At 52.7% G+C, this 57671-nt stretch carries 51 protein-coding genes, 3 tRNA genes and 3 pseudogenes (2 of these 57 running past the window's edge); 23 read left to right on the top strand and 34 right to left on the bottom strand.

All coding sequences use genetic code 11. The features are described 5' to 3' along the window. The 7 genes from dpdJ to queD all read right to left on the bottom strand — a co-directional run. Positions 1 to 203 carry the 5' portion of a protein DpdJ gene (gene dpdJ / locus OK412_RS15365; RefSeq protein WP_264353314.1) on the bottom strand. The gene continues 4234 nt to the left of window position 1, outside the view, so only the first 203 of its 4437 coding nucleotides appear in the window; it begins with the start codon at positions 201 to 203; the stop codon falls past the left edge of the window. Positions 204 to 206: 3 nt separating this feature from the next. Further along, entirely contained in the window at positions 207 to 1055 is an 849-nt protein-coding gene (locus OK412_RS15360; protein ID WP_264353313.1) for a hypothetical protein, read from the bottom strand. Beyond that, positions 1052 to 4258, bottom strand: coding sequence for a protein DpdH (dpdH, locus tag OK412_RS15355; protein ID WP_264353312.1), 3207 nt, complete (start codon positions 4256 to 4258; stop codon positions 1052 to 1054). The genes OK412_RS15360 and dpdH overlap by 4 nt, the downstream gene beginning before the upstream one ends. Beyond that, a complete protein-coding gene (dpdG, locus tag OK412_RS15350; protein ID WP_264353311.1) occupies positions 4255 to 5130 on the bottom strand; it encodes a protein DpdG in 876 nt (291 codons plus the stop codon). The genes dpdH and dpdG overlap by 4 nt, the downstream gene beginning before the upstream one ends. After that, positions 5114 to 7597 (bottom strand): protein DpdF, encoded by a 2484-nt coding sequence (dpdF, locus tag OK412_RS15345; RefSeq protein ID WP_264353310.1) that lies wholly within the window; start codon positions 7595 to 7597, stop codon positions 5114 to 5116. Before dpdF ends, dpdG begins: the two co-directional genes overlap by 17 nt. Then, positions 7597 to 10707 carry a protein DpdE gene (gene dpdE, locus OK412_RS15340; protein WP_264353309.1) on the bottom strand — a complete coding sequence of 1037 codons (3111 nt, stop codon included), beginning with the start codon at positions 10705 to 10707 and terminating at the stop codon, positions 7597 to 7599. The genes dpdF and dpdE overlap by 1 nt, the downstream gene beginning before the upstream one ends. Before the next feature lie 419 nt (positions 10708 to 11126). Then, positions 11127 to 11489 carry a 6-carboxytetrahydropterin synthase QueD gene (gene queD, locus OK412_RS15335; protein WP_264353308.1) on the bottom strand — a complete coding sequence of 121 codons (363 nt, stop codon included), beginning with the start codon at positions 11487 to 11489 and terminating at the stop codon, positions 11127 to 11129. A 1031-nt stretch (positions 11490 to 12520) separates the two neighbouring features. Between queD and OK412_RS15325 the strand changes: the two genes are divergently transcribed. The 3 genes and pseudogenes from OK412_RS15325 (at position 12521) to OK412_RS15320 (ending at position 15207) form a co-directional block, all read left to right on the top strand. Then, the gene (locus OK412_RS15325) at positions 12521 to 13048 is read left to right on the top strand and encodes a DUF2778 domain-containing protein (RefSeq protein ID WP_073970690.1); all 528 of its coding nucleotides are present in this window, start codon (positions 12521 to 12523) and stop codon (positions 13046 to 13048) included. Between the two features lie 1025 nt (positions 13049 to 14073). Beyond that, positions 14074 to 14166, top strand: a pseudogene (locus OK412_RS23545) (HNH endonuclease); the annotation flags it as partial. A 402-nt stretch (positions 14167 to 14568) separates the two neighbouring features. Then, positions 14569 to 15207 (top strand): acyl-homoserine-lactone synthase, encoded by a 639-nt coding sequence (locus OK412_RS15320; protein WP_129062757.1) that lies wholly within the window; start codon positions 14569 to 14571, stop codon positions 15205 to 15207. A 14-nt stretch (positions 15208 to 15221) separates the two neighbouring features. Here OK412_RS15320 and OK412_RS15315 read toward each other — a convergent pair whose 3' ends face one another. After that, on the bottom strand, positions 15222 to 15914 hold the full coding sequence (locus tag OK412_RS15315) for a helix-turn-helix transcriptional regulator (protein WP_033780519.1): 693 nt from the start codon (positions 15912 to 15914) through the stop codon (positions 15222 to 15224). A gap of 754 nt (positions 15915 to 16668) precedes the next feature. Here OK412_RS15315 and OK412_RS15310 point away from each other — a divergent pair. The 4 genes and pseudogenes from OK412_RS15310 (at position 16669) to OK412_RS15295 (ending at position 18823) form a co-directional block, all read left to right on the top strand. Then, positions 16669 to 17025, top strand: coding sequence for a putative T6SS immunity periplasmic lipoprotein (locus tag OK412_RS15310; protein WP_250488918.1), 357 nt, complete (start codon positions 16669 to 16671; stop codon positions 17023 to 17025). Between the two features lie 146 nt (positions 17026 to 17171). Then, positions 17172 to 17990, top strand: a complete 819-nt coding sequence (locus tag OK412_RS15305; protein WP_235603781.1) for a CDP-diacylglycerol diphosphatase — start codon at positions 17172 to 17174, stop codon at positions 17988 to 17990. A 305-nt stretch (positions 17991 to 18295) separates the two neighbouring features. Next, complete coding sequence (locus OK412_RS15300; protein WP_022625341.1) at positions 18296 to 18544, top strand: CopG family ribbon-helix-helix protein; 249 nt, start codon at positions 18296 to 18298, stop codon at positions 18542 to 18544. Positions 18545 to 18547: 3 nt separating this feature from the next. Next, a pseudogene (locus tag OK412_RS15295) lies at positions 18548 to 18823 on the top strand (type II toxin-antitoxin system RelE/ParE family toxin). Positions 18824 to 18960: 137 nt separating this feature from the next. On the opposite strand, the pseudogene OK412_RS15290 reads toward OK412_RS15295, so the two are convergent. Next, a pseudogene (locus tag OK412_RS15290) lies at positions 18961 to 19221 on the bottom strand (class II fructose-bisphosphate aldolase); the annotation flags it as partial. Between the two features lie 241 nt (positions 19222 to 19462). Between OK412_RS15290 and OK412_RS15285 the strand changes: the two are divergent. The 3 genes from OK412_RS15285 to OK412_RS15275 are packed head-to-tail and all read left to right on the top strand — an operon-like array spanning position 19463 to position 20967. Further along, positions 19463 to 19978: a DUF2778 domain-containing protein gene (locus OK412_RS15285; protein WP_010671743.1), complete on the top strand. Its 516-nt coding sequence runs from the start codon at positions 19463 to 19465 to the stop codon at positions 19976 to 19978. Then, the gene (locus OK412_RS15280) at positions 19959 to 20480 is read left to right on the top strand and encodes a hypothetical protein (RefSeq protein ID WP_033759772.1); all 522 of its coding nucleotides are present in this window, start codon (positions 19959 to 19961) and stop codon (positions 20478 to 20480) included. Before OK412_RS15285 ends, OK412_RS15280 begins: the two co-directional genes overlap by 20 nt. Before the next feature lies 1 nt (position 20481). After that, positions 20482 to 20967 (top strand): Hcp family type VI secretion system effector, encoded by a 486-nt coding sequence (locus OK412_RS15275; RefSeq protein WP_010671741.1) that lies wholly within the window; start codon positions 20482 to 20484, stop codon positions 20965 to 20967. Between the two features lie 231 nt (positions 20968 to 21198). Here the strand turns inward: OK412_RS15275 and OK412_RS15270 are convergent, their stop codons facing one another. From OK412_RS15270 to OK412_RS15230, 9 genes are all read right to left on the bottom strand, one after another. Further along, the gene (locus OK412_RS15270; RefSeq protein ID WP_033787443.1) at positions 21199 to 22059 is read right to left on the bottom strand and encodes a ketose-bisphosphate aldolase; all 861 of its coding nucleotides are present in this window, start codon (positions 22057 to 22059) and stop codon (positions 21199 to 21201) included. A 5-nt stretch (positions 22060 to 22064) separates the two neighbouring features. Beyond that, a complete protein-coding gene (locus tag OK412_RS15265; RefSeq protein WP_163799062.1) occupies positions 22065 to 23489 on the bottom strand; it encodes a PTS fructose transporter subunit IIC in 1425 nt (474 codons plus the stop codon). Between the two features lie 107 nt (positions 23490 to 23596). Beyond that, the gene (locus OK412_RS15260; protein ID WP_010251532.1) at positions 23597 to 24070 is read right to left on the bottom strand and encodes a PTS sugar transporter subunit IIA; all 474 of its coding nucleotides are present in this window, start codon (positions 24068 to 24070) and stop codon (positions 23597 to 23599) included. 18 nt (positions 24071 to 24088) lie between these two features. Further along, positions 24089 to 25606, bottom strand: coding sequence for a BglG family transcription antiterminator (locus OK412_RS15255; protein ID WP_262405677.1), 1518 nt, complete (start codon positions 25604 to 25606; stop codon positions 24089 to 24091). A 276-nt stretch (positions 25607 to 25882) separates the two neighbouring features. Then, on the bottom strand, positions 25883 to 27274 hold the full coding sequence (gene uhpT, locus OK412_RS15250; RefSeq protein ID WP_031593256.1) for a hexose-6-phosphate:phosphate antiporter: 1392 nt from the start codon (positions 27272 to 27274) through the stop codon (positions 25883 to 25885). Positions 27275 to 27426: 152 nt separating this feature from the next. Next, positions 27427 to 28755 (bottom strand): MFS transporter, encoded by a 1329-nt coding sequence (locus OK412_RS15245; RefSeq protein WP_264353307.1) that lies wholly within the window; start codon positions 28753 to 28755, stop codon positions 27427 to 27429. Positions 28756 to 28764: 9 nt separating this feature from the next. After that, positions 28765 to 30264 (bottom strand): signal transduction histidine-protein kinase/phosphatase UhpB, encoded by a 1500-nt coding sequence (uhpB, locus tag OK412_RS15240; RefSeq protein WP_033759779.1) that lies wholly within the window; start codon positions 30262 to 30264, stop codon positions 28765 to 28767. Next, a complete protein-coding gene (uhpA, locus tag OK412_RS15235; protein ID WP_033787435.1) occupies positions 30261 to 30854 on the bottom strand; it encodes a transcriptional regulator UhpA in 594 nt (197 codons plus the stop codon). Before uhpA ends, uhpB begins: the two co-directional genes overlap by 4 nt. A gap of 181 nt (positions 30855 to 31035) precedes the next feature. Beyond that, positions 31036 to 31704, bottom strand: coding sequence for a YecA family protein (locus OK412_RS15230; protein WP_033769584.1), 669 nt, complete (start codon positions 31702 to 31704; stop codon positions 31036 to 31038). Between the two features lie 240 nt (positions 31705 to 31944). Between OK412_RS15230 and OK412_RS15225 the strand changes: the two genes are divergently transcribed. Together OK412_RS15225 and OK412_RS15220 are read left to right on the top strand one after the other, a co-directional pair. Further along, positions 31945 to 33198 (top strand): serine hydrolase domain-containing protein, encoded by a 1254-nt coding sequence (locus OK412_RS15225; RefSeq protein WP_264353306.1) that lies wholly within the window; start codon positions 31945 to 31947, stop codon positions 33196 to 33198. 132 nt (positions 33199 to 33330) lie between these two features. Further along, positions 33331 to 33837: an RcnB family protein gene (locus OK412_RS15220; RefSeq protein ID WP_033759783.1), complete on the top strand. Its 507-nt coding sequence runs from the start codon at positions 33331 to 33333 to the stop codon at positions 33835 to 33837. A 57-nt stretch (positions 33838 to 33894) separates the two neighbouring features. On the opposite strand, the gene OK412_RS15215 is transcribed toward OK412_RS15220, so the two are convergent. From OK412_RS15215 to OK412_RS15200, 4 genes are all read right to left on the bottom strand, one after another. Further along, positions 33895 to 35007 (bottom strand): NAD(P)/FAD-dependent oxidoreductase, encoded by a 1113-nt coding sequence (locus tag OK412_RS15215; RefSeq protein ID WP_250488908.1) that lies wholly within the window; start codon positions 35005 to 35007, stop codon positions 33895 to 33897. A 19-nt stretch (positions 35008 to 35026) separates the two neighbouring features. Beyond that, the gene (locus OK412_RS15210) at positions 35027 to 35788 is read right to left on the bottom strand and encodes an amino acid ABC transporter ATP-binding protein (RefSeq protein WP_031593264.1); all 762 of its coding nucleotides are present in this window, start codon (positions 35786 to 35788) and stop codon (positions 35027 to 35029) included. Beyond that, positions 35781 to 36587, bottom strand: coding sequence for an amino acid ABC transporter permease (locus tag OK412_RS15205; protein ID WP_010671730.1), 807 nt, complete (start codon positions 36585 to 36587; stop codon positions 35781 to 35783). The genes OK412_RS15210 and OK412_RS15205 overlap by 8 nt, the downstream gene beginning before the upstream one ends. Positions 36588 to 36648: 61 nt before the next feature. Continuing rightward, positions 36649 to 37461 (bottom strand): ABC transporter substrate-binding protein, encoded by an 813-nt coding sequence (locus tag OK412_RS15200; protein WP_031593265.1) that lies wholly within the window; start codon positions 37459 to 37461, stop codon positions 36649 to 36651. Between the two features lie 193 nt (positions 37462 to 37654). Here OK412_RS15200 and OK412_RS15195 point away from each other — a divergent pair, with 193 nt between their 5' ends. Then, positions 37655 to 38740, top strand: a complete 1086-nt coding sequence (locus OK412_RS15195) for a LacI family DNA-binding transcriptional regulator (RefSeq protein ID WP_050680040.1) — start codon at positions 37655 to 37657, stop codon at positions 38738 to 38740. Positions 38741 to 38889: 149 nt separating this feature from the next. Further along, positions 38890 to 39603 carry a GNAT family N-acetyltransferase gene (locus tag OK412_RS15190; protein ID WP_264353305.1) on the top strand — a complete coding sequence of 238 codons (714 nt, stop codon included), beginning with the start codon at positions 38890 to 38892 and terminating at the stop codon, positions 39601 to 39603. A gap of 16 nt (positions 39604 to 39619) precedes the next feature. On the opposite strand, the gene OK412_RS15185 is transcribed toward OK412_RS15190, so the two are convergent. The 3 genes from OK412_RS15185 to OK412_RS15175 all read right to left on the bottom strand — a co-directional run bounded on the left by OK412_RS15185 (position 39620) and on the right by OK412_RS15175 (position 43370). Then, entirely contained in the window at positions 39620 to 40249 is a 630-nt protein-coding gene (locus OK412_RS15185) for a hypothetical protein (protein ID WP_264353304.1), read from the bottom strand. Positions 40250 to 40467: 218 nt separating this feature from the next. Then, positions 40468 to 42759 carry a phosphatidylglycerol--membrane-oligosaccharide glycerophosphotransferase gene (opgB, locus tag OK412_RS15180; protein ID WP_264353303.1) on the bottom strand — a complete coding sequence of 764 codons (2292 nt, stop codon included), beginning with the start codon at positions 42757 to 42759 and terminating at the stop codon, positions 40468 to 40470. Between the two features lie 221 nt (positions 42760 to 42980). After that, positions 42981 to 43370, bottom strand: a complete 390-nt coding sequence (locus OK412_RS15175) for a tautomerase family protein (protein ID WP_010251498.1) — start codon at positions 43368 to 43370, stop codon at positions 42981 to 42983. A gap of 102 nt (positions 43371 to 43472) precedes the next feature. Between OK412_RS15175 and OK412_RS15170 the strand changes: the two genes are divergently transcribed. Further along, entirely contained in the window at positions 43473 to 44390 is a 918-nt protein-coding gene (locus OK412_RS15170) for a LysR family transcriptional regulator (RefSeq protein WP_033787426.1), read from the top strand. Here the strand turns inward: OK412_RS15170 and OK412_RS15165 are convergent. Further along, the gene (locus OK412_RS15165) at positions 44367 to 45380 is read right to left on the bottom strand and encodes a glycosyltransferase family 32 protein (RefSeq protein ID WP_264353302.1); all 1014 of its coding nucleotides are present in this window, start codon (positions 45378 to 45380) and stop codon (positions 44367 to 44369) included. The genes OK412_RS15170 and OK412_RS15165 overlap by 24 nt on opposite strands. A gap of 504 nt (positions 45381 to 45884) precedes the next feature. Between OK412_RS15165 and OK412_RS15160 the strand changes: the two genes are divergently transcribed. Beyond that, a complete protein-coding gene (locus OK412_RS15160; protein WP_033759801.1) occupies positions 45885 to 46850 on the top strand; it encodes a hypothetical protein in 966 nt (321 codons plus the stop codon). On the opposite strand, the gene OK412_RS15155 is transcribed toward OK412_RS15160, so the two are convergent. After that, positions 46832 to 47386: a histidine phosphatase family protein gene (locus tag OK412_RS15155; protein ID WP_052271132.1), complete on the bottom strand. Its 555-nt coding sequence runs from the start codon at positions 47384 to 47386 to the stop codon at positions 46832 to 46834. The genes OK412_RS15160 and OK412_RS15155 overlap by 19 nt on opposite strands. A 580-nt stretch (positions 47387 to 47966) precedes the next feature. Between OK412_RS15155 and OK412_RS15150 the strand changes: the two genes are divergently transcribed. From OK412_RS15150 to OK412_RS15140, 3 genes are all read left to right on the top strand, one after another. Next, positions 47967 to 49355 carry an MFS transporter gene (locus tag OK412_RS15150; RefSeq protein WP_264353301.1) on the top strand — a complete coding sequence of 463 codons (1389 nt, stop codon included), beginning with the start codon at positions 47967 to 47969 and terminating at the stop codon, positions 49353 to 49355. Positions 49356 to 49441: 86 nt separating this feature from the next. After that, positions 49442 to 50464 carry a LacI family DNA-binding transcriptional regulator gene (locus OK412_RS15145; RefSeq protein ID WP_029519642.1) on the top strand — a complete coding sequence of 341 codons (1023 nt, stop codon included), beginning with the start codon at positions 49442 to 49444 and terminating at the stop codon, positions 50462 to 50464. An 11-nt stretch (positions 50465 to 50475) separates the two neighbouring features. Continuing rightward, on the top strand, positions 50476 to 51462 hold the full coding sequence (locus OK412_RS15140; protein WP_010251479.1) for a nucleoside hydrolase: 987 nt from the start codon (positions 50476 to 50478) through the stop codon (positions 51460 to 51462). A gap of 155 nt (positions 51463 to 51617) precedes the next feature. On the opposite strand, the gene OK412_RS15135 is transcribed toward OK412_RS15140, so the two are convergent. The 3 genes from OK412_RS15135 to OK412_RS15125 all read right to left on the bottom strand — a co-directional run bounded on the left by OK412_RS15135 (position 51618) and on the right by OK412_RS15125 (position 54262). Continuing rightward, positions 51618 to 52082, bottom strand: a complete 465-nt coding sequence (locus OK412_RS15135; protein WP_010251476.1) for a YbaK/EbsC family protein — start codon at positions 52080 to 52082, stop codon at positions 51618 to 51620. A 94-nt stretch (positions 52083 to 52176) separates the two neighbouring features. After that, entirely contained in the window at positions 52177 to 52971 is a 795-nt protein-coding gene (fhuF, locus tag OK412_RS15130; RefSeq protein WP_129062775.1) for a siderophore-iron reductase FhuF, read from the bottom strand. 193 nt (positions 52972 to 53164) lie between these two features. Next, entirely contained in the window at positions 53165 to 54262 is a 1098-nt protein-coding gene (locus OK412_RS15125; protein WP_010671715.1) for a diguanylate cyclase, read from the bottom strand. 231 nt (positions 54263 to 54493) lie between these two features. Here OK412_RS15125 and OK412_RS15120 point away from each other — a divergent pair, with 231 nt between their 5' ends. Then, a complete protein-coding gene (locus tag OK412_RS15120; protein WP_010251467.1) occupies positions 54494 to 54778 on the top strand; it encodes a DUF1435 domain-containing protein in 285 nt (94 codons plus the stop codon). Positions 54779 to 54921: 143 nt separating this feature from the next. Here the strand turns inward: OK412_RS15120 and OK412_RS15115 are convergent. From OK412_RS15115 to rsmC, 4 genes are all read right to left on the bottom strand, one after another. Next, positions 54922 to 55008 (bottom strand) — tRNA-Leu (locus OK412_RS15115). A 28-nt stretch (positions 55009 to 55036) separates the two neighbouring features. Next, positions 55037 to 55123, bottom strand: a tRNA-Leu gene (locus OK412_RS15110). A gap of 30 nt (positions 55124 to 55153) precedes the next feature. Then, a tRNA-Leu gene (locus OK412_RS15105) sits at positions 55154 to 55240 on the bottom strand. 151 nt (positions 55241 to 55391) lie between these two features. Further along, positions 55392 to 56423 (bottom strand): 16S rRNA (guanine(1207)-N(2))-methyltransferase RsmC, encoded by a 1032-nt coding sequence (gene rsmC, locus OK412_RS15100; RefSeq protein WP_010253598.1) that lies wholly within the window; start codon positions 56421 to 56423, stop codon positions 55392 to 55394. Between the two features lie 106 nt (positions 56424 to 56529). On the opposite strand from rsmC, the gene OK412_RS15095 reads away from it, so the two are divergent. The 3 genes in view from OK412_RS15095 to yjjG are tightly spaced (at most 18 nt apart) and all read left to right on the top strand, a layout consistent with a single transcriptional unit that may run on beyond the window. Next, positions 56530 to 56940, top strand: coding sequence for a DNA polymerase III subunit psi (locus OK412_RS15095; RefSeq protein ID WP_022625367.1), 411 nt, complete (start codon positions 56530 to 56532; stop codon positions 56938 to 56940). Next, a complete protein-coding gene (gene rimI, locus OK412_RS15090; protein ID WP_010253603.1) occupies positions 56912 to 57352 on the top strand; it encodes a ribosomal protein S18-alanine N-acetyltransferase in 441 nt (146 codons plus the stop codon). The genes OK412_RS15095 and rimI overlap by 29 nt, the downstream gene beginning before the upstream one ends. A gap of 18 nt (positions 57353 to 57370) precedes the next feature. Beyond that, positions 57371 to 57671, top strand: partial view of a pyrimidine 5'-nucleotidase gene (gene yjjG / locus OK412_RS15085; protein ID WP_050680029.1) — the 5' portion only. The gene runs 380 nt beyond the window's last position; only the first 301 of its 681 coding nucleotides appear in the window; the start codon lies at positions 57371 to 57373; its stop codon lies off the right edge, out of view.

The following is a 57671-nucleotide window of genomic DNA, read 5'->3' as shown; positions in this document are numbered from 1 at the left end:
GGGACGCTGAAGAGCATGGCAGCATTCTGCAGCTCTGCCAGTAACGATTCGGCATCTTCGCAGGGCAGGTTCCGTGTAAAGAGTGAGATGATATCGGCATGGGTAAATGCGCCATCCGTATCCCCCCAGACCAGCAGTTCCGCTTCTCGCTCTTCGAGCAGGTCTAGCGCCTGGTGCAGGTGGGACAAATCAGCCGTAGACATAAACTATTTCCTTGTGATCAAGAACTCATCCAGCATCTCTTCATCCCTCAACCACTCAAGCACCTCGGGCGTCAGGACACTTAACGTTGGGCGGAGACTCTGCGGGCCATTAATGCTATTGAAAAATGCTTGCACAACGTCAGGCCAGTCGGTTTTCATCATGCCGCGCAGGGAATATAGTTTTTCGGCGAGCGCTTTGATTTGGTTAATCTTTTCACCGCTTACTGGTTGGCACTGCGTTAAGTTTTCGAAATCCTGACGTCGACGCTCATAGTCGGAGGCGATATCGTCAAATTTGTTCGCATTTTTTTGGAAATTCAGTGTCTTGTCATCGACGTGAACCTGCTGATGTAACTCTTCCAGCCATGCATCCCAGGCATCTTTCAGTTCTTTGCTCAGGTCCTTGTGTAGGGTACTGAGTTGGCTGACACAATGGGTCAAGGAATCATTCTGGATGATGTCGTAAGCGGTAGGTTCCTCTGAGGCAGTCAGCGTCTCATCTAGAGAGTTCTGTGGAGACTCTTCCTGATCTGCAAGGTTTTCTTCCTCGCCGGGATTGTTTACCGACTGGTTTTTCAGCCAGCGTCCCCACTGTAACTTGAGACTTTTGACGCTGTTCGCGGCAGCGATCAGTTCGCTCTGCTGCTCGTCATTCCAGGTAACTGCAATGCCCTGTGGGAGTTGTTGCTGGGCAGGATATTGCTGTTTAAGCAATGCAAACTTATCGGCAATGGTGTTAGTTTTACTGTATACCAGATTACATTTATCGATGATTTGTGATGCCTTACCAGCCTGAACGCTAAGATCGAGCTCTTTTTGCATTTCAGCCAGTTGTTGGCGCAAGGTGGTCATTGCTCGACTCCAGAGGCGATGATATCGCTCGCCAGTGTTTTCAGACGGTCATTCACTCTATTCAGAGCAAGAGTCAGTTGCTGTATATCCCCTTTGGCGTTCATCTGCTGGAGTGCGAACGCGATCTTAGGTTGTACTAGTTGCCATTGAGCAAGTACGCTGCTGATTCTTGAAACGTAGTCACCGTCAAGTTGACATATATCCAGCCACAATCTCGCGCTATCTTTTTGTTTTTCAATGGAAAGTAATGAAATTAAAGTCGCCAGACTCTCCTCGGCGTCGGTTCTGAGGGCTTCAATTTCACCCAACAGCCACGAAGATGGCTTGTACTGAGCGTTGCCGGTGGGGTAGTGCTCGGCCCGCACAGTCTCAATAAACGTCTGCCAGTCGTTCAGTTGGTTGAGGAAATCGTCGCCATCTTTAATGTTGGCAAAGAGTTGAACATTTTTTAGTGTGCTGGCAAGTTCCTGCTTAACGGAGAGTGCCGCACGTTCAATTTCCGCACCAATTGGCTGTTTTAAAACAGTTTTAAGTGCGGAAAATATTACATCGGCATCAAGCGCACGACTGGAGCCCAAGCCTGAGCCTTGCTCAGTGATAGCTACCTGTTCAAGCCACGCTTTTCTGGCATCATCCCATCCTACAAGCGCCTGCGCCCTGGCTTCGGCGACTCTGGCGCTGGCGTGAGGATGCAGGGTCGCCTCAATCCCTCTGAAACATATCTCGGAAGGTGAGGTCGCCAGCGTTCGACCAGTACTTTTCCCTTCGGCTCTCCCGACGCCTTTCTGGGTGAGGCAGAGGGTATTGACGATCTCCGCCGGTTCTTCTTTCCCGGTCACCAGGCCAAGCAGCAGAGCTTTTTGCAGATGCTTTTTCAGCGCATCTCGTAAGTTACGCGCTCGGAAATGATTTATAGCGCTTTCCATAGCCTGCGGCACCCACCACTGGATGAAGTTTTGATAGCGAGTGTAGTCTTCCTGCGCCTCGGGATAATTAAAGCCTTGATTTAAACCGGCGTAATGCTGGATACGTAACAGGGTTACAGCGGCGTTATACACATCGACCCGTCGGGAAGGATCGGTCAGATCCTGCTCAGAGTAAAAGTTCGTAATAATGCTTGAGGGATCCGACGCCGCTTTTGGCAGTGAAATCAATGTAAAACGCCCCTCTTTCAGCGGTGGCCGCGAAGACATTCCGAACAACTCTGGCTGCGCATGAATTTCATAACAGGCGTTCAGTGCCGCACGCAAATCACGGGCAATATCCTGCGGCAGAATGACGTTGTCATTCACCCATGCACGGACCGCCCTGATAAACGGCAGTTCGGATTTGGCTGTGTATTTTGCCTCTTCTTTCACTTTTAATTCCGGAACGTCAAGCTTTTTACCTGTCGCCGTACTACCGGTTTTGCCCGCAGTTTCGCGTACGTTCTTTGTTTCTGGTTTTGCCGGTTCCGTGGTGGGAGTTTTGCCATTCAGTTGCTTTGCTAGTTCATCGAGTCCAAAGGCACTCGCAACGCTGCCCGGCAGTTTTGTGCATAGTTCATCAAAGGAATCAATGCCATATCCCCAGATTGCGGCAAGCGTCACCGAACTGCCAACTCGGTTGACAACCATCTGTGAAATCTTGTCTTCGATTTCGGGAACGGCATGAATTCCAGCGAGATTAGCTGGCGGGAACTGCGTTTTTTCCGCTTCTGTTCTGCAATCGCGCAGAATATCTAACAGGATGCGGTTAATAATTGTGCGCGGGTTAAAAATCAACTCGCCGCTGCTGTCGCGGCAATGCTTATTCGCCAGTGACAGAATGGCACTGCGGTTATACGGGTAGAGCGGGAATTTCTTATTGACAGAATAACCAAAATCTTCTATTGCATTGGGTATCTCATCACTGTGCCAGATAGGTGGCCACTGAGGTTTACCTTGCTCTGGACGGTTTTTTAACTCTTCTGATCCAAAGCGTGCGGCGTTCAGATAGCGACCACAGAGCGAGACAATACGATCTTCGTTATTGTCTTTATCGACGTTCTCGATGATCCACTCGTAGCCAGCACGCGTGATTAAAGTTTCCTGGCGACGTTTATAGCCGGGATAATTGTCGGTGACGGCAATCACTGAGTGGACCGGACAGAGGGTTTGCACACCGCCAGGTGCCGCTTCTTCGATCAGACTGTCGATGAGGACATCTTCAATGGCGGAGATCGCCGCCATATCTTCCACAAGAATCACCAGGCGACGATTCAGTCGCAGAAACTCCTTGCGGATTTCCTGGAAAAGTTCTTGAAAAGAACCCCCATTGAAGGTGAACAGGCGTTTGAAGAGTGACTTCAGCGAGGCATGCATGGCTTCATTAAGCACGCTCGCCGCACGAGTACGCGCTTCCATTTGGTCTGATTCATGCAGTTGAGAATGGTTCAGGTAGCGGCGTGCACGCGCGGACAAATCGTCAGGCTCAAAAATAAAATACAGGTCTTCCGGAAGAAGTTCATATTTATCATGATTTTGTTCTCCTTCTTCCAGACCATTACTCATCCGGTTGGCCAGTTTGAAAATACAGTGTTCCGGCTTCAGCAGATTCTGTTTGAAGTTGGGGTCTGTGATTAGATCGCAGATACCGTTCTCTACCTCTTCAATGATGGTTTCCATATAGGCGAGTCGGTCTGTTGGAATGTCTTTACCTTGTGCCTGCAGCGTTTTACCTTCTTCCATCACTGCTTTTTGCATGTCCTGCAACTGATGGGCCATCATGGTCAACAGCAGGTCTGCCAGATCTTTCGCCGGATACTGTTCCGTCACTTCATTAACGCGCATGCGCGCGTTATCGAAAAATTCCCCTGTCAGATTTTTCAGGATGCGTAAAAGCACCTGTTGCAGACTGGAGTTTTTGGGAATACGGACAATTTCCCATTGTGCGCTCTGGCCGTTTTCCTCCAAGTACATGTTGAACCGACAGTCTAACCAGCGCACCAGATGCGATTTCCCCATCCCCGAGCGGCCAATCAAAGGGATGGCACGTTCCGTAATGAGTAACTGCTGGAACAGATCTTCGTCACGTAAGATTTCATTATTTTCATTGACGTCGCGTCGGGTCAGTAGCATTGGTTCATGCACGGCCAGAAGCACATGATCCTCTAATTCTTCCGCTTCATTACGAATGCATTGAACGATATTTTCCCTGGACGGCCAGTACTCTATCATGCTCATTGTACATCCTCCCTCAGCGTGATTTGGCTAACCCGGCGAATTTTGCTGTCAGGTAAGTGGAGTGATAAGGCGTCTTCATCATCACTGCCGGTGGTGAGGATAATGCGCTTACTGATTTCAAGTCGTTGTAGCGCAACGGATGTGCTGGTGCAGATATTGTCACCTTCCGGCGAGATCCAGTCTTTTTCCTGCTGCATCACATCATGAACGGAGTTTCTGAACTGCCCACCGTCCATCATTGGCATAACCTCCGCCATATTTGCCATAAAGATTTTGGCGGGAAGAGTGCGTGTGTTGCCAAAGATTTCCGGCAGAAAACATTGAATGGCCCGGGTAGGGTCGGTGACATAATTCCCGTCTGGCATTAGCTCTAGAAAACCTAGAAAACGACCAAAGTCTCTTACTAACTTCGCGGTGTTTTCGTTTACCTTTTCACCTGGTAGCCATTTGTGTACTTTGTTTGTGATGATTGGTGGGGAGAGCGGTTCTTGAGCTCCGGGCGAATGCTGCTGAAGGCTCAACAGACAACTCAGCACCCGCCACAACGGTTCGCATTCATTCCCATTGGCAATGCCTTTTTCACGACAAGTATCAATCGCACAGGCAAGCAGGCGATGCGCCAGTGGACGTGCGTTTTCTTCAAGCGGTAACATCATTCCGTCGCGCATCGGCCATAGTCCCTGGTTGCTCCAGAAACTTAAGTTCTCTGTGAATTTCCCCCACGCGTTATCGTTAGCTGGCAAGTTATCAGGGCGATAACGGGCGAGTAGTGTGTCCTGAGACAACGGTTCCTGTGCGCTTTGTAGAATGCGTTCAATTAGAGGAAGGAGTACCAGGACGCTCCCAGCGCCTGCGTTATTGATTATTGACATATTGTAGTTGCCTGATAAATGTGTCCAGCGCAAGCGCATTACCTGCGCTTGCGCACCATGTACGATGTGGGAACTGAGGATCTGCGAGATGCTCAGGTGCAATAATAATTCGCTCAAAACGCGTCACGGGTAGATTCGGGAACGCATCCGCCGTGTTAGGGATGATCACGATCTCTGGTCCATCTGATGCAGGCGCTGTCATTTTCTGTGCGCTCCAGAAGTGCGAAAGCGAGTCCAGGTTGTTCTCTAATTGGAGGAACACTTGCCTGTCTGCACGAATAAACACATATTCGCCAGAGGTGATCAGTGATCGCAACGTTACACGAAGTTCCGTTAACAACGAATGCAACTTCATGTTTTCGTTGTAATACACTTTCTTTTCGGTGCCTACGAAGAGTGCTTTTTTCTTTGGCTCGGAACGTAAAACTTGTACATCTGTGCCCACGGTGGGAGAAAATGCCCCTTTCCCTTTCTGGCGACATCCCGGACAACCTCCACAGGTTAACTCGGGAGGATACTTTTGATATTCATAGAATTTCTGCAGAATTTTACACAGCGAATTGCTGGGATCCTCCAACCACGTTTCCATTACCGTAAAGGCTGCCCGGCGGTTATTTAACTCGGACTGACGGATCTTCTCCACATGGGTGTTCCAGTGCGCTTCTGAATAATGCGCATCGTCACAGTGACGGATATGAACGTGGTTATAGTAGCTTTCGAACCATTCACTTAGTTGCGTGTTGTCGTCATCCAGATTATCTAGAAGGGTGTCAGGAATTTTCGGATCAGCAAAGACCAGTTTGATGAGTCTGGCCCTTTGCATTAACAGCAATGTCCGACGGTTCCAGGCTTCATTTTTATCGCCCTGGTGATCAATATGAACGGGCTTGGTGTTTAGTGAAATCATGTAGTCAGCGATCGGACTTTCCTTGCGATCATCAAACATCGCTTTCCAGCGGGCAAAGCCTTTTTCTACGCCAATCAGCGTCTCAACGGCCAGTGATTTTGCCGTTTTCATTTGCGCCTTATGCCATACAAGGTGCACCTGGCAGGATCTACCGTCACGCCCGGCGCGCCCGCAGTCCTGGTAATAACGGTCGATACTTTCCGGAATGGCAGCATGTATGATGCTGCGAATATCCTTTTTATTCATCCCTACCCCAAAGGCAGAGGTGGCGACCATGATATCGAGTTGGTCATTTTTCCATTTAGAAATCAATTTCTTACGGTTTTTTGTGTCAATTTGTCCGTGGAATATGCCGGTTCGCCAGTAGCCTAGTTCGTTCAGACGGACAGACCACATCTCCGCATCTGTGCGGGTGGTGCAATACAAAATCAGCGGGCGGGGTAAGGTCATCAGCAGTTGTTCGACCCGCTGACGATGCGTGTTTTCATTTACCTCATGATGCACAAAATATTCCGGCTCTGGGCGTAGGAAATTAGCTGACACTTCAATTAGTTCGCTATTTTCATCCTGGAACTGCTCGACCAGAATGTTCCGAGTGCTTTTGCTGTACGTCGCCGAGAGTAGCAGTGTACGAAAACGGCATTTTCCTTGGGCTTTCAGTGAGCGAATCATAGGGGCAATCAGCTGAAAGTCAGGGCGGAACTCCGCGCCCCATTGATCGATCAAATGCGCTTCGTCGATGACGATCACGCCAATCATATTCAGTCTGGAAAGCTCAAACAACACAGGAACCAGAGAAGAGCGAACGGCTTCCGGGGAACAAAAGAGCACACGCTGTGTTCCCGCTTTGATTCTTTCCTTCATCGCCTGACGTGCGGGCTGCTCTTGTCCTCCGACCCAGGCATAACTCCCACCATGATCCTGGTCGGCACCACGAAGCAGTTTTTGCATGTCGTCAGCCTGCTCAATAGCGAGAGCGACGGTAGGGACGATCACCAGCGTGAGGGTGTTTTTCGGTGCGCTGAGCGCCTGGAGTTGGGTGAGAAGACTTTTACCGCAACTGGTGGGCAGGTTCACCAGCAACGTACAGTTATCATCAGACGTCAGTAGCGTCCGAATAGCGGCCTGTTGACCGAATCCCTGATAATGAGTCAGCCAGGGCTCCTCGGGTAGTAGGCGCTTCAGCGCGGGATCGGCCTCCGGGCGCAGCAAGTTCCTGCGGATTTTACGCAGATAGGTGGCTCTGGTCAGCGCCAGGTCTGCTTCTTCAACCAGTTGAATTTGTTGTGTTGCAGGCGACTTTGTCATGCCCCACTCAGGTGCCGGAACGTCGGTCAGTTCCGGCGGCAAGGGGAGCCATGGCTCGCTAATACCGTTCACATGAGCCGCACGTAATGCATCGGCGTAGCCGGCAAAAATATCACTATGCCCTGCCGAGGCATCAGTGATGATCTGAATCAGTCTGTTCAGAAATTGATTTTCGATGCCATCCTTAAATGTGACCCCTTGGCTAAAACAGGTGGTTAGTGCTTGCTGCAGGCGCGACCATTCTTCTTCCATCAGGCGATTTCCTCCAGTAGATTTTTGCTGCATACCACCACGGCTTTGACGGCCATTAACTGGAGTCCGGCCTGCTCACCGAGGGCGGTTTGATGTTGTTCCCGATCACTGGCATAGACTCGTTCCACCATCTCTTTCCAGGAGTTCGGTGAGATAAGCTCTTCAATTTCTTGCCAGAGTTTAGGGCGCAGATTCATATCTGCATAGAATTTCTGCGATGTTTCGTGGTTGGCATATTCGGCATTGAGAAGTTCCAGCACCTGCGGATTAGTCACTGCTTTACCTTCAGAGGAAAGCCAATGTTGCATAATACGTGGGGGGGACAGTTCGTCTGCTGTGCGGCGTTGTGAGTAGGTATCCTGCGTCTGGTGATGGGTGACAAGCCAGGTAGACTGGAAAAAGTAACTGGGTTCCTTCAGTTGCCCGGGGATCACTCGCAGTATAGCCATAGAACTGCCTCGAGCATCTAAGTTTAACAGTTGCCAGATCGTATCGACAAATGGCTGCCCATACCGCAATGGATAAACGGTTGTCCCGTCGATAGATGGAATGCGTTCAGCGCTCATCAGATGCGTTGACGGTGGGTTGCCTCCTTCTTTATCGAAGCTGAGCATGCAGGTGGTGAGAAAGGTTTTAAAATCAACCAGCGTCCCTGTACTGCGATCAGATAGTTCGAACTGAAACTTGATACCTTTTTCTGCGGTGCCTGTAGCGCGAAAACGCAACGCACGTGTGATCCAGTTGGTCAGCGCATTACATTGCGATACTGCAAGATGATCGTCCGCGCTGATCTGTTGCGCAAAAATCGCTGCTTCGGCAATCTCGTCATCCATCGCAAGCAGCTTTTCCTGCATGTTAATTTTGTTCGTTTCAGTGGCCAGAATGCCCTGTTCGCCAGGGAATTCGCTGGCAATACGTTCAAGGGTCACCGGCCCTTCTTGGTAGACATTTCGCCACGCATTTTCCAGATAATTATCGAGGACGAACTGGAGGCTGGCGATGGTGTTATTAAATACGCCAATGCTGTCTTTCAGAATACTGGCCCATATATTGCGTAATCCACGGTCGGCGTGGTTTTTCAGGATCAGACTCTGAACGGGTTTTACACCTTTCAGGTTTGCACTGTACCTGTTCAGACGACCAAGGCGCTGTTCAATGCGACTGCAAGATCGCGGTAAACCGTAGTGAACGGCCAGTCGCAGACCTCCATGGAGATTCAGACCATCTTCGCCGCTTTTATCACAAATCAGGACCCGAATGGGGCTTCCGGGTTTCAGGTACACCAGGGGGTGACCCGACTGATAACGCTCCTGCGGATACTCCAGCAGCAACTCGAGCTTTATTGCAAGGTGCTGGGCTAGATCCGGACGATCGCAGAAGACGATAGCTTTTCCTGTCGGATTCTTTTGCAGCCACTCATTCAGGGTGATGGCTAGCTTGTTATCAATAACCTGAAGTTCATTTTTTGCTGTAGAAACAATGTGTTCTAATAGCTCTCGTTCTTCCTGAGTGCGTTCCAATTCACCCAAATGCACTTTAGCGCGTTGCATGACGCAGAGTGGGCTTGACAGGAGATCGTCGATCCATAAAAGGTACGAGTCTTCATTCATTGCCCACTGCGTATTCTGTGGCAGTAAAGATAAGGAACGATACTCATCAATCAACTCGTCTAACGCTAACCCATCGCAATGCCAGTGGCACTCCACGGCTCCATTGAGCCCTGGAAACAGAAGGTTCAGGTTGAGGTTTTTCGTTTCATCGAAGCTGAGTGAAACCTGACGGCGGTTACGCAACATACGATGATGAATGCGATAGTTTTCCCCTAGGTGCCGGCGAATATCTCGGATCCCTTCTTCACGCTCCGGAGTATTTGGTGAAAACGTCCCAATAAGCGGGATGAGTTGTTGGCAGAGCGTCATCAGAATCGTATCTTCCGGGAACTGCTGCTGCAGTGTTTCCAGATTACGGCGTAAGCTGACGTTCGAGACGGTAGGCACTAACCCCGAGAAGATCCCGCCGAGGTCTTCACGATTTTTTACCAGTTCGGTAAAGTCTCGCAGATGGGCTTCATCCACTTGGTAGGCTTCGGGATTAATACAGTGCAGCATTGACAAGAAGTTTCTTTCGTGCCCATGCAGAGGGGTCCCGGTGAGTAACAGGACGTAGTGGGCTTTCCGACAACCCTGAGCGATCAGGATGAAGTTATAACGTTCATTTTTGTCTTCTGACCACGGCCAATGGGCAATCTGGTGAACCTCATCGACCACAATAAGCGAAGGTGGGAATCCCCGTCCAATCAAGGTGCAGGCATCAAAATGGCTGCAAATCACGATGCCTTCTGTGACCTTATTTTGTCGTAAACCCGCGAGGGCCGACGAGGCATCAATAATAAGTTGTTTCAGTTGAAAGCGCTCACCCAGTTCTTCCCGCCACTGGTTAACGAGCGGTGCTGGAACCGCAATAAGCATGCTGACGTGGCCATTAGTTTCTAACGCGTGTTCACGGACGACCATGCCGGCTTCGATGGTTTTCCCCAGCCCAACCTCATCGGATAGAATATACTTAGGATTTTTATCCTGAAGCACACGACGTACCACCGCCAACTGGTGGGGCTCAAGTTCAACGGCACTACTGGAAATGGATGCTATCGCTCGGCAGGCAGCACGTTGCTGGATGTAAGTTTCAATAAAGGCTCGGCGGTGAGGGAAAAAGAACGGTGCATCATTAGCTTGGAGGGCAAGGAAATCAGCAGGGTTTATTGGGGTATCTGGCGCTTTGTTCAGAACAAAAATTTCGTCGATTGGCAGCGTCGTACTTTCATTTTCGCGAAAGATGACGAGAAAATCCCCTTTGGGGCGCGAACCGCCAAATCTGGATCTGGCCCATCTGTGGCTTTGTGGTTCAATGCAATAAATTACCGTCTCTTCGTGCGGTATCGTGGGGATGAGTTGTTTTAAAGAAACTTCTGTTTGCCGTGCGTAAGGATGAGCCGGTGACTCAAAAAAAGCAACTGTTGCAATGTTTGCGTTAATATCAATGCTTACGACTTTTCCGATACCGTCAAAACTTTCAGAAACAACCAACGACCCTATAGGTAATATGCTCATCATCACAATCCTTAGAATTGTCTTCGCATGTATGGTTTGTGCGAAAAATGGACAGTCATGGGGTGAAATAAGCGGATTCCATGTCTGAACGACATACATAGAGAAGTAAAATTTCAATTGATAGGTATAGGATACTGAGATAAATCTCATATTCAAGTAAAAAAAGGTTTAAGAGGGCTCTCAGATAAAAATAATTTAATTAATTCACTGCGTTTGATTTCTATAGGTGAAATTTTGTTTGCAACTACTATTTTTAGTAGGAGTGCTTTTAAGTTTGAGTTAAGGCGACTTAAATTAAATTGATTAACACATGGTGGCGAATCCTCTGCAATATACGAAATGCTCTCATTACATTGATTATATAAAAATAGATTTTTAAAGAATTAGATAGCCAATATAAATTTGGCTATCTAAATAATCTATTATTCATCGCGATAAATGCATCCTGCAGTGCATGTTTCTTTTACGACTACTGCACTCAGAATCGGTAGTTGTGGCTTAATCTGATTCCAGATCCATGCTGCAAGCACTTCACTGGTAGGGTTTTCCAGACCCGGAATGTCATTGAGATAGTAATGATCCAATCTATCCAAAGTAGGTTTGAAAATCGCTTTTAGTTCGGCAAAATCGATAATCCAACCAGTGTGTTTATCCACCTCTCCGGTGATCTCAAGGCGCACAACGAACGAGTGCCCGTGCAAACGTCCGCACTTATGGCCGTCAGGCACATTGGGTAGTCGGTGTGCGGCTTCAAAGGTGAAATCTTTGTATAACGTAGTTTTCATGATGACCTCTTTTTTGTTATACAGTAACAACAAGAGCTAAGGTTTCCAAGCATTTCTGAGTTAGTTACCACTACTCTATTGATAGACAAAATATTCCGGTCGAGCCCCTACCGAGCTGTTTTCGACTTTGAGCCCATTATCTAGGATAAGAATGTGACTTGCTCCTGTTGGTTAACATACCGTGATATCAGTAACGTCTTCATTAGCTACTTGAGGACATCCCCATGAAGAAGCGTCCTTCCGACGAACAGATCTTCAGTATTCTCTGTCAGGCCGAAGCCGGGGTTTCTACCGGGTAAATTTATCTTAAGCACATTATCTCCGATACTACCTTCCATTCCTGCGCAGTAAATCTGGCGGCAAAGAAGTACCGGCTTAAGTCGCCTGAAGAGAATAATGCCTGCCTCAGGAAGTTGCTCACCGAAGCCATACTGGATACGGAGGCAATTCATGTGGCACTGAGCCGAAAGTTCTGACGACATACCAGAAACGAGAGGAGGGAGTAGTCATTTGTAAGGCAGTCGGACTGTCGTAACGGTTGAACGGTTTGCCCTGTCAGTCTGCCATTATGAGGCTCAGCCTCCGGTTGCTGACTGGCAGTTATCTATGCGCATTACTGAACTGGCGTCTGGACGCCGTCGGTTTTGTTTCCGGCATATCCGTCAGTTTCTGAGTCTTGAAGGTCTTTATATTAATCACTAGCGGGTTTACCGTATTTATAATCTTAATGACCTGAGTAGCTTTTGGAATGAATGCCTGAATGATCCCTGATTCAGCGATATCGTTTATGCCAAGAGAATAACTAACAACTGAAGGCAGAATTATAAAAATTTTTATCTAAATTTAACACTCAATTATCAGACTCTATCAGTGTTTTCAGCACGTTGACCTAATAGAAAGACAGTTATATTAGTAAGATCACTAACTCATGATTGTGTTGAATATTAGATGCAGATCATTTTCATTTTATGATGAGGCATTATGATAAATCACACTCATCTATAAAATGATCAAAGTAGAAGGAGCCAGACATGGCATTAAAAGGAATTTTCACAGTCAATGATGCAGATTACTCACCTTTACTCATGTATGGGATAGGGACGTTTATGGCGTACTCTGGTAACAGGGAATATCGCAATCGTGCAGGATGCATTGCAGTTCCAGACAACGGGCCAATACCTGATGGTTTATATCACATCGTTAAGCGCCCAACCGGTGGCTGGAAAGGTATAATCCGCACTGACTTGCATGATTTCTACTCATGGCCTACTTCAACGCCAGTTATCAAGTATGAATGGTTTGCTTTGTATCGTGATGATGGAAGGATAGATGACCATATGTGGGTTAATAATGTAGAGCGAGGGAATTTCAGACTACATCCTCGCGGGCCTCTTGGTGTATCTTTAGGTTGTATCACTTTGCAACACAGAACTGATTTCATCGCTATTCGGCAAGCATTACTCTCTACTTCACAAGTGAAATTACGTAATGGACTAATGTCTTTTGGCACAATTGAGGTGGTTTTAAATGGAAGCAAAACGTGTCCCAGCGGGGTTTAGAATCCTTATCGCAGTATCTTTGTTTGTAATGACGTTCCTTCTGGTAAGACCGTCAGATCCATCGACACAAGGAGAGCAGCGGTTTTGGATAAAATTAGCAGGGCTATTTAATCAACGCGATATTGAGGGTTTTGTGGGGATTGCGCTGTTAGTGATATGTACAATGGTAACGCTCATCGGTTATAAGATTATAGTCAGAGTCATTGAGAAGCAACTTAACACTAAGCAATGATTTCATAAGATGTGAATTAATTCTGGCAGAAGTTAAAAAATTGCTTATAAATTTAATGATGTAAATTCGCTCACATTGCGCATTAAATTATTATGATATGTACGGCTATATCTTAGGTTTTCTTGCCCAAAATACTTGCATGCGCAATTGATTGAGTTGCATTGTAACCTGCTCACTGTTTTCTGGTGTACCTCCACCGGGACATCGGGTTTTCGTTGCCTGATTGTTTAATTCACTTTCCTGCAGTCCGATTATCCCCCTGGAAATGAAAGAGACAACACAGGGATGCTTATATGGGATTGAGCCTGCCAGAAAACCGTCTTATTTGCCTGTCGGGGAATAATCTTTCGCCGGAATCGTTTGAACGTATCAACAGTCCTTTTGCTGCATGGCGCCACGCCGGACAGGACTACCAGTTTGATTATCGCTGACATCACCAGCGCTATATCGTCAATATCGAACCAAAGTCCAACTATCCCCTTGCCGGAACGCTTTCCAGACACGCAGAGCGGTCAAAGGAACAACTAAAAGCCATGATAGAGTGTGGTGATGTGGTATGCCTGAATGATGTGTCTGTTCTGACCGCCGGGCTGTTTTACATTGACGACAACGGTAAGTTAATTTGCGGCGATGAAAATGCCTTCAGATTCGGTGGAGCGAAAACATTATCGGTGCATTTAATCCTGCAGTGAGTAAGCGCGATCACCGACGCTCTGACGGAAAACCTGCGCCAACCTCATTAAGGTAGCTCAGCGTGGGAGGCGGGAGACACAGCCAGCCAGTAACCTACGGAACGCTTAACATCAAAGGCGTCGGCCGGTTACTCGCTGCTGGCGGTATCTGTAACGATAATAGTGAGGGGTTTCGTATAACGCTGAACAGTTTGGTGGCGATGTCTTCAGCAACTGATTAGTGTCAGGCGGGGAAACCCCCGGTTAACCTGTATCACAGATTAGATAATAGTTGCTTTAGTCAATTCAACAGGAAAGCTTGCCCCTTAAAATTATAAAGGGCAATAATTAAACTATAGTTAATTGATGTTTTTCGTATTTTAATATAATTATCGTTTGAGCGCTTATTGCACTCTGTACCCGGTACCTGAAATATCAGATAATCGCGGGTGGGTTTTCCCTGGTGTTGACTTGGTCTTTGACCTCCTGACCGCTAAGCATGGTGAGTGCCCGGTGGTCAGGTACTTTTTTAAGTATAGGGTCTGCGCAGGTGTAATAAAAGCTGTCTTAAAAGACAGGGGTAATGGTTCCCATGTGTGATTATCAGGAATGAATGAATGAATTCTGCTATTGAGTTTTTTTTGCGTGATTACAATGAATTTCCGCCAGAATTAGCAACCGAACTCTACCGGCTCAGAAGAAAAACATTTCGTGACAGGCTCGACTGGAAAGTCGAATGCATTGACGGCATGGAAAAGGATCAATTTGACAACGAAAATACGACTTACCTGCTGGGCATGCATAACGGGAAGTTGCTATGTGGTGCACGGTTTATAGATTCGACGCAGCCGACGATGATGAGCGAAATTTTTCATGAATATTTCGAGGGTATAAGTGGTCTCCCCACAGATATCCCCTGTTGTGAGATTAGCCGGCTGTTTTTAGATAAACAAAGACGTGACTCTGCAGGCCTTCATGGCTTGCCCGCCAGTAAAGTGTTATTCCTTGCAATGATTTTTTATTGCATGAAGAGAAACTATCGGGGGATGTACGCTGTGGCAAGTCGCGGCATGTATGCAATATTTCGCCATGCGAACTGGAAAATAGAAGTTATTCAGAAAGGCCTTTCTGAAAAAGGGGAAGTTATCTACTACATTTTCATGCCTGCCAGCATGAGCATCGTGGAAGATATTATCACCAGGGACAAAGCCAGTGGCTGGCTTCGTGAGATGTCCCGGCATTTACGCCATCTTTAACCCGTAACGCTGGCTCAGTTGTCCAGCAGCCGGAGCTCCGTCCCAAGTTTTACCGCATGTGTGGCGTTATTCACTCCGAGCTTTTTCATGACGTTGCCCATATGAAATTTTACGGTGCGTTCCGCAATAGATAAAATGACCGCAACTTCGGCGTATGTTTTCCCGGCGCCGACCCACTTAAGTATCTGCCGCTCACGCGGTGACAAAAAAACGTTCTTTTTCTGATTGTGTTGACTGTATAAGTTAAGCGTCTTCTGATGCAAATTAATAAGAAAGCTAACTATTTTTGAACGATTTTTTTCCATGTCGATACCAGAATCTTTCTGACTGATAATGGATAGCAAAGCCAGGTTGTTCAGGTAGTCATGCAGAGGGAATGTCTGTCCCTGGAAAATATTATATTGAAAGCTTTCATTAAAAATTCGCGTGAGATTGTAGCCGCCTGACAGAATGACGTTGTTTTCCCAAAAAAAATCTTCAACACAACGTAAACTCTGAATAATGACAGGATCAATAAACTGATATTTTCTTTCAAGGTATATATCGAACCACTCAGGGTTGTTATTAATAATACGCATCTGTGAAGGGTCTTTCTTGTTCATAATGGCGTAGGCATAGATAATACCCTTGTAATCCTCAAAGAACGCATTCAGTTCACTCTGGATTAACAAATTGATTCTTGTATCGTTGTAGTATGTATCCTTCACGTCAGTATCTACCTCCGGGATGAGTGGATAAACCAGTATAATCCGCTTCGTTAGCTGTTGCTAATCGTATTTTAATCCAGTTAAAGGACAGTGCAAACGACATCTGCCAGCAATATCCTGAATATTTTTGCTTTACAAAACGGATGGAAAGAGCAGTTTACAAGATTACAGATGAATTATCGGGATTCACAAAAATCTGCGGGGACAGCAGGAACATTCGTATAATGATTCGCGATTTTAAGTTATTGCTGACTGGAGTGAACCGACATCAGCATTTTTCATAACAAAACTCATGCTGGCAGGCGTAATTAAACAGACACCGAGTCAGTATCTGACTGCAGATGGTTTTTAAATCCTGATGCTCATGCTCCCCTTCGGCTACCCAGCGTTACCGGGTCGTCAGTTCTGCTGCGCTAACCCCTGTGGGTTTCGGACATAAGGCCTGATGGCAAACGTTCAGGTCAACCCTGCAGCCGGCTTAACGCCTGCGCTTTCACTGGCCATATAGATGATGACAAGCGAGTGTTAATCAGCATGAGGCACATCAGGTCGTGTAAGCAGGCCAGTAATCTGATTACTCTCCTGAACAGCAAGCCTCTATTTTAGCTCACTATTGGTTACTACTGGTTTATGGGATTGATAAGTGGTTTTTCTATCAGAGGCCAGGGCGCATGGGGATGTACAGGGGCAATGATATGTTGCAGGATGTCCCCACGCTTTCTCAGAAAATCGTAACAGGGAAGGGGCGTTAATCATGAAAAACATGATGATGCTGGGTGTCGTATTTCTCTTAACGGGATGCCCCGGGCCTGGCGACCGAATGGTGGAGCGCGAATCTACAACGGCATTTATCAAATACAAGCAAGTTTGTGTGGTGTCGCCACTGGAGCCACAAGAAAGGATTACTGCCATTCAAATCAACAGCGATAAAAGCAACTCTCTTCACAAAATTTTTGATGACAAACCTGTTTATGTTCCAAAAGGTGAGTGCCTTCCTGTGTTTGGATTTAAGTTCACAACTGGAGAACGTTACTATTTCGCCTGTGATGTTCAATCTGATAAATCAATGTCGCATTTAGTCACGGCTGATTTTTCTTATCCAAAAGAATAGGGGGCAGAACATTCACTCAGTTGCCCTAACCACCCTGCAACACCAGCGCTATACTAACCAACCCGAAGCTGGTTACCACTGGCTCCGTGCTAAACTGGATAAACGCTCCCCCAATATGAACCCTTGTTGATGAGGTTGTACCTGCATTGAGTCGCCTGACCGGACGCCATCCGCTGAACGGGAAATTATTGTGGCGATGCCGGTCTCTGCCGCTGGTCATCATGCTGCTGCTGACAGGATGCGCCCGCTCTGACGCGCTGTGGACGGTCACGCATGACCTCTGCATGAATAACTATCACTATCGTCGCGATCCGGCACCCTGTCAGCAAATCTATCTGCCGCAGGACAGCACACAGGGCTACAGCATCATCCAGAATCCTCGCCACAGGCTGCACTTTATTCTGGTGCCTACGGTGGCGATGTCCGGCATTGAGAGCATTGCGCTGTCGCGCCCCGGACGTCCCGATTATTTCGGCTACGCCTGGTTAATGCGTTATCGTCTGATGGCGGCCTATGGCGCTAAAGTGCCTGAGGATCGGCTCGGCATGGCGCTGAATTCCGCTTATGGCCGCAGCCAGAATCAACTACATATTCATCTGACCTGCCTGCGGGAAGATGTCTATCGCCAGCTTCAGGCCGAGCGCCCCTATATTCATAATGACTGGCGACCCTTGCCCGACCGTTTGCTGAATCACACCTACTATGCCCGCCGCGTTATGCAGCCGACGGCGATGGGGATTTATCCTGCCTCCTCCGTGGCACGCCATTTCCGGCTATCGCCGCCGCAGCTGGCAGAGTCTGGTGTGGCGCTCATCCCGGCGACGTTTTCGGGAGAGAAAGGGTTTATCCTGCTAACTACCCGGCGCGGCTGGGATAAGGGCAATCGGGCGTCCGTTGAGTCGCTACTGGATAAACGCTGCGCTATTCTTTCAGCGCCGCCAGCTGACGTTTCAGACGGGAAGTAACTAAACCTTATCACCCTTAATCCTCCACCGACCCAGCCACTCTGCTGTAATCAAACGCTCTGCCAGCAAGAACCCGGCTGACGAGGACGATCGCCCGTGCATCGGTTTCGTAAACATTGAATCAGGTTCGTGTCCGCCCAATATAGTGAGATCGCATAGTCATTTATCAGACCAGTCCATAGGTGACAATTAGTGCGAAACAAACCTCAGGATGCTGCCCGCAAAATAAGCTCTGATGTTTTTATAGACAAACCCATGCTAGACTTAATAAAAATTATTAACTGTTATTAAAAGAGGTGATCTCTATGGGTTCTCTTACAAAACAGACCATTAGCGCACAGATACCCACCGATTTGGCTAATGCTGTAGAAAATCTGGCTGTGGAGCTGGATCGTTCTAAAAGCTGGATCATCAAGGAAGCGTTGACCACCATGCTGGCTGAAAGGGAACGGCGTCATCAGAGCATTCAGGCTGGTCTTGCCGATGTAGATGCCGGGCGTGTAGTAAGTCACTCTGACCTTGTTGAATTTGGTAATCGTTTAAAGAAAAGCTGATAAATGGAAATTTACTGGACGCTTAAAGCTCAGGATGACCTGGAACGCATCTAACGTTTTTCTCTTCAGTACAGCCGCCAGCATGCTGATGATGTCTTAGACCGCCTGATAACCGGCAGTGCTGGCCTCAAGGCACACCCAGCAATCGGCATACAGCAGGTTCGATATGAACCTCGGGAAGTTCGAAAGGTGATACTGGATGACTACGAGATTCACGACGAACTTCGTGATAATGCCATCTACATCGTGGATCTCTGGCATACAAAAGAAGAGCGATGAGCAGATCTCTTTTCATTGATGGCTGTTGCTTACTGACCTGATACTTATTTAAAGCTCACTTCTCAAAACCCAAAAAAGACACCGATCCATCAGTGCCTTTCCCATACTCAACTCGCAACCAATCCCTCACCAACCCCTTACCGATACAACGCCGCTTTCCCCACCGAACTAAACAGCGCCATCTTCGCGGTGACCACTTCACCTGCCGCTTTCATGGGTTTAACAAACATTGAATTAGGTTCGTGTCCGCCCTGTTTCAGTTCCTGCTCCAATGCCACGAAAAATGCCTTCTTCATGTCGCTGAAGATATTGATTTTACCGACACCATAACGAATTGATTCCGCCACCTCGCTGTCTTTGTTGCCCGAACCGCCATGCAGTACACGTGGAATATTAATTAATAGTAAGCTTGTTACAAGCTTGTGATTTATACATGGTTGTTGAGCTATAACATCTCTGTTACTCTCAGGTTAAATAACAAGCCATAAACGCATATTAATTACATCTGTTAAGTGACTTATTGCTAACATAATCATCCTATTTATTAAAGTCAGACTTTTTCCAGGAAAAATTATTGCTCATATTCTTTTCACCAGCGTAGGATAAGCGCACAAAGGATTATAGATGCAAGGATTATCAATGGCTCTACATGGAAAGTTTGTTATTAATGATGCTGACTACTCACCGTTATCCTTTCCGGGGGTGGGAACGTTTTTAGCGTTCTCTGGCAATGGTGCTTATCGTAATCGTGGTGCCTGTGGAATGATTCCTAAAGAGGGGCCTGTACCAGCGGGTAAATACTGGATTGTTGACCGTCCTGAGGGAGGCCTCCGATCACAACTAAATGCCGGTGTAAGGGATATTTATAATCATTTTGCCAGCGGTGCTACGTTCAGGCATTCCGAATGGTTTGCAATATGGCGGGATGATTGGGCAATTGATGATTACACCTGGGTTGATAGCGTTAAGCGTGGTAACTTTCGTTTGCACCCCGGCGTTCTTTCTGAGGGTTGTATCACACTTCCGCATGATTCTGATTTTTCCCTGTTACGCAATGCCTTATTAAGGACCCAGAAAATAGAGGTTCCTTGTATGAGGAAGTTAAAGGCCTATGGAACGATTGAGGTAATTGCCAATGGCAAAACATGTCCTTAGTCTCTTTATAAAATTAGCGCTCTTTACTGTGATTATGCTGTTCGTTGCTAAAGAAGTTCCCTATGATGGATTAGTTGACTCTATAACAGCCTTATTTGATTTCCAAAGCGCTCTGAACGTTACCCATTTCATTCTGGGTGAACCTGACTTAGAGGCCTGGGAGTCGTTGCGAGATTACTTTTCTATTTTAATTAATACTCTAATCAGCATTCCGGTTATGAGTGCGATTATCACCCTTTTTAACGGCCTTACTCACAAAGTGAACCCATCTTGCCTCCCTAAAGAGTGGGCTTTCTCTACCGTGCGACGATTGATAAAAATAATCATTTTTGTAATGCTGCTTTGGTTATTCGTCCGCTTTGTACCTTACCAGGCTGTTTTTCCGGACATAGAAAAATTTTCAGATGTTGCTATGGCTGCACTTATGGCTTTCAACCTGATTTTAGCCATTTTCTGCTATTACTTTATTATGAAGAAATGCACATTCAAAAGGAGTTTGTAAAATGCCTATTCCAGCTTACATGTGGCTTAAAGATGACGGCGGTGCAGATATTAAGGGATCTGTAGACGTTCAGGATCGTGATGGTTCTATCGAAATTGTTGGCTTCAGTCACGGTTTAAATATTCCAGTGGATAGTGCCAACGGTAAAATCACCGGCAAGCGATCACACTCTCCCATTATGATTGAAAAAGAGTTTGATAGCGCCAGCCCATACTTATACAAAGCCGTTGCTACTGGTCAGACGCTGAAAAGTGCGGAGATTCGCTGGTATCGCATTAACCATGCCGGGCAAGAGGAATGCTATTTTGTTATGACTATCGAAGGGGTGAAGGTGACTGGCATTAATCCGGGGATGCCAAATGCTAAAATGGCAGGAAACTCGCAGATCAACCATATGGAAAGCCTTTCCCTGATGTACGACAAAATCACCTGGCGTTACGTTGATGGTAATGTGCAGTATACGGATGACTGGAATGTTCGGTCCTGAGATTAAAATCCTATTTCCTGTGGTATAGCTAAGTTCTCCTTGGCAGTGAAGCACTAATTAAAACGTTACCGGGGTGTAATGGGGGATTTAGTGACGACCTCCATGCATGCTCGAAAAACGTTACGACCGCGTTATCCGGTTGTACAACATCTAAAAAAGGCACCTATTCATCGGTGCCTTTTCCCAGCCTCCCTGGCAGTCTTCAAGCCACCATCCACGCCACACAACCCCTTACCGATACAACGCCGCTTTCCCCACCGAACTAAACAGCGCCATCTTCGCCGCGACCACTTCACTCGCCGCCTGCATCGGTTTAACAAAGAGGGAATTAGGCTCGTGACCCCCAAGCTTCAGTTCCTGCTCCAGCGCCACGAAGAACGCCTTCTTCATATCACTGGAGATATTGATTTTACCGACGCCATAACGGATCGATTCCGCGACCTCGCTGTCTTTGTTGCCCGAACCGCCATGCAGCACCAGCGGGATATCAACCAACTTACGGATCTGCTGCAGGCGCTCGATATCCAGCTTCGGCTGCTTCCCTTTGGGGTAGAGGCCATGCGAGGTACCGATGGCGACCGCCAGCGTGTCGGTGCCGGTCTCGCGCACAAAGGTCTCTGCCTGCTGCGGATCGGTATAGAGAATCTCGTTACTGCCACCTTCGCCGCTGCCTTCCGCCACGCCGATGGTGCCCAGCTCCGCTTCCACAGAGACATTAATCGTGTGCGCTATCTCGACAATCTTCTTCGTCAGCGCAATGTTCTGTTCGAAAGGGTGAGACGAGGCGTCAATCATCACCGAGGTAAAACCGGCGTAGATCGCCTTCATCACCTCTTCCAGCGAGCGGCCATGGTCCAGATGGATCACCACCGGCACGCGCGCCTGAATCGCCAGCGTCCGCAGATAGCCGATAAATTCCGGGCCGGTGAAGGCCATCTCTTCAGGATGGATCTCCAGAATCAGCGGTGAATCCAGTCGCTCGGCAGTCTCAACCGCCACACGTCCAAACTCCGCGCTGGCGATGTTAAACGCGCCAACGCCAAACTGATGCTGTCGGGCAACGCTGAGCAGATCTTTCATGTTGTAAAGCATAGGTTTTATCCTTGTTTTGCAGGAACGGAGATATCTTTTTTCAGGAACAGCAGGATCAGCGCTGTCAGCAAACTGCCTGCGGCAATAGCAAACAGATAACCCATGACATTGCTGATCACGTTAGGAATGAAGATGACGAAAATGCCGCCGTGCGGAGCGCGGGAAGCGCAGCCCAGCATCATTGACAGGGCGCCCGCTAATCCGGAGCCCGCCACGATGGCCGGGATGACACGCAGCGGATCGGCGACCGCGTAAGGGATGGCGCCTTCGGTAATGAATGACAGGCCGAGGATGTAGGTGACCTTGCCGGTCTCGCGCTCCTGCTCGGTAAATTTGCGGCGGAAGAGGGTGGTTGCCAGCGCGATGCCCAGTGGTGGCACCATGCCCGCCGCCATACAGGCGGCAATCGGACCGTAAACCCCGCTCGACATCAGGCCAATCGCAAACATACAGACGGTCTTATTCAGCGGGCCGCCCATATCAAAGGCCACCATCATGCCGAACAGCAGGCCGAGAATGGCCGCGTTGGTGTTACCCAGCGAACTGAGGAAGTCGGTCAGCCAGCCGAGCAGCATTTTGATCGGCTCACCAATCAGCAGCGCCATCAGTGCGCCGGTCAGCAGCACGCTTAACAGAGGCACGATTAAAATAGGTTTCAGCCCGGCGACCGCTTTGGGCAGATGGATATGGTTGTTGATCAGCAGCGTGATGTATCCGGCCAGGAAGCCGGCAATCAGCGCGCCAAGAAAGCCGGAACCGGTGTGGATCGCCATCATCCCACCCACGGCGCCCGCCACGATGCCCGCTTTGCCGCTGACAGACTGGCTGATCCCCAGCGCCAGAATCGGTAGCATCAGGGCAAAGGCCGAACCGCCACCGATGTCAGAGAGCATCTTCGCTATCGGGCTGAAGTTCGCGTCCCCTGGTGTGGCCGCCGTAATCCCGAATGAAAAACTCAGCGCGATCAGAATGCCGCCCGCCACCACAAACGGGATCATCAGGTTCACGCCGGTGATGAGGTGCACATAAATCTCTGAAATCCAGGAACGGGAACCCGACGCCTCACGGGCACTGTTAGCCGGTTCAGATGCACTGGCCTGCGGAGCGGAGTTGGCCAGCCTGGGAGCCAGCTCGCCGTTAACAATGGCGTTTAACAGGCCTTCAGCATCCTTCGCGGCACGGGTAACGGGCACCTCAATCACGTTTTTGTGCTGGAAGCGCGCCATCTCAACTTTTTTATCTGCGGCGATTAACACTATGTCGGCCTGATGAATATCGTCGTCGCTGAAAATATATTCGCTTTCAATCGCGCCCTGGGTTTCAACTAATACATTCAGGCCCAGTTTTTTAGCCGCTTTTTTTAAATTACTTTCGGCAAGGTAGGTGTGGGCGACACCTGTAGGACAGGCGGTAATGGCAATAATGTTCATAAATGTTCTCCAGTGAAAATTTTATATTTATGTTTTTCGGTCTGAAGGGATGGCTACAACCTGGAATACCTCCTTGATTTTTTAATTCATGCTGCTCTCCGGTTTATTCAGGCTCCCGATCGGGATAAGAGTAAATGAAACATCTCTTCGCGATGTGGGACATTAAGTAATTGCTCGACAACATCCTCATCGCCTAACGCAATGGATATTTTGGCGAGCATTTTGATATGGCCCACATCTTTATCGGACTCTTTTACTGCGAACAGAATAACCAGCCGGACTTTAGTGCCGTCGATGGTCTCCCACGGAATATCCTGGCGTAAACGACCCACGGCAATGCGGGTTTTGGCGACGGCCGCAGATTTACCGTGCGGAATAGCAATATGATTTTCAAATCCGGTAGAGCCTAATTCCTCACGCAGATAAACATCTTTCAGGAAAGCGACTTTATCGGTGACGGCCCCGGTCTGGCAGAGCAGGTCGGTCAGTTGAGAAATAATCTGCTCTTTGGTCTGGCAATCGACATCGAGAATAATGCACTCTTCTTTTAATACTTCGTTAATAGCCACGGCTGTCGTCATTTTGCTTCTCCATTATCATTAATTAATCGAATTCGATACCAGACATTCTGTTACCCGTGCGATATCTTTCGCCGAGAACAGGGCCGAGACATACACCACCGGTTTTTCCAGCGGTTCCAGCCGGATGGTGGAAATCACCACGTCACACTCATGTCGTTTCAGGGAGTCAGCAATATTTTTCCCTGGCACGATGTCGATAATTTTCCAGTCGGGAAAGGCGCGGATAATGCGTCCGTAAAGCAGCTGCGAGGTGCCCAGACCGCTGGAGCAGACCAGCAAGACCCGTTTTACCTTGATGCTGTTTTCGATGGCCGCCTGAATATGCACCGTCAGGTAAGCCACTTCGTCATCACTGATCTCATCCAGGCTGTACTCCTGCGTCAGCTGGCTGATTACCGCTTTCACGGCGGCAAACACCGTTCCCAGCTCGGTCTGGATATCATGCAGCAGCGGATTTTTAATCCGGATGTGATATCTGAGGCGGTTCAGCATCGGCTTGATATGCGAGGACAATGACGCCTGCAGGTTCTGGTCGGTGGTGATTTCAATGTTGATGCGCTGCGCCACCCGGGCGATCAGCGCCTCAGCAAAGCGGGTCTCACGCTCTGAAATCAGCGAGTCATCGTGCTGTGGTGACTCACCACCCGCCTTACCGGAGGAGACCAGATACTGATAGATGGAGTGAGACTCCTCGGCCACCAGTACCGTGTTGTAGGCGGTCTCAATGCGGTCTATCACCGCCAGTGATACCTGCCAGGCGTGATGGTCGCTGACCCGGTTCATCGACACCGCGCGGGCGTCGGTCCTGTGCATCGGCGAGTGGCTCCGGTGGATCAGTACCAGAATATGCGTAAATAAATTGATGTAGTAAGGATCGCTTATCGTATATTGCAGCTGCTGTTCAATAAAATTAATTAATTGCAGGGTAAAATGGACAGCCTGCTGACCAAACTTCTCTGAAAGCTCCTGCAGCGTGCTTTCATCCAGACGGCTTTCCATCATGTCCTGACGGTTATAAATCGATTTTAACACCAGCGCTTTCATCGCCATGCGAATATTATGGTCACTGCCTTTTATGCTGGTTCCGACACGACTTTTTAATAAGGTTAAATCAAACTGATGTAACCATGCTTCTAATGTTTTTAAATCATTCACTATCGAAGCGCGGCTGATAAAATATTTATCCGCCAGTTCGCTGATGGATGAACTTTTTGGTGAAAGCATTAATAAATCCGACGCTATTTTCAGCATCCTGAAGTTACTGCTGAAATCATCCACTTCGGTTGAGAAAATCCGGCGCGCGGCTATTTCCGACTGCGCATCAGCGAATTTAATTGTGATCCCTCTCCCACTTTTTCCGCTGAGATTGATTCCCTGGTCAGAAAGTTTTTCGTTAATATCGGCGATGTCGCGGCGCAAGGTTCGGGTGGTGATTGCTGTTTTTTCTGAAATAGCGTGCAGGCTCACATAACTGTTATGAGAAATAAGCTGTCGCATAATCGTCAGTTGCCGTTCAGTCAGCGCCTTCATCATCATCAGGTTCCGCTTAATCCGTTATTCGCCTTGTCAGTTATCATCTAAGCAAAGGCACTATGCCATGTAAATATTAAAACATGGCCACAACTAAGTGGGCAGGCTGACCACCTGACAGTGAATTTCTTAAATAATCGGGGACGAGGTGAAAGAATAAGTGAAAGGGGATGGGAGGGTCTGGCGGGCTGACTGGCAGTGATCCGATTGGTGGGACTACATCAATGGCTGAGGGCGGAACCTGGCGGGAAAGCCCGGCTTACGCCGGGCCAGATTTTATCTTTACGCCATCTTCAAACGCTGCAATCGTTTCTCGCGGCGAATCTTGCGCTCTTCCATCACCGCAACCAGCGCCATCAGGCAGATACAGGCGATAGCAGCGGCATCCAGTGCGGCAAAGGTGCCTGCCCAGCCGGTCAGGCCAAATATCGGCGTGCCGTCGGCAATCATGCCAAGGCCCAGTTTGGCGAAGCTGTCACCAATCAGATAGGCGAAGGTGCCTTTGATGCCATCTGCTGCGCCAATCGCTTTTTTCGGCACAAAGCCGACCGCGGCGACGCCGATTAACAGCTGCGGGCCAAAGACCAGGAAGCCCAGTGCGAACAGCGACGCCAGATAAACATACTGGTTGCTGGCATGCTGATAGATCCCGAGCGTGGCAATAATCAGCGCTAACGCGACGCAGGCGACCAGCGCACGGCGGCCATTGGCCAGATCGGATAACCAGCCCCACATCAGCGTGCCCACCAGTGCGCCGACTTCAAACAGGGTAAAGCCCTGAATCGCCACCTCTTTAGAGAGCTTCAGCTCCTGGAAGGCGTAAACCGTTGACCACTGATCGATCCCGATGCGCACCACATAGAGGAAGATGTTGGCGAAGCAGAGCAGCCAGATCACCTTGTTCTTCAGTACGTACTCGACAAAGATCTGCCATTTGGTCATCGACTCATCTTCAGCTTCTTTGTCCTCATCGCTCAGCTCTTCGTCAAACAGCTCTTCGGCCTTGCCCAGGCCATAAGACTCCGGGGAGTCGCTGCCGTAGCGCAGGCCGATAAAACCAACAATCAGCGCGATAATCGACGGGAAGATAAACATCCCAATCACGTGGCCGTCGAACAGCACATTGGCGCCAAACAGCGCAACGCCTGCCGCACCGGCACCGCCGAGGTTGTGGGAGATATTCCACATGCCAAGATAAGTGCCACGCTTGCGGCGCGGCGTCCATTTGGTGATGGTGGAGTAGCTACAGGAGCCGCCGGTACTCTGGAAGAATCCGCTTAATGCATAAAAGGCGATCATCAGGAACAGGCTGACGGATCCGGTGCCCATGCTGGCGCTGAAACCCAGCATGCAGATGGCCGAGAGGATCAGCATAAACGGCAGGAACTGCTTGGTGTTTTTGCCGTCAGCATAATAGGAGACCAGGGTTTTCCCGACGCCATAGGTGATGGAGAAGCCCAGACCGATCATCCCCAGCTGCGTCATGCTCAGTCCGTAGGTGGTGATCATATCGTTCTGCGCGATATTGAAGTTTTTGCGGATCAGATACATGGTCAGGTAGCCGATAAAGACCACCAGATAGGACTGCATAAACGGCTTGAACCACATCTTGCGCCGCAGTTCGATGGGCAGATCCAGCGTCGGTCTGCGCACCTGTTTGAGGAATGCCAGCATGGAAGGGGATTCTCCTGGTTGGAATAGCTGCAATGGGCAGCGAATGGCTGGCATTGTAAAAACCTGCCGCCAGACTGGCCTGAGACAGCATCCAGGCGAAACCAGGAAAATTTCTTAGTTTTGCCCCAATCGGGGCAAAAAGGAGAGGCGTATCACGCTTCAGGCAGGGCGCGCGGCGCCTGAGCATTTAAAAACGGCAGCAGCAGTAACGCGGAGATCCCCGCCGCTGTGGCAATCACCGCAAAGAAGCCGCTCCAGTGCCAGACGTCGATAACCCACGCCAGCGGCCAGCCGGAGAGTGACGCACCCAGATAGGCGAAAAGGCCGACGAAGCCGGTTGCCGCACCCGCCGCATCTTTATGGGAACACTCGGCTGCCGCCATACCAATCAGCATCTGCGGGCCAAAGACAAAGAAACCGGTAGTAAAAAAGCAGGCTGCCTGCATCACGTAACTGGTAAACGGCATCAGCCACAGTGAGCCGACGGAAAGCAAAATCCCGGCTGCAAAAATCAGGTTCATCGGCCCACGGTTGCCGTTAAACAGCTTGTCCGAGCCCCAGCCCGCGACCAGCGCACCTATCACACCGCCCAGCTCAAACAGGGTGACTACCGAGTTGGCCGTGACCAGATCTACCCCCAGCGTGTCGGAGATGTAGAGATTTCCCCAGTCATTAAGCGCCGCGCGAACCACATAGACCAGCACGTAACACAACGACAGCAGCCAGATGTAGGGGTTGAATAGCACGTAGCGGGTCAGGATCGCTTTGCGACTCAGACCTGCGCCTTCCTGCTGCTGCGCCATCTCCATCTCATCCTGTCGCCAGTCGCCTACCGCGGGCAGGCCGACAGTCTGAGGCCGGTCGCGCAGACGCCAGCAGAGAAACAGTCCGGCGAGTATCGCTAAAGTGCCCGCAATCATCATCCCGATTCGCCAGCCATAGTGCAGCGCCACTGCACCGATAACGATCGGGATAACCGCACCGCCAACGTTGTGCGCGGTGTTCCATAATGCCCACCAGCCGCCGCGCTCGTTACGTGAATACCAGCTTGTCAGCAGGCGCGCGCAGACCGGCGCGCCCCAGCCCTGGAAAAAGGCGTTGATGGTCCACAGCAGCGCAAAGGCCCACAGTGAGGTGGAAAAGCCAAACAGGATATTGACCACGCCGGTAGCGATCAGCCCCAGCCCCATAAAGTAACGGGCGTTGGAACGGTCACTGACGATGCCGGAGAAGAACTTCGACAGGCCGTAGGTGATGTAAAATAGCGTCGCCAGCAGGCCGATATCAGTGCGCATCATCACGCCGCTGGCGATCACTTCCGGCGCTGCCGCATTGAAGCTTTTGCGGGTAAAGTAGAACAGGGCATAGCCGATCCAGATGGTCGACATGATGTGCCGCCGCCAGTAGCGATAGCGGCTGTCAATCTCACTTTTGTCCTGCAGCGGAGCGGCGTTAGCGGGCGTTTTCAGAAAGTTAAACACGGTGGTTCCTCAGGCCGTACGCAGCGGCAGATGCACGCTGACGCGGGTTCCATGGGTGCAGGAGATAGTCAGCGATCCACCCAGCGCACTCACGCGTTCGCGCATCCCGACCAGACCAAAGCTCTGCTGACCGGAACCTGGCGGCAGACCGCAGCCATCATCTTCAATCACCAGCAAAACGCGACCATCCTGTTGCCAGCCTTTGAGCGTCACGGCGCTGGCGCTGGCGTGTTTCACAATGTTGTTCAGCCCCTCCTGACAGACGCGAAACAGCGTGACGCGCTGCGCTTCGCTCAGCAGCGTCTCATCAATACGCCACTCAAGGTGACTGACGATGCCGCAATCCTCCAGCTCCATCTCACGCATCAGGGAGCGAACTGCCTGTTCAAGTGACAGGTCATCTAGCTGGCGGGGTCGCAGACGTCCCAGCAGTCGCCGCACTGAATCGTAGACACCCAGTGAGAGCTGCTCAATATGGACGCCGCTCTGGATCACCCGGCCATTATCCGGCGCAAGGCGCTGCACAATGCCCGCCTGAGTGCGGATTGCCGTAATCGTCTGACCGATATCATCGTGCAGTTCGCGCGCCACCTCCTGGCGCACATTCTCTTCTGTCTCGACCAGCCGTTCCGCCAGGCGCTGGTTGCGCGCCAGCTCACTCTGCAGCGACTGATTCAGCTCGCGCAGCCGCTGGATGCCGGCACCCAGTAGCAGTCCGGTCAGGCTTTGCGCCAGTAGCGAAAGCAGGAGATCGACCGGATGATCGTGCCAGGTCTGGCTGGCGATCAGCGCGATTGCGTTCATCAGCGTCGCGATCAGCGCACCCTGCCAGCCGTAGTGCCAGGCCAGCGCAATAATCGGCAGCGCCAGACAGAATGGCGTAAAGCGCGACAGTTCAGCGGGCAGGCCAAGCTGCAACCACAGACTGATGACAAACAGCAGCAGATACCAGATAAGATGCCGGGCGCGCCAGTTGACCGGTTGCGAGACCAGCGCCGGCCCCAACGGCTGCCAGCGGGTGCTGGTGAGATAGTGCCAGATGACCAGGCAGGTCGGGGCCAGCGTCAGACCACCGGTGAGCGTCAGCAGCAGGGCGTTCAGCATCTCCTGCTGTCCCGCCCACGCCAGGGATTGCAGCAGCGCCGCGGCGATCAGAGCCGCGCCCTGGCTCAGCAGCGTGCGCCAGTCACGCTGATGGCGGTAATGGGAGATCAGCGCCACCGGCAGCAGCGTCAGTACACTGCCCGCCATTAACAGCGGCAGATGCGCCAGCGCGACCACCTTCGCCAGCCAGATCAGCATGATCCACTCAGCTGCCAGCAACACCGGCCAGTAAGCGCGTGGACATTGCAGCATCAGCCCCAGACGCAGGCCAAACGGGAATAGCAGCACCGCCAGCTCCGGGCGTTCCACCAGGTGCAGGCTGATACTCCACAGGCAGAACCAGGCCGCCGAGAAGATGAAAAAGCTGGCGACAATGGAGATCAGCCGCGAAACACAGGGGCTCATTGCCAGCCATCAAACATGCGGCGCGCCAGCTCCACATCATTGCTGACGCCGAGCTTCTCCATCAGATTCGCGCGGTGGACATGTACGGTTTTCGGTGACAGCGCCAGCTCAACGGCAATTTCCTTTACCGCCATGCCCTGTGACAGTTTTTCCGCCACCTGACGTTCGCGTCGGGTCAGCGGGTCCTGCCGACCAGCGGCCAGCTTGATCGCAATCTCTGGCGTCAGATAACAGCCGCCTGTGGAGACCGTGCGCACCGCCGCGATCAGTTCATCGGGACGACAGCGTTTAGAGAGGAATCCGCGCGCACCGGCATTAAGCGCCTGCTCCACCAGGGCCGGACTGTCATGGACTGACAGCATGATGGTGGCCAGGCCCGCCGGCAGCTTGCTCAGCAGCTCCAGCCCGGAGAGATCCGGCATCGAAATATCGCAGATACAGACCTGAACGCCCCGGCCCGGTAAACCTGCCAGCGCCTCACGGCCAGAACCAAATTCCGCTACGACCTGGAAATCCGATTCCAGGCCCAGCAACTGGGCAAAGCCGGAGCGGACGATAAGGTGATCGTCAATAAGCGCGATGGTGATCATGTTTATTCCTGGCGGGTAAAATCGCGCTTACCTTAGCGATAAGCACGAAGCTGTTCAAGTCGTGAGCAGTCTATTCAGGTAAGGGAGTGGACAGAGTGATGCAGGTCAAACCGTCGTGGATCGTGAGAAAAGCATGCCGGGCTGAATTGCCGCCCGGCAGATCGTGAGGCTACGCAGTCGATTAGTGCAGACAGCACTGCTTATATTTTTTGCCGCTGCCGCACGGGCAGGGATCGTTGCGGCCGGGCAGCTTCTCTGCCGCGACAGGCTTCTGGGGAACGGGAATCGCTTCTGGCTGGGAGATCCAGTGATCGTGCAGCGCCAGCGCAGCAGGACGGATAGCTTCAATGCTGGCTTCCATCTCGTCCGGCGTCATGGCATCGATCTTTTCAAGGTTCTCTTCCACGCCGTGCAGAGCGATGGCGTCCAGCGCGGGTTGCAGATCCTGCGGCAGGGCAGACCAGTCGGTCAGCGCGACACCGCGCATGTAACCGAAGCACCACTCTTCCACCACGGTAAATTCCAGACCTTCCATTTCACGGATGCCAAACAGCGGTTCGAACTGCTCAGGGAATTCAGATAAGCGGTCAGCCACATCATTCATATGCTGGAAGCAAAGCGACATAAAGCGCGTCATTTCACGCTCGTTGCTCCATTTTGGGATCTGCTTCTCGCCACCCCACAGTGCCACCAGCCACTGGCTTGGCTCGACGGTGACGGGACCGGAGAGTACGGCAGTCAGCAGGCCGTCGAGCTCGGAGACATCAATAATCGATGCTTCGCTGCCATATTTTTCCAGCATATCTTCCAGCCATTGCAGCTCTTTTTCGGACAGTGGGCCTTCTTTCATGCGGTTGCCTCCCGGGCATTTCAAAAATTTCAGCGGCGTTGAGCCTTAAAACCGCAGCAGTGTACACCCTTGTGGGCTGCAACACAGCTAACCCTGTTCGGGCGTGCTGCGGTGATTAAACCGCGTTTAGCACCACTTTCACCCCGTTGTGCAGGCGATAGCCCACAGCACTTTATGGTACATTTTTGCGCTCCAGCCAGACAGTTGCGTGTTAAATAATAATAAGTAAATGATTAATATATGAAAAATGGATTTACTGGCAGGCCGGCTGTTGCAGTCTCCCTTGCACGGCTGACCCCTGGCGGCCAGTGGATCAGCAGATTAATGACGCGATTCATGCCAGCCTTTATCTTCCTGCTGGCGGGATGTGGAACCCTGTCGCAAACCTCCGCCCCGGTGGGCGACCGCGTTTATCTGACACACGCCACCTTTCATGAAAATGTCGACGACATCGTGCAGCATTACATGCAACAGAAGCAGGTTCCCGGCATCAGCATTGCGGTCATTCATCGCGGTGGCCCGACCCGCTATTACGCTTTTGGCGTCACCGATCGTGTGCATCGCTATCCGATCACGCCCGATACCCTGTTTGCACTGGGATCGCTGAGTAAAGGCGTGACGGCAGAAGTGATTATCCTGCTGGTTGATCAGGGTAAGCTGCGCTGGAGCGATACACTGGCGGATCTTCTGCCGGAAGGCGTTCGCCTCAGCGCTGACGCGCAGCGCATCACGCTGCTGCAGCTGGTGACGCACACCTCGGGTCTGCCGCGACAGGATATGGATTTGACGATGCTGCAGCAGTTCGTTCGTTATCTGGATACCGGCGAGAACTTCTATGGCAACCTTGATAGCGACAAGCTGCTGAGTTATCTGGCGGACTTCTCTGCACCTGCGGTACGCATGCCACACTACTCCAACCTCGGCTATGCGCTGCTCGGTTATATCCTGCGCACGCGTTTTCATCAGGACATTCAGACGCTGGCGTCGCAGCTTATCTTCACACCGTTAAAGATGAACCAAAGCAGTTTTGTACCGGAAACGCTGACGGGCTATCCGCTGCGTGCGCTGGGCCATGCAGGCGATCAGCCGAAATTTATTCGCCGCGGCACGCTGACGCCTGACTGGCATTTTCACGGCAACATGGTGGCCGCGGCCAGTCTCTACAGTAATGCGCGCGATCTGAGTGCTTATTTGCGCGCACATCTCAGCGCTACCGGTGATGCTGCGCGGGACCGGGCTTTCGCGGCGGTAGATCAGGCGTGGTATCAGCAGGGCGCGCAGGCGCAGAATATCGCCTGGGTGACCGACACTTTCGAAGGGCAGCAGATCACCTATCAGGTGGGCTATATCGGCGGCTATGCCAGTTTTATCGGCTACGATAAACGTAACGGCAATGCGATTGTGGTGCTGCAGAACGGCTTTAACTGGAGTAACTATTTAGGCATTGCGTTGTTGGTCGATCTGGCAACTCAGGATAAAGTGGTCGGACAGTGATCCGCTACCTGGCCTGTGTGCAGTAAAGTGAATAGCGCTGTTTTTCCTTACACATAGCGTCAGTGCGCCGGAACTGAAGTGCGATAAACATTGTCTTTAGCCTGACTGTCAAAATTCAACGTGGAAATCATTATGCGCAGGACTCAACGTGTACTTTTATCAATGGGATTACTGGTTGGCTCGCTGAGCCTGATCCCCGCTGTACAAGCCGCTGGCGAAGCAACGGATACCGTTCCGCCACCGCCGCAGATTCAGCCTGCTAATCCGGATGCGCAGCCCGCTACGCCTGATACGGGCAGCGTTCAGCCGGATGCCGGTGGCGCGCAAAGCCAGGCACCGACCAGCTCACAATCTAATGATGGTATTACGCCGACCACGCCGGCACCTTCCAATGGCGCGCACCCTAATTACGACCTCAGCACCATCATCATCGACTACAAACAGTACCAAATCGGTGACACAGTGCCAGAGAAGTACACCGATAAAACGTACACCATCAATGAGTGGCAAAAGCGTAATCTGCCTGCTCCGCAGGAAAATACCCACTGGGCCTATATCAACGCCAACTACATTCTTATTACCAATGACACCGGCAAAATCGTCATGGGTAAATCGGGCGATATCTTCTTCCGCGGTTAAAATAAGCGCGGTTAAAATAAGCGGTAAAAATCAGCCGGTCGTGATGACCGGCTTTTTTTAGCTGAAACGCTCAGCACCAAAGCTTGCCAGCATCGGATGCTTTTCACCGCTTACAATCTCCTCCGCCAGTAATTCACCGACAATCAGCGCCAGGGTTGCGCCCGAATGCGTGAACGCCACATAACAGCCCGGCACCTTCTGCAGTTGCCCCAGCACCGGATCGCCATCGCCTGGAATCGGCTTCAGGCCAATTTTCCAGCTCTGGACGCTGAGCGGCTCGTCACCCCGTAACAGCTGACTCGCTTCCTCGGCCAGCTTTGCTACAACCTGCTTATCAATATGGTAATCGCCTCCGGCCAGCTTCTGGATATCAGCCTCGTACCAGTCATGATCCAGGGCGTAACGGTTGCCGGGGTTTGGCCGGATGGCGGCGCGAGGCGTGTTCAGCACCGCCTTGAGTTCATGTTTGCCCGGCTCAGTGATCACCAGCATGGAGACGGGCGATCCGTTGGGAATCGTCACGCCCAGTGGCGCAATCACATCCGGTGTCCAGGGCCCGCAGGCGACCACCACCGCATCTGCCCGCAGTTCGCCCAGCTCACTGCGAATGCCGCAGGCCCGGCCCTGATCGGTGATCACACTGGCTTTACCGGCGTGTTCAATCACTTCACCACCCCGCGCCCGGAACTGATTCACCAGATACTCTGACAGGTGCGGCAGGCTGACCCAGCCTTCACCGGGGTTAAATATCGCCTGCGACGGCAGCGCGTCAGGATCGATCGTCGCATCCGCCTGCGCCACGTTATCAGGTGTCATGAGTTGTGAGTCGTAGCCGTGTGCTTTCTCATAGGCGTGCCGCGCCTGCGTTCCTGCTGCATCATTGCTGAACCAGCAGACCCCGCCATCAAAACGCAGCCAGTCGAGGGTAGGTTGTTGAGCAAACAGGGTGCGATAGCGATCAATGCCCGCCATGCGCAGCGCGTGATAGGGGCGGGAGCGTTCACCCGCCGAGTTGAGCCAGGAGAGTGAACGTCCCGATGCGCCAGAACAGAGCGCGGCTTCGGTCACCAGGGTCACCGCCGATCCCCGTTTTGTCAGCTCCAGCGCCGTCGAGACACCTATTACGCCACCGCCCAGAATAACCACTTTCATTTCAGTTTTTACCGCCATTATCAGGTTCCTTGCTCAGTTACAGCACTTCAGAGAGAAAACGTTGCAGTCGCGGCGACTGTGGCGTATCAAAAATGGCGCCCGGCGGCCCGGCTTCAACAATCTCGCCTTCGTCCATAAACACCACCTGATCCGCCACTTTGCGCGCAAAGCCCATTTCATGTGTCACCACAACCATCGTCATGCCGCGACGACAGAGATCCGCCATCAGCGTCAGGACACCTTTCACCAGTTCGGGATCGAGCGCGGAGGTCGCCTCATCAAACAACATGACCTCGGGATCCATCGCCAGCGCGCGGGCAATCGCGACACGCTGCTGCTGGCCGCCGGAGAGATCGCGTGGCCGGTGATCGGCGCGCTGACCCAGACCCACTTCTTCCAGCCGCTGACGCGCAATCGCCATCGCCTGCGCTTTGGGCAGGCCTTTAACCCGCCACGGTGCCAGCGCCACGTTCTCCAGCGCGCTGTGATCGGGGAAGAGATTGAAATGCTGAAACACCATGCCGATCCGTAACCGCAGCGCATCTGGCTTGTCGCGCAACACTGACCGATCAGCCAGAAGTACATCCCCCGATTGCGGTTCATGCAGCCGGTTGATGCCGCGCAGCAGCGTCGACTTACCCGAACCGGATGGCCCGATAATGCAGGTGGTGCTGCCGGGCGCGACCCGCAGCGAGACGTTACGCAACACCTCAATCGGGCCATAAGCCAGAGTCAGATCGCGCAGCTCCAGGCTGGCACCGTGCCAGCTCGCGGCAGTGATGCTGTTCAGGTTATTCATGGTTGCCTCCGATCCGGGGATGAGTGACCAGTGCGCCGCCGGGCGCTCTGACTTCCTCCACCTCTTTTAAGCCACTTTGCGGGGCAGTCAGGCGACGTCGGCCGGTGCGATAACGCACATCGACATAGTTGACCATGTGCGTCAGCGGCACAGTGATAATCAGATAGAACAGCCCTGCCAGCATCAGGGGCGAGAGGTTGCCGGTGAGCACCGCAGCGTCCTGGCCCACGCGAAACAGTTCCCGTTGTTGTGTCATCAGGCCCAGCAGGTAAACCAGCGAGGAATCTTTAATGATGGCGATGAACTGGTTAACGATGGCGGGCAGTACGCGGCGAATCCCCTGCGGGATCACCACCAGTCGCATTGCCCGGCCATAACTCATCCCCAGTGCACGGCAGGCTTCCATCTGGCCGCGTTCAACACTCTGAATACCGGCGCGGAAAATCTCGCCCATGTAGGCGCTGGCGATCAGGCTGAGGGCGAAGATTCCCAGCGGATAGGGCGTAGGACCGAACAGCTGATAGCTGAAGCGCGCCAGGCCCTGACCAATCAGCAGAATGGTCAGAATTGATGGCAGACCGCGGAACAGATCGGTATAGAGCCGGGCAGGCAGACGCAGCCAGCGTGAGGGCGAGATGCCCATCAGCGCCAGCAGAAGGCCGAATAGCGTGCCGAGCAGCGTTGCCGCCAGCGAGATAATCACCGTGTTGACCAGCCCGGTGGTCAGCATCTGCGGCAGTACTTCCATCATTGATGGAAAATCAAAGAAGGTGCGGGAAAGAATCGTGAGCAAGTCCATCGCCGTCTCCATGCAGGGTGGGGGATCCCCCGGTTAACTCAGGACGCGAACGTCCGCATCTTTACTGCCCGCCAGGCAGATACTGTTTTGGCATCGGCGATCCGGGGAACCACTTCTGATAGAGCCGTTGCCAGGTGCCATCCTGCATGGCTGCTTTAATGGCGCTGTCCAGCGCGGCCTTGAAGGCGGGTTTGCCTTTGGCAATGGCAATGCCGGCCGGTGCATCAAAAGAGGGGATGTCGGCGGCAGAGACCAGCTTAAAGCGGTCGGCGTAGCTTTTTGCCGCCTCGTAGTCGAGGAAGATTGCGTCGAGCGTACCGTTGTTGAGCGCAGAGACTGCGCTGTTGTTATCCGGGAAGCGTACGAGATCGGTCTGGGTGAAGTGTTCGACGGCATAGCTCTCCTGCAGCGTACCCTGAACCACCCCGAGCCGGTGTTTTGCCAGGCTGGCGACATTCTTCACGCCGCTGTCGTGGCGGGTCAGCACGGTGAGAAATCCCGCCAGATAGCCGGTTGAAAAATCCACCGTCTTTTCACGCGCAGGGGTGATGCCGATAGCCGCCACCGCCGCGTCATACTGACCGTTGGCCACCGCCGGCATGATGGCCGAGAAGTCCTGTCCAATAAAATCGACCTTATCGATCCCGATACGATGGGCGACATCTTTGAAGAATTCGACATCAAAGCCGGTGAACTGACCGCTGGCATCCGTGAAAGTGTAAGGTTTTGAGTCGCCGACGCTGGCGATGCGTAGCTGACCCGGTTCGATCAGCCCATAGGGATTGTTATCGCTGGCAGCCAGCGTACAGAACGACAGTGAACAGAGTGCGAGCGTGGTGCCGAGCAGTTTGCCCAGGGTGGTTTGCGATTTCATAGCTCATCCGTTTTTGCAGGTTTAAACATCAGAGACTGTTGAGCCAGCGGTTATAATTGAGACCGGTCTCAACACAGGTGGCACCTTAAGACACTGATGTTGTGAGACCGGTCTCAAGGGGTTACAATGAGTTTAAGCACAGCCTTTTTTCGGCGTCAATATTCCTGTCATCAACCTGTGATTCAAAATAATTATGACCAGCCAGAAACGACAATCTAAAGCGCCCACCGTAGCGGATGTGGCGCGCGCAGCAAAAGTATCCAAAGCCCAGGCGGCGCGTGCGCTAGGTGGCTATGGGGCGGTCAGTGATGAGGTGCAGGAGCGGGTCAACAGCGCGGCCTCCGCGCTGGGCTATCGTCTGAATGCCCTGGCCCGCAGTATGAACACCGGTCGTTCTAATACCATCGGTGTGATTGTCGGCGACATTGAGAATCCCCATTTCGGTCTTGCGCTGCGCGGCATGGCGGATGTGGCGCGCACTGCCGGTTACCATCTGCTGCTCAGTAACAGCGATGAGAAGTTGCAGGCTGAGCAGGATGCGGTGCGGGTGATGCTGGAAAAGCGGGTCGACGGCATCATCGTTGCGCCCTGCTGTTCAGAACACCATCACAACAGTCACCTGACTCAGGTACTGGAAGAGGGCAGAGCGCTGAAATTATTTGATCGCGCAGTCACTGACCTTGATGTGGAGGCGATCTGCTGCGAATTTACCGAAGTGGCTGCAGAAGCAACCTCGCAGTTACTGGAAGCGGGCCATCGCCACATCGCCTATATCACCAGCATGGCACTGGCAACCGACTACAGCACGCCAGGGGATTTTGGCCTGACGCCGGTCGCCCAGCGCGTGGGCGGCATGATGCAGGCATTTGCTGCCGCGGGCGTGGAATTTGATCCGACGATGGTGAAAGTGAATGCGCTGGACGAAGCGGAGATTGCCCGTATCGTGGCCGAGCTGTGGCAGCGTCCGCAGCCGCCCACTGCGCTGGTGGCTTCTGACAGCGTGGTGGCGATGTGGCTGCTGCGCGAAGTGACGCAGCGCGGACTGCGAATCCCTGCTGATCTCTCATTCGTGATGTATGACAATTTTCCGTGGAGTGAGATTGTCACGCCACCGCTGACGGTGGTAGCGCAACCGGTGTATGAGATGGGCCGTGAAGCGGCACGACGCCTGATCGCGGAGATACGCGGCGAAGCCGTCGGACCGATGCCGCGCTTTGATGCCCGTCTGATGATTCGCCAGTCCATTGCCGCACCGGCCAGCCTCATTAGTGCGGAATGATGCGGTTAACCCGGCCAGCCCGGTAACCGGTATATCGCCTGGCTGATGCGTTCGCAGGCAATGGTTCTATCATTTTCGCCAGTTTTGGTCCTTTTTAATCAATTATGATCGTGGCAATCTGCAGAGATAATCTGCAGCCAGGAGACAACATGCCACAACATACCAATCAGTTCGGACAGCCGGTCGGTGAGCCAATGCCAGACTGGCAGCCCCGACCTCTGCCCCAGCATCAGGTTTTTACTGGCGAAGTTTGTCGGCTGGAGCCGTTCAGTGTGGCGCGTCATGCTGAGGCATTGTTTGAGGCATGGGCGCTGGCTGAAGATGGGCGTGACTGGACTTACCTGCCTGCCGGTCCCTTTACCGAACGTCCGGCATGGCAGGCGTATGCCGCACAGCTTGAAATGAGTCGTGATCCGCTGCATTTTGCCGTGATCGAGCTCGCCACCGACCAGGCAGTAGGCAGCCTGTCGTTAATGCGCATCCAGCCGGAACATGGCGTGATGGAAGTCGGGCATGTCATGTTTTCGGCCCGGCTGAAACAGACCCGCATGGCAACGGAGGCGCATTTCCTGCTGATGCGTTACGCCTTTGAGACGCTGGGTTATCGCCGCTATGAATGGAAATGCGATAGCTGTAATGCCCCTTCCCGTAAGGCAGCGGCACGTCTCGGTTTTCGTTATGAAGGCGATTTCCGTCAGGCAATCATCTACAAAGGGCGTTCACGTGACACCAGCTGGTTCTCGCTTATCGATAGCGAATGGCCGCAGGTGAAAAAGGGCCTGAAGCGCTGGCTGGCGGAGGAGAACTTTACCGCCGACGGTCAGCAGCGCGAAAAGCTGGAGGCGCTGCGCGACAGACTCTGACCGGGTGATAACGGGATCATATTACAATATCTTTCAGGACCGCCGCCAGCAGGGTGGTGGTCATGAGAATAGATAACCGTTTGATCCAGCGCATATCGGTGGTCAGAGTAACAACGTCATTTCTGAGGCTGTCCACAGCCGAAGTTAATCGGAAATTCATTTCACTGAGAGCGACATCCAGCTTATCCACCTTGGCTTCTAACTGATTAAAACGGATGGCCAGTTTGTCCGTTTTTCTTTCAACATGGCCAAGCCGCTCGTCTATCTGATGTACTTTTGTTGTGAACTGACCAAGCTGCCCATCTATCTGATCGACTTTGGTTGTAAGCTGGCCGAGCCGGTTGTCTATTTGATCAACTTTTATTGAAAGCTGGCCGAGTCGATCATCCATCAGGTCGACTTTGGTCGTAAGGTGACTGACCCGATCGTCTGTCTGGTCGGCTTTTGCCTGAAGCTGGCCGAGCCGAATGTCTATATGGTTGGCTTTGGTCTGAATCTGACCGAGTTGCTTTCCAACCTGTCCGCCTGGCTGCCTCTGCTGCATATCAGTAAACACCTCCACCATCGCCTCCGCTTGCTGATCGTCGATCCCTGCCTGTTGCAGCGCTTTAAAGGCTTTGTGGGTACTCATCATTGTGCTTGTCATCACGACACCTCCCTGTGCACTTCAGCGATAACGGCATCATGACAGGCAAAAGACGTATCGCCACTAAGCCGGTTATATTTTGCGCGCCTCGCCGAAAAATATCAATTAGTACAACAAGTAACGTGCAACAGAGTGCGGGCTGTCTCGCAACATTTAGCTGATGGCAGGACGAGGCGACTCTGCGGAAATCCGCAGAGTCGGAAAGAGAAAAGCGGGCGTCAGGGCTGTGGCACGATTTTAATTTCAACCATGCCGATGCCCAGTTTGCGCGGATCCTGACCGGTGATATTGCCGGTGTTACTCAGCTGTGGTTCAGGTGGTGCAATTACCAGACGATGGCTGGCGCCTGGGTTATCAAAATGCAGGGTATGGGTCGATATCTCTTCACTCAGTGACAGCAGTTGCTGCTGATCGCCCACCCGAACCGGAATCGCCCGGTGCGCATTGGGGCCATACGCACGCGCGGTGATCACCAGATCGAACTTCGCGGGCAGCGCATCGATATAGTCGATATGAACCTCGGGCGCGAGATTAGCGTTAGACCAGCGTCCCCAGCTCTCTGGCCGTGAGATGCCGCTGAAGCTTTTAACACTCTCCGGCGCGCCAGGCACGTCGAGCCGGAAGCTATCGGCGCTGTAGCGAATGTTGTTATCTTCAATACGGATCTGCGCGAGGTTCTGCTGGTAACGCGCATCGCTGATAGCGCCCTCGGGGAAACGGACTTTGCCTTTCCACTGCGGTTTGTCGACATGCGTCACCGACGGCGTGCCGCCGAGCTGTCCCATCGCCACACAGAGATCGCCGGAGAGTGCCAGCGAAGGCTGCCAGAGTCGCGCCATTTTAAAACAGCGATCCACCCAGAGGAATTTATCGGCTGAGTCGAAATCCGCCAGCTGATAGCGCAGCGGTGCCGAATATTCCCCCTCCGGCATCGGCTCGACATGCTTATCACTGATGCGGAACAGAATCGGCAATTTGAAGGTGGTCCCTGAGAAGCTGAAGATATTCTTCGCCTGATCCACCGTGAAGTTGTCTATCTTCTTCGGGAAGTTCCACAGCTGGATAATGTCGGGCTTCCAGCTCGCCACCTTACTCTTCATATCGTCGAACTGGGTGGAGAGTGAAAGCGATGAGAGGCTGCTGCGGCCCAGGCCAATCGCGTTATCGCCGCCGAGAATATCGAGCAGCGTGGCGCCGTTATCCAGCGTGCTGCGCTTCGCCTCCATCAATTCCGCCTGCGGCTTGTCACCACGGATCACCATGAAAAGATTGCGACGGGGCTGTTTGACCAGCCACGGATGCGCAGTGTTGTTCATCGCCAGATGATCCGAGCTCACCACAATCACGGTGTTTTTGAACCACGGCGACGCTTTAATGCGCGCAATCAGGCGCGCCACATGCTCCTGCGAGCAGGCGACCGCACTGAATGACTGATTCGGTTTGCCCTCAATGCTGTAGCTCCTGCGATCGCAACTGCGTGAGATAAATCCGTCAGGATGATGGGTGTCGACGGTCAGCGTAAACAGCGCAAAAGGTTTACCGGCCTGAGAGAGTTCCTGATACTTCTCAAACACCTCATCCATTACCGTATCGTCGTAATAACCCCAGTTATTACGGTAGGTGGGATCGGCGATGCGGCTTTTCAGCTCCTGCGAACCATAAAGGTTAGCGGGATCAAAACCGTGTGATTTCAGGAAGACATCTTTCCCGGCGAAACGCAGATCGGCACCCTGAATAAACCAGTTCTCGTAGCCAGAGTTTTTCAGGATGTCGCCCAGACAGACGTTCTGAGGATAGAAGCTGGAGAGCGATGCTGACGCATTGCCATCAAACGGGGCAAACAGCGGAATGCCACACTGTGAGGCGACCATACCTGCAATGGTGTAATCGGTACCTGGCAGCTGTTCGGTTTCGCTGAAGTCGATGCTCTGCTCTTTCTGCCGGCTCAGCTCCGGCGCTAAGCCGGGAAAGGCGATAGGGTCAAAATAGGTGCGCTCTAAGCTTTCACCATAGATGTAAACCACGTTGAGGTGCGGCTGTTCAATGCGATTACGCGGCACTTTATAGAAGTTGTCGAAGTCAGAATCTGCCAGTTGGGTATGCGACACAATCAGGGTCGCGACCTGGCGAAAGGCCGGGGTAGTCTGCACCGAGCCGAGTGCACAGGCGGCGGCCAGCAGCGACCAGCCCATGTGATGCGGACGCTTACGCCGCCGCAGAATCCACGACAGCAGGCAGAACAGCAGAAACAGCACGATGATCAGCCCAATCGCCGGCACCACATATTTACTGACGCCCGCGCCGGTCAGGCTATTGGTCAGGGTATAGAGCACCGCATCGTTGATGCCGTCACCGGTAAAATAGTTGCTGGCATAGAGGGTGGCGTTCAGCACAACGAAAAGCACCAGCAGAATAAGAACGACAATAAACCAGAATTTGTTACGCCCGGCTTTACAGGAATAGATTGCAATAGCGGCCAGAAACAACGCGACGGACACCAATTCGGACAACGGCAAATCCTCTCTTCAGGGCTACGCGAGGCTTCACGCAACCGGCCACCTTCGGGGGATGGTTTTTCGACAATCTATATTGGCTGTAATCCGGCTGCAACATATCCGGCCCGATTTGTGCGGTGAAGAGCAGATTGGTTTATTGTCATTTCAGAAGTGAGGTTATCAGGCGTGACGGTGGCTGGCGCGCACCGTCAGCAGAGCAGAAGTCAGGGCGATTTTCAGAGTTTGCCGGTGAGATATTGTGCTTCGCCGTCGGCAAAACTCCAGTCACCTTTGTCGTTTGTGATAAAGCTGATCATTAAATCGTTGCCCTGCACACCACAATGTTCACGCAGCTCACGCGCCAGCTCGGCCATGAACAGCTGTTTCTGTTCACTGCTGCGTGGGCTGGTATAGACCCGCACCATCACCAGATTATCGCTCCGGCTGAACCCCAGTCCGGTATCCTGAAACACCATCTGATAGCGCTTGTTTTCCTGAACAATCTGGTAACGATCGCGTTCCGGTACCTTAAAGGCCGTGAGCACGGCGCGGTGTGCCGCATCCAGCAGTGTACGTAGCTCTGATTCTGAACGACCCTGGATAACATCAAATTGCAGCAGTGGCATAGCGGATTCCTCCCGGTGATTAAGAACCCTATGGTGACCCCTTTATCCGGCGGGAAAAAGCGCGTAGCCTGAAATGATTATTCACTATAGTGAACAATCACGATGAAAGAGATGAAAACGGATACGCTGTGGGATCATCTGCATTGGCTGACCGTACTGGCAGAGCAGGGCAGTTTTACCCGCGCGGCAGAGCGGCTCGACGTCAGCAAGGCGGCGATGAGTCAGAAAATTAAAGAGCTGGAGGAGATGGCCGGTGTGTTGCTGGTACAACGCACTACGCGCAGCGTGCGGCTGACCTCTGCCGGTGAGAAGCTGGTGGAGGAGCTACGCGAGCCTTTTGCCCGCATTGAACAGAGTTTTTTCAGCGTGCGGGACACCGCCGGGCCGGTGCGTGGCCTGGTGCGCATTACCGCACCGGTGGCGTTTGCCCGTCAGCAACTGGTGCCGATTATCGGTGAGTTTCTGCGTGATTATCCGCAGGTGCGTCTGCAGCTGGATGTGACTGACCGCATTGTGTCGCTGAGCAGCGAGGGATTTGATCTGGCCATTCGACACAGCGACACCCTGCCGGAAACCCACGTGGCACTGCCGCTCTGTGACACACGGACATTACTGGTGGCATCACCCGCCTATCTCAACGAACAGGGGATACCGCAGTCGCCGCAGGATCTGGCGCAGCATAACTGCCTTTACTATCCACGCGGCGTCGAATCACCGCGCTGGCGATTTACCACCTCCGCGGATAGCGAACAGGTCCAGATACGGATTCAGGGCAGCTTTGCCACTAACAACAGCGAGTCGATACGCGATGCGGCCCTGCAGGGGTTAGGGATCGCTATGCTGCCCGATTTCAGCGCCCGGGAGGCGCTGGCAGCAGGGTCATTGCAGCAGGTGTTGCCTGCGTGGCAGCCGGTTGAGGCCTTTGCCGCCCGCCTGTGGATCGTACGACCCTGGGCGGCGCAGGTGCCCCGCGCGGTCACCACGTTTACGCACTGGCTACGCGCGCGCTTTGACCGTTGATGGCAATGCCAGCGCAGGTGGCGTGGTGTGCATCATCTCGCCAATCAGGCTGCTGCGGTTATATAAACCAAGCCGCAGATTAAAGTCGAGATGCAGCCGCTCGTTGCCGGTTAATTTTATAATGGGTGGCGGCGTCTGTGGCCGCTGCTGAAACATCACTGACTGCGCAAAGGCGCTGCTGCTGTCGGCATGCAGGCGCTGATAGAACCAGGCGCTGGCTTCACTTTTACGCAGATAGAGATTCGCCCGCCGGTATTCCCGCATCGCAACCTGCTGCGCCAGCGACAGGAGCTGACGAGACGGATTCTCCATATTCTGCACAATCAGCGGAAAATCATCACGCTTCTTCAGCTCATGGAAATAGTTGCGGATACCGACGTTTTTAACCGGTGCCAGCTGTTTCAGCCATTCGCGGATAAACGGATTTTGCGGGGCGGCAGCAAGAAACCAGCTCTCGGTGATCGGCGCAAGCAGGTTCAGCGTTGATTGCTCGCCATAGTAACCAATGAGATCCATTGACCGCGCTTCGTGAACGCGATGCACCCAGGCGAGATTCTCAAACAGCAATGTGCTGCAATCAATGCCGATGCCGCCATAACGGTGAATCAGCTCAAGCCGGATGATTTCACTTTTATGTGCCAGCGTCAGATCGGAAGAGATAAAGTTAAGATCGGGCAGCCACTGCGACAGGGTGCGCTGCGTAATCAGATAAACCTGGTGGTCGGGGTTGTCCCGCCGGATTTTACTGATATTCAGCGCCATCGAGGCAGGCAGGTGATCGTTATGCCAGACCATCCAGACGATTTTTGGAATCTTCGGCAGATCTTTCTGCTGTGCGATCAATACGACATTATCTTCCTGACCCGGATCATATTCCGGTGCCCGACAGAGTTTCTGCTGTTTTCTATTCCATAACATCTGGCTACTGAACGATATTCTTTTCCAGTTACGCCAGATTTTATGCGCTGGACGTTGGCGATGTGAAGTCATGGTACACCTGTTATTTTTATTTTCCCGTCATAGTGCAGGCTCTGCCCGTTCCGCCAGCGGCGGGAACGGCCGGAATGACATATTGGCTGCAATCCCGATGAGTGCGGGAATTAATGAATAGTTTTCCCTGGTGGCGACGCAATGCTGGAGCGCGCGATAGTTTCCTCACGGCTGTTTAATTGCACTGCACCTTTTTAATAAAACATTATTTACACATTAGCTATGTCTTTTTTTGACTTTAGGATAATACGGAAATAATCCGGTCACGTTATGAAAATAATAATGTCGTCACTGTTAATCATTTATTTAAATGCGGGAATAAACGCAGTTAAGGAATATCTGAATATTATTCTTAACCTGCGCGTTATCCTGCGGCCTGGGCCACAGGAACAGTGGCTATTGTACTTAACTGGTGGTGTAAGCCCGGCTCATCAATCCGCGGAATCAGACAGTCTGAAGAGGATTGTCTACGCTTAAGAAGAAATTACTGAGAAAGGAGCGCGCATGCAGAGTGAATCTTACGGGTTACTGGCGGTTGATAAGCAGGGTAATCGCGTCCTGTTTCTTAATCCGGAAACCTTCGCGGTCGAGCGGGAACTGAACGCTTTTCCACCGCGGCCGCATGAACTCCTGATGCTGGCCCCCTGGGGTAAAGCCTATGTACCCATTTTTGGCGACGGCGTTCATGGTAATAACCCGCATCCGGGTCACAAAGTGGCGATTATCGATTTACAGCGTCGGGAGATCAGCGGCTTTATCGATCTGTCGCCGCTGCGGGCACCCCACAGCGGGCAGCTGGGCCGCGATGGCAAAGTCTATCTCTGCTGTGAGCAGAGTGCCGCAGTGGCGGTGATCGATCCGCAGAGCGACAAAGTGGAAAAAATCATTCCAGTTCCTTCTCACAACGCGCATCGCCTGACGCTGTCACCCAGCGGCCGCAAGCTGTTCACCGATAACGAAGAGGATGCGACCATCACCGTGGTGGATCTCTGTGAAGCAGAGGGGCGGGTCATCGACACCATCCTGCTGCCCGGGCCGATTGCGGGCATCGCTGCCTCTCCGAAACACCCCTATCTGGTCGCCAGCGCCGCTGATGCACCGTTGCTCTATGTGATTGATCGGCAAAGCCACCGCATTCGCCAGCGCCTGACGCTGCCGGGTCATGAACGGCCCTGTCAGGTGGTACGCTTCAGCGCCGATGGCGAGCAACTGGTGGCGATAGGGGATCAGGAACCGCTGGTGACGCTGTTTGACGATCTGCTGAATCCGCTGGGCGACATCCGGGTAGGTAACATGCCGATGGACGGCTGTTTTACGCCAGACAGGCAACAGCTGCTGATTGCCAATCAGGATGATGGCACGCTGAGCGTGATCGATCTGGCGCAGCGTAAAGTGATTGCCACGCCGCGTGTCGGAACGGGCTGTGAGGTGCTGGGTTATTTTCCAATCGGTCAGATAAACGGACGATGATAGATCGCGGAACTCCAGTGGCGGCTGCTGGCGTGCTTCTCCGCCTGCCAGCCGCGTTTACGTAATTCGCGCGCAATCATCTTATTCATGATGCCGTGGCCCAGCAGCAGCACCGTGCCATGCCGTGAGTGATCGATCAGCTTCTCTGCCGCCGCGGAGGCGCGGCTGCGCGCATGTTGCAGCGACTCCGCTTCACCCGCATACCCGCAGAACCACAATAGTCGCAACAGGGCCAGCCAGCACAGGGTAGGCAACTGCACCGCGCCGGTTCGCAGCAGTGGCACGGCGACTTCGCTGAACACGGCATCAACCTCATGGGGCTGCAGACCGAGCTGGCTCAGGGAGGATTGTGCGCGGGGCAGGGGACTACAGACAATCACCGCGGCCTGACGTGCAATCTCAATACTGCGCGGCGGCGGCCCGTCACTGACCTGTGACTGATCGTAGGCTTCGCACCAGTCTGCCAGCGCCTGCACGCTCTGGCGACCTGCCGCCTGATGATCGGGTTTACCATGTCGCATCAGAATAATGGTCATAACACCTCTGCCCGGACTTTTTGTCAGAGTAACGTATTGTCTGCGCTTACAGCGATTTTTCAGAATAAATACACGTGTCATCTCATGGTCACAGGCGTGTGCGACAACAGAGCCCGATGAAAGGATTTTAGTCAGTCTTATAACGCTTAATCATAAGAGAAAATGGTAACTTATAGTCGATGGTGATTTTTTTCAGGCGATGTGTTGCGGGTAACTGGCTGAATTTGCGCTAAAAATGCGTGATGACGGGATGTGATAGTGAAGTTTTACTAATAATTTTCATCAGGATCTATTGATTTATCTACGCGCGTAGATACACTAGGTCCCCAGTGATTGCTCACGGTGCCCGATGCACAGTAGGCCCATCGATTGTTAAGTTACATTCGCTCAGTTTAAGCGACCGGTGAAAAATACACCGGCGAAATGGGGCGAAGAACAAGATTCCAACACCAGGGAATCCTTTAACCTTTCATCATGGTTAGTCAACTGAACGTCGTCACCGGGGAATTTCCGCTTTTATCAGGGAATCGACCCATGGACGGGCGTTTATCGATCTGCATACTCATTCAGGGATAGGGTTATGACGGCACACAACTCCGTTAATCAGCAGGCATCACTGTCATCCACTTCAGCCGCCGATGAGCGGTTTAACACCCCTTCAGGCCGCAAAGATTTCTGGCGCGCCACTTTCTCATGCTGGCTCGGAACGGCAATGGAGTACGCGGATTTCGCGCTCTATGGCCTGGCGGCCGGTATTATCTTCGGCGACGTCTTCTTTCCGGAATCAACCCCTGCAATGGCACTGCTCTCCAGCTTTGCTACCTGGTCAGTCGGCTTTGTTGCCCGGCCTATCGGCGCACTCTTTTTCGGCTGGCTCGGTGACCGCAAAGGCCGAAAGGTGGTGATGATCTCCACCATCATTCTGATGGGCGCTTCCACGACGTTGATCGGCCTAATCCCGAGCTATGCCTCTATTGGCGTCTGGGCTCCTGCCTGTCTGGTTCTGCTGCGCTTTACGCAGGGTTTCGGCGCTGGCGCGGAGTTATCGGGCGGCACGGTGATGCTGGGCGAATATGCGCCGACAGAGCGTCGCGGACTGATCTCCTCCGTGATCGCACTGGGTTCTAACAGCGGCACACTGCTGGCTTCGCTGGTCTGGTTGCTGGTGGTACAAATGGATCAGCAAAGCCTGCTGGAGTGGGGCTGGCGTATTCCGTTCCTCAGCAGTGCGCTGATTGCGCTGGTTGCCTTGTGGATTCGACGTCATCTGCGCGAAACGCCGGTGTTTGAGCGCAGAAAAGCGGAGATGGAAGCGGAACGCGCAGGCGTGCTGGCCGCTCCGGTGGTGGATCAGCGGCCTTTCTTCCAGCATACCCGTGCCTTCTGGACCATGGTTGGCCTGCGTATCGGCGAAAATGGCCCCTCCTATCTGGCGCAGGGCTTCATCGTCGGTTACGTCGCGAAGGTGCTGATGGTCGACAAGTCCGTACCAACCACTGCGGTGTTCCTCGCGTCGTTGCTGGGTTTCCTGATCATTCCTTTAGCGGGCTGGCTCTCTGACCGCTTTGGTCGGCGGGTGGTTTATCGCGTGTTCTGTCTGTTACTGATGTTCTACGCCTGGCCCGCCTTTACGCTGCTCGACACGCGTGAACCGATGCTGGTGATCCCGGTTATCGTGGTCGGTATGGCGCTGGCGTCGCTGGGTATTTTTGGTGTGCAGGCGGCATGGGGCGTGGAGATGTTCGGCGTTCATCATCGCTACACCAAAATGGCAGTGGCTAAAGAACTGGGTTCCATTTTGTCCGGCGGAACCGCACCACTTATTGCCGCTGCTATGCTTTCTTATACCGGTCACTGGTGGCCGATTGCGGTTTATTTCTCGGCGATGGCCGCAATTGGGTTCTTTACCACCTTTGTCGCGCCTGAAACGCGAGGGCGGGATCTCAATCTGCCTGAAGATGCCATCTAGCTTTGCCTGAGGATGCCATCTGCCAGGATAGCGCGAAAAGCAGCAGGCCGTGTAAAGCGGCCTGTTTTTTTATGGAGGAACGTGATGTGCCTAAGTCGTTAACGGGAAAAGTGACCCGCAGTGAAGTTGCGAAAGCGGCAGGCACCTCAGTGGCAGTTGTCAGTTATGTCATCAATAACGGGCCTCGCCCGGTTGCCGAGGCGACCCGTCAGCGGGTACTGGAGGCGATTAAAGCCACCGGTTATCGGCCAAATGCGGCAGCACGCGCACTGGCATCCGGCAACACCAAAACCTTCGGACTGGTGGTGCCCAACATCGGCAATCCTTTTGTGGCCTCAATGGCGCACGTGTTGTTGCAGGAGTCGATGAATCACGGCCACGTCATGCTGCTGGGTGATGCAGGTGATGACCGCAAGCGCGAACTGGAGTTAATTCAGGGACTGCTGAATCGGCAGGTCGATGGACTCTTTTACAACAGCGTCGATCGCCATCCTTACATTGACCTGATTAAAGCCAGCGGTACGCCACTGGTCATGCTGGAGCGGGTTGAGCCTCAGCCGGGCGTTAACATGCTGCGGGTCAATGAGCGTCAGGCCGCCTGGCAGGTGACGGCACATCTGTTGAGTCATGGTTATCAGCAGGTCGGCATAATCAGCGGCCCGGTGGATATGCTTAACGCGCAGGATCGTATTCAGGGCTGGCGTGATGCCATGCAGGATCGCGGGCTGCCGATTGATGAATCGCTGATGTTTCCCGCCAGCTACACCCCACAGGGCGGATACGCTGCGGCACAAACCATGATCGCCCGGGGTCGTGTGCCTCGTGCACTGTTTACCAGCAACGAAGGTCAGGCGATTGGCGCGCTTCGCGCCTTTTCCGAACATCAGATCCGTGTGCCACAGGATGTGGCGCTGGTCTGTTTTAACGGTACCAATCACTCCTCGTTTCACGTCCCGACATTAACGACCGTGCGCCAGCCACTGCGTGAGATGGCTCGCTCTGCGATTCATATGCTGAAAGAGGGACAGAGCGAAGCGCAATTAAAGGAGTTTCCACACTACCTTGAAATCGGTGAATCCTGCGGCTGTGAGCCGCAAAGCCAGAGTTAGCCTATAAAAATATGAAAAGAATTATTATTGACTGCGATCCCGGCAACGGTATCGCGGGTGCCAACACCGATGATGGGCTGGCGATTGCGCTGGCCTTAGCTTCACCTGCACTGTCGCTGGAATTGATCACCACCGTGGCCGGTAACACGCCATGTGAAGTTGGCGCGCGCGTCGCCAAAGATCTGATCGTCCGGCTGGGATTATCTATCCCGGTAATCCAGGGGGCGACGCAGGCGCTACAGGAAGATCCTGCGCCGTGGCGCGAGACGCTGGATAACCGGGTCAATCAGCTTGCGCTGGGTAAGATGTGGCAGGGCGTGCGCCAGCCAGCGGATATCGCGGCGGATGCGTTTGATGCTGCTGACGCTATCGGCAAACTGATTTGCGACAATCCGGGCGAGATTACCCTGGTGGCGATTGGCCCGCTGACGAATGTGGCGCTGGCAATGCAGCGCTATCCCGCCATGGCCGACGCTGTGGCGGAAATTGTCATCATGGGCGGTGTGTTTACGCTGGATGATTATATCAAAGACACCAATTTTGGACTGGATCCGGAAGCGGCCCATCAGGTGTTGCACAGTGGTGCAGCAGTAACGCTGGTTCCGATGGATGTCACCACGCAGACACTGCTGACCCAGCAGGATTTGACCCGCCTGACCGCCGTCGATCATCCACTGACCGAATTTGTGCGCGATACGCTGCGTCCGTGGATCGACTATTCGATGGCGACCCGGCAGCTGGCGGGATGCTGGATCCACGATGCGCTGGTGGTCGCCTGGTTGCTGAATCAGCGGGTCGCTTCAGGCATCGATTACCGGGTGGATATCGAACTGCGTCCCGGTGCGACGCGCGGCAAAAGCTGGCGTTATCGTCAGCCCCTTCGGCTCACTGTCGGCGTGCCTGAGCAGTGCGGCGCATCGGTACATGTGCTGCATCGTGTCGATAACACGCTGCTGTTGTCGATTATTGAACAGGCATTTAAGCGCCTGAAATCCTGATATCGTGGGCGATTAACTCGCCCGCGTGCTGGCGGCGGCGGATCGGTTTCCAGAAGGGCGCTGTGGCCATCAAACGCTGACGGTATCTGTCAGTTTGTCAGCGGCATCAGGACGCGGGCAGAAGGTGCAGGGCTTGTGTGAGCTGATACCCGGCATTACATTGCTTCGCACACGTCGATCCAGCGGGCGTTAGTCAGTTCAGCCATCAGCTGTGGGGTAATTCGGACGGCGCTGTGGATAGCGCCGGCGGCGGGCAGGACTTCCTCGAAACTGCGTAGTGAAACATCACAGTAAACGGTCAGCGGATTCTCAAGACCGAAAGGACAGACGCCGCCCACCGGATGGCCGGTCCAGTTAATCACCTCGTCCACGCTCAGCATTCGCGCTTTCGCCCCCAGCGCCGCTTTCAGCTTGCGATTATCCAGCCGGGCATCGCCTCGTGTCACAATCAGCACCACGTCGTTTTTCACTTTCAGTGACAGGGTTTTGGCAATCTCTCCTGGCGTCACGCCATGGGCGCGGGCAGCCATCCCGACCGTCGCAGTGCTTTCGGCCAGTTCAATAATTTCAATTTCAGGGGCGTGTTCGGCGAAGAACTGGCGCACGGACTCCAGGCTCATCTTTATCTCCAGGCTGATCGAAGGCGTAAAAATTGCCACAAGCCTCAGTGCCTGTAAACGAGATAAACGGAGAATTCAGCGTAATTAAGTCTGTTTAGCTGCCGCTCAGGGTGCAGTTGCCGCATTGTTCGACATCGGGAATGCGATAACGCTGGCAGCAGCTGCGACGGACCAGTTCGCCGTTGCGCGGGATCATGGTGCGGTAGAGCGGGTTTTCGCTGCCATCCAGCAGCCGCTGGTTGAAGAACAGCGCCTGCTCCAGTTGCAGCACCAGCGACTCATCGATCTGGCTTTTCAGTTCACCCAGGAACCACTGGAATGAGTAGCCCATATTGTTCCAGATGAGTCGGGCGTTGATATCACCATGCTGCGTAATACCATTGACCACCGGGATCAGATGCTGCTGAATCAGCCGATCGATACGCTGCTGAGGGTTAAGGTAGCGCGCTTCTTCATCCTCCTGCACATCGATCCAGAAAGTGGCCGGATGACCATTTTCATGAAAACCGACGCGGATATGCTCTGGCGAGCAGTCCAGCGCACGCGACTCCTGCAACAGCGCCATGATCAGTGTTGGCAGCAGCAGGCCAAAATACCATTGCGCCCAGAGTGACAGCACCGGTTTCGCTTCACGAACCGCATCAGGATGATCGCGATAGAGGTAATCGCTGTAGCGCTGAATAATTGGGGTAAAGGCTTCTGATTGTGACCAGGCGGCGAGGGTCAGCGTGTCGCGCGGAGCAGGCTGGCTGAGCTTCGTCGATTCAAGCAGATAGCTGCGCTGTTGTTTCAGCCGCTCATGCAGACTTTCCGCCAGTGGACGGTCATTCTGCCGGAAGATCATCGACTGAGCGTTAAAACGCTGTTCCTGAGCTGAAACGGTTGCCATGACGACTCGCGAAAAGTGTAGATAAGAAAGCAAATGATAATCGTTATTGATTAACTCTACAAGTCGTGTAAAAAATCGTCGTTGCGGGTGGGAAAACGGCGGGGTTGAGGTCAGTTATCCGATCGGGCAGAGCAGCAGAGAGCCGGGCATATCGCGCCGAAGCTTCAGTGATTACCGATGGCGTTACGTTTAATTAGGCATGTTCACTGGCGGCGTGATGCTGTTTTCGGGGTAAATCTTCCCAGGCGAGAATGGTATTCCGGCCCTGATTTTTAGCCACATATAATGCGCTGTCAGCATTGGCGACCGCCAGGTCAAATTCATTATCATAAATAGGCGCGATGCCGGCACTGATGGTGACGTGGGTTGAAACGGTTTCATTGAAAAGATGAGGAATTTCTAAATCCAGCACGTACTGACGGATTCGCTCTGCCAGTTTCATGGCGATGGAACTGTTCACATTGGTCATCAATACCAGAAACTCTTCGCCGCCATAGCGGGTGACAACATCGCGTGAACGCACCGCATCACGAATTGCGACAGAGACCCGCGCCAGAGCCTGATCGCCCATCGCATGCCCGTAATTGTCGTTATAGGACTTAAAGTGATCGATATCCAGCAGCAGCACATAGTGGCTGCCAGCATGGTTTTCCAGAATATTATCCAGCCGGTTCTTAAGACCACGACGGTTATAAAGCCCGGTCAGCGGGTCGAGCATGCTGAGGTCGCTGAATGTCTCTTTCTCTTCGTAGAGCTGATGCATCAGGCGCAGAGTAAAGTTGTCGGCACGGCGGCGCATCAGATGCTGTAGTGAGAAACCAATCAGCGGCAGCGTAATGGTCAGCAGGATCAGCGGCAGGTGCTGCGCATTGTCGAGCAGCAAAACGGTGAGCACCGGTGGCGTGACATGCAGACAAAAAGCCCCCAGATAATCGCTCAGGGCGATGGCACTGATAAATAACACACTGATCAAACTGATAATAAGAAAGCCACCATCAAAATAGAACACCTGATGAAAGCGATAATTAATATGCCAGGCCCAGAGCATTCCCAGCAGCAGCGCCACAGGATTTAACAGGGGAAGTTTTACTTTAGGCCATATTAAAAGGGAAATTAACATAATGCCGCTAAAGGCCGCGACACTCATTACCGGCAGGGTCGTCTCACTTTGCTCACTGCTCATTATTGGCAGCAGATGAAATAGCGAAACGGCGATATTCAGAAACAGGAAAAGCATCACTGAAAGCCGGTATTTACTCTGTTTCAGTTCTTCATAAGATTGTAATTTCATTATAAGTACTCGTGACGACCCTGAAATACCAAAGCGCACGCCGGCAAAACCAGGTTCTGCCAGACAATGAGCAAATTATTGCTGTTGCTGTTATTAAAGGTGTTATCGGCCGCAATCTAGCATTTTCCAACTGGTCTGTCATCTTCGTTGCCGGGCGTGACAAAAACAGGCTGCAGAGCAGGCAAAACTGTCATATGATAATGGGAATGCTTATCATTTGAGGTTGGTGTCATGGGGATAGCGATTATCGCGGCCTGCGGCCTGTGGGGAGTCAGTTGGGCGCTGGGTAAAAAGCTGGATAGTGCGTGGGGCGTGTTGCTGCCGTGCATTGCGCTGCCGCTGTTCGCCTTATGGGAACCGAGCTTCAGCCAGTGGCGGATGGTGATGACGGTTGCGCTGCTGCTGACAGTCGTGATGCTGTTTAACCAGCGGCTGCGTCACTATCTGCTGTTGCCATCCTGTCTGGCGTTAGCGGGCGGACTGGCGGCTGTCTCTGTGAATTTTCATCTGAATTAACATAAGCGGAGTGGTTAAAACCGGCGAACTGGGTAAAGCGACCGGAAAACAGAACAACTGGAAAAGGTAAAACGAGCAGGGGGTAAAACGAAACTACGGGGGAACAGAAGAGATGAGCGGGAAAAGCCTGAAGATGACAACGTTGGTGCGAAGAGAGGGACTTGAACCCTCACGTCCGTTAAGACACTAACACCTGAAGCTAGCGCGTCTACCAATTCCGCCACCTTCGCATCGAGTTGTCTGTTCATATCACCGCAATGGTGCGAAGAGAGGGACTTGAACCCTCACGTCCGTTAAGACACTAACACCTGAAGCTAGCGCGTCTACCAATTCCGCCACCTTCGCGCAGTGCTCGCGATATGAAACTTGTGATTTTGGTGCGAAGAGAGGGACTTGAACCCTCACGTCCGTTAGGACACTAACACCTGAAGCTAGCGCGTCTACCAATTCCGCCACCTTCGCATACCCGTAACACCTTGAGAATGTTACAACCACGGAGGCGCATTCTAGAGATTTTACTCTTTGCGTCAACAACTATTTCGTCGGGCTGAAACGATCGCTGTAAAAAACAACGTTTTCAGCCCGGCAAAGCAGTTAACGGCAGGAAAAACCCTTAGCGCGTTTTGGCACCGCGACCATAGACGGCACGGTAAACTTTAAAGCGGCCGGTTTGCGCGATGACTTCGTGACTGCCGAAGGCTTCATCCAGCGCCTGCGGATAGGGCAGGAAGGTGTTGGCAACGATACGCAGTTCGCCGCCGGTATTCAGGTGCTTCACCGCACCACGAATGAGCGCCTGTGCGGCGTCGAGGCTGGTCTGAGTGCCTTCATGGAAGGGCGGATTAGAGATAATCATGTCGAAACGACCGGTTACGTCAGAGAAGACGTTGCTGGCGAAGACTTCGCCCTCGATGCCATTGGCGGCCAGCGTCGCTTTACTCGCTTCAATCGCCGCTGCATGAACGTCACACAGCCACAGACGCACTTTAGGCGAACGGGCAGGCAGCGAGGCGGCAATCACGCCCGCGCCACAGCCCATATCCAGCACTTTACCTTTGGTGTGCGGGGTAAAGGTCGACAGCAGCAGGGCGCTGCCGCTATCCAGACCGTCACGGCTGAAGACGCCAGGCAGGGTATGAATCGTCAGACCATCGAGCTGATACTGGTGACCAAAGGTGCTGGCATCGAATTCAGGCTGCTTGTCGAGGCGACCGTGGTAGAGACCACAGCGACGCGCGCTGTCGATCTTCTCCAGTTTCACCCACGACTCCATCATGCCTTCGGCGCTGCGCACGCCGCTGCGGTTTTCACCGACCACGAATACGTCGCAGCCCACCGGCAGCAGCGACAGCAGGTTCTGCAGCTGGAACTGCACTTCCGGCTTATTCTTGGTCCAGAAGTAGACCAGGGTATCGCAGCCCTGCACATCTTCGGCCTGAGCAACCATTCCGTAACGCGCCTGTTCGCCCATACGGCGGCTCAGGTTTTGCCAGTGATGATATTGCTGGGTGTGAACGCGCGATGAGGCGGTTTCCAGCTGAGCGGGCAGGTCATCCTGCAGATCGCCAGCAAATAAAACATGGCGGGCGGTAAATTCATCACTGTGGCGCAGAATGACTTCGCTGGCCGGGGTAAAAGCAGACATGTAGGGCTCCTGTAAGATCTGAGCGGGGATTATAGTGGTTTGTTGGCGCATGTTCGATGGGTTTGCTAGCATAGCGTCGCATTCAGGCAGCAGAACAGGTAACACCATGACGTCCAGGCGCGACTGGCTTTTACAGCAAATGGGAATTACGCAGTACCAACTGCGCCGCCCGCGCGTGCTTCAGGGCGAAATTGCCGTCACGCTGGCACCGGACACGCAGTTAATTATTGTCGCTGACGCGCCCCCCGGTTTGCATGAACCGCTGATGCGCGATGTGCTGCATGCCCTCAATCTGCAACCCGCTCAGGTAATGACCGTGACACCGGATCAGCTGCAAATGCTGCCGGAGACGCTGAACTGCGCGGGCTGGCTGCTCGGCGTAGAGAGCGAACAGACTTTCAATGGCGTGGCATTAACCAGCGCCTCTTTCAATGAACTGATCAGCAGCGGCGTCGCCAAACGCGCGCTCTGGCAACAGATGTGTAACCATGACAGCCATCTCTTTACTCACCCCTGACGATCTGGCGCAGGCCTTCGCCATTGAGTGTCGTAGTCACGCGTTTCCCTGGAGTGAAAAGACGTTTGCCAGCAATCAGGGCGAGCGCTTTATCAATTTACGTCTCGACGTTGACGGCAAAATGGCCGCCTTTGCGATTACGCAGGTGGTACTGGACGAAGCCTCGCTGTTTAACATCGCGGTCGATCCCGCTTTTCAGCGCCGGGGATTGGGCCGCCAGCTGTTGCAGCATCTGATCGATGAGTTGATCAAACGCGACGTGCTGACGCTGTGGCTGGAAGTGCGGGCCTCGAACCTGCCCGCCATCGCGCTCTATGAGCAGCTTGGATTCAATCAGGTCAGTCGTCGCCCCAACTATTATCCCACCGCCAGCGGCCGTGAAGATGCCATTCTCATGGCACTGACGCCGTAGCGGTGTTAAGGAGCTTTAATGATTGATAACTGGGATTGCATCCTGTTTGATGCCGACGATACCCTTTTTCATTTCGACGCCTATGCCGGTTTGCAGCGCCTGTTCGCCGGTTATGACGTGCAGTTCACCGACCAGGATTACAGCGATTATCAGGCGATAAACAAGCCGCTGTGGGTCGATTATCAGAACGGTGCTATCTCCGCGTTACAGCTGCAGACTCAGCGTTTCAATCACTGGAGCGAAAAGCTCAGCGTTGCGCCGGAGATCCTCAACAGCGGCTTCCTCAGCGCAATGGGAGAGATCTGCACGCCGCTGCCGG

Origin of the sequence: Pantoea sp. JV6, from assembly GCF_025910055.1 — a bacterium.
GTDB lineage: Bacteria > Pseudomonadota > Gammaproteobacteria > Enterobacterales > Enterobacteriaceae > Pantoea > Pantoea agglomerans.
This window is presented reverse-complemented; position numbering and strand designations above follow the sequence as displayed.

Bases quoted from the DNA above. Each gene is read 5' to 3' on its own strand.
- OK412_RS15255 (WP_262405677.1), bottom strand. From the start codon at position 25,606: ATGATGATGAAGGCGCTGACTGAACGGCAACTGACGATTATGCGACAG.
- OK412_RS15260 (WP_010251532.1), bottom strand. From the start codon at position 24,070: ATGACGACAGCCGTGGCTATTAACGAAGTATTAAAAGAAGAGTGCATT.
- OK412_RS15225 (WP_264353306.1), top strand. From the start codon at position 31,945: ATGAAAAATGGATTTACTGGCAGGCCGGCTGTTGCAGTCTCCCTTGCA.
- OK412_RS15095 (WP_022625367.1), top strand. From the start codon at position 56,530: ATGACGTCCAGGCGCGACTGGCTTTTACAGCAAATGGGAATTACGCAG.
- OK412_RS15230 (WP_033769584.1), bottom strand. From the start codon at position 31,704: ATGAAAGAAGGCCCACTGTCCGAAAAAGAGCTGCAATGGCTGGAAGAT.
- OK412_RS15300 (WP_022625341.1), top strand. From the start codon at position 18,296: ATGGGTTCTCTTACAAAACAGACCATTAGCGCACAGATACCCACCGAT.
- OK412_RS15190 (WP_264353305.1), top strand. From the start codon at position 38,890: ATGCCACAACATACCAATCAGTTCGGACAGCCGGTCGGTGAGCCAATG.
- uhpA (WP_033787435.1), bottom strand. From the start codon at position 30,854: ATGATCACCATCGCGCTTATTGACGATCACCTTATCGTCCGCTCCGGC.
- uhpT (WP_031593256.1), bottom strand. From the start codon at position 27,274: ATGCTGGCATTCCTCAAACAGGTGCGCAGACCGACGCTGGATCTGCCC.
- dpdE (WP_264353309.1), bottom strand. From the start codon at position 10,707: ATGATGAGCATATTACCTATAGGGTCGTTGGTTGTTTCTGAAAGTTTT.
- OK412_RS15325 (WP_073970690.1), top strand. From the start codon at position 12,521: ATGGCATTAAAAGGAATTTTCACAGTCAATGATGCAGATTACTCACCT.
- dpdH (WP_264353312.1), bottom strand. From the start codon at position 4,258: ATGAGCATGATAGAGTACTGGCCGTCCAGGGAAAATATCGTTCAATGC.
- OK412_RS15265 (WP_163799062.1), bottom strand. From the start codon at position 23,489: ATGAACATTATTGCCATTACCGCCTGTCCTACAGGTGTCGCCCACACC.
- OK412_RS15140 (WP_010251479.1), top strand. From the start codon at position 50,476: ATGAAAAGAATTATTATTGACTGCGATCCCGGCAACGGTATCGCGGGT.
- OK412_RS15200 (WP_031593265.1), bottom strand. From the start codon at position 37,461: ATGAAATCGCAAACCACCCTGGGCAAACTGCTCGGCACCACGCTCGCA.
- OK412_RS15270 (WP_033787443.1), bottom strand. From the start codon at position 22,059: ATGCTTTACAACATGAAAGATCTGCTCAGCGTTGCCCGACAGCATCAG.
- OK412_RS15285 (WP_010671743.1), top strand. From the start codon at position 19,463: ATGGCTCTACATGGAAAGTTTGTTATTAATGATGCTGACTACTCACCG.
- OK412_RS15170 (WP_033787426.1), top strand. From the start codon at position 43,473: ATGAAAGAGATGAAAACGGATACGCTGTGGGATCATCTGCATTGGCTG.
- OK412_RS15160 (WP_033759801.1), top strand. From the start codon at position 45,885: ATGCAGAGTGAATCTTACGGGTTACTGGCGGTTGATAAGCAGGGTAAT.
- queD (WP_264353308.1), bottom strand. From the start codon at position 11,489: ATGAAAACTACGTTATACAAAGATTTCACCTTTGAAGCCGCACACCGA.
- rsmC (WP_010253598.1), bottom strand. From the start codon at position 56,423: ATGTCTGCTTTTACCCCGGCCAGCGAAGTCATTCTGCGCCACAGTGAT.
- OK412_RS15150 (WP_264353301.1), top strand. From the start codon at position 47,967: ATGACGGCACACAACTCCGTTAATCAGCAGGCATCACTGTCATCCACT.
- OK412_RS15195 (WP_050680040.1), top strand. From the start codon at position 37,655: ATGACCAGCCAGAAACGACAATCTAAAGCGCCCACCGTAGCGGATGTG.
- OK412_RS15210 (WP_031593264.1), bottom strand. From the start codon at position 35,788: ATGAATAACCTGAACAGCATCACTGCCGCGAGCTGGCACGGTGCCAGC.
- dpdF (WP_264353310.1), bottom strand. From the start codon at position 7,597: ATGGAAGAAGAATGGTCGCGCCTGCAGCAAGCACTAACCACCTGTTTT.
- OK412_RS15360 (WP_264353313.1), bottom strand. From the start codon at position 1,055: ATGACCACCTTGCGCCAACAACTGGCTGAAATGCAAAAAGAGCTCGAT.
- OK412_RS15175 (WP_010251498.1), bottom strand. From the start codon at position 43,370: ATGCCACTGCTGCAATTTGATGTTATCCAGGGTCGTTCAGAATCAGAG.
- OK412_RS15320 (WP_129062757.1), top strand. From the start codon at position 14,569: ATGAATTCTGCTATTGAGTTTTTTTTGCGTGATTACAATGAATTTCCG.
- OK412_RS15120 (WP_010251467.1), top strand. From the start codon at position 54,494: ATGGGGATAGCGATTATCGCGGCCTGCGGCCTGTGGGGAGTCAGTTGG.
- uhpB (WP_033759779.1), bottom strand. From the start codon at position 30,264: ATGAGCCCCTGTGTTTCGCGGCTGATCTCCATTGTCGCCAGCTTTTTC.
- OK412_RS15220 (WP_033759783.1), top strand. From the start codon at position 33,331: ATGCGCAGGACTCAACGTGTACTTTTATCAATGGGATTACTGGTTGGC.
- OK412_RS15165 (WP_264353302.1), bottom strand. From the start codon at position 45,380: ATGACTTCACATCGCCAACGTCCAGCGCATAAAATCTGGCGTAACTGG.
- OK412_RS15205 (WP_010671730.1), bottom strand. From the start codon at position 36,587: ATGGACTTGCTCACGATTCTTTCCCGCACCTTCTTTGATTTTCCATCA.
- OK412_RS15155 (WP_052271132.1), bottom strand. From the start codon at position 47,386: ATGACCATTATTCTGATGCGACATGGTAAACCCGATCATCAGGCGGCA.
- OK412_RS15275 (WP_010671741.1), top strand. From the start codon at position 20,482: ATGCCTATTCCAGCTTACATGTGGCTTAAAGATGACGGCGGTGCAGAT.
- OK412_RS15135 (WP_010251476.1), bottom strand. From the start codon at position 52,082: ATGAGCCTGGAGTCCGTGCGCCAGTTCTTCGCCGAACACGCCCCTGAA.
- OK412_RS15310 (WP_250488918.1), top strand. From the start codon at position 16,669: ATGAAAAACATGATGATGCTGGGTGTCGTATTTCTCTTAACGGGATGC.
- OK412_RS15125 (WP_010671715.1), bottom strand. From the start codon at position 54,262: ATGAAATTACAATCTTATGAAGAACTGAAACAGAGTAAATACCGGCTT.
- rimI (WP_010253603.1), top strand. From the start codon at position 56,912: ATGACAGCCATCTCTTTACTCACCCCTGACGATCTGGCGCAGGCCTTC.
- dpdG (WP_264353311.1), bottom strand. From the start codon at position 5,130: ATGTCAATAATCAATAACGCAGGCGCTGGGAGCGTCCTGGTACTCCTT.
- OK412_RS15215 (WP_250488908.1), bottom strand. From the start codon at position 35,007: ATGGCGGTAAAAACTGAAATGAAAGTGGTTATTCTGGGCGGTGGCGTA.
- OK412_RS15280 (WP_033759772.1), top strand. From the start codon at position 19,959: ATGGCAAAACATGTCCTTAGTCTCTTTATAAAATTAGCGCTCTTTACT.
- fhuF (WP_129062775.1), bottom strand. From the start codon at position 52,971: ATGGCAACCGTTTCAGCTCAGGAACAGCGTTTTAACGCTCAGTCGATG.
- OK412_RS15185 (WP_264353304.1), bottom strand. From the start codon at position 40,249: ATGACAAGCACAATGATGAGTACCCACAAAGCCTTTAAAGCGCTGCAA.